Below are 55,887 nucleotides of genomic sequence, written 5' to 3' on the forward strand. Positions count from 1 at the left end.
GCCCGAACTCGACGCTGCGACGGTCCGCCGCGCATTGGGCCGACAGGTCCCCGCGCACATGGTGCCCGCACGGATCGTGTGCCTGCCGGCCCTGCCCATGATGAGCAACGGCAAACTCGACGCCAAGGCGCTGGCCGATTCCGCGGCCGCTGCCTTCGCCGACCACGTCGACGGTGAGAAGCCCGCGACCGACACCGAGCACGCCGTGGCCGCCGCGATCGCCGACATGCTCGGCACGGCGCCCGGCGTCACCGACGACCTCTTCGATTACGGCCTCGACAGCATCGTCGCGATGGCCGTCGTCAACGCCCTGCGAAACCAGGGGCACCGGATTGCGGCACGAGACATACTGGCGCACAGCACTATTCGTGATGCCGCTGCCGCCGTCGACCGAGCGGCCGCGATCGAGGCGGTCGTCGCCGCCCGCGAGTACGGGACCGTCGACCCGCTGCCCGTCGTCGAGTGGATGTACGAGTACGGCAACTACCGCCGGTTCACGCAGACCGCTCTGCTCGCCCTGCCTGCCACCGTTTCCGACGAGGAGTTGGTGTCGGTGCTGCAGGCCGTCATCGATGCCCACGACATGTTGCGCGCTACCGTCGTCGACGGTTCGGTCGTCACCCGCGCACCGGGTGCGGTGGACGCGCATACGGTGCTCGCCGCGGCGTCGGGCCCGGACTTGGCGGCGCTGATCACCCCCGCCGCGCGGGCCGCCAACGACCGGATCGACCCGGACACGGGCGCGATGCTCGCCGCGACCCGGTTGCGTGCCGGCGAGGCCACCGACATCGTCTTGCTCGCCATCCACCACATCGCCACCGACGCGGTGAGCTGGCAGGTGCTGTTCACCGACCTCTTCGAGGCCGGACTCGCTATCGCCGGCGGCGCCACCCCCGACGTGACACCCGAGTTCACCGACTACCGGCGCTGGTGCCGCCTGCTCACCGAGCGCGCGAACAGCACCGACGTCGACGCACAGCGCGACTACTGGCGCGACGTCGTCGCCGGGATCGACCCCGCCTTCGGATCGCGCAAGCCCGACCCGACCAGCGACACCTGGGCTTCGCTGGCGTCGGAGATCGCGCTGACCGAGCAGGACGTCACCGCCGCGGTCTTGGCGCGCATCGACCGTCGCATCGGCATGCGGGAGTTCCTCCTCGCGGCGCTGACGGTCACGCTGACCTCGTGGCGCACTCGGCGCGGCGATGACCCGACCGGCGGTGCCTTCATCGCACTGGAGGGCCATGGCCGCGAGGACCACGTCCTCGGTTCCGACGATTCGCTGGTCGATACCGCCCGCACTCTGGGCTGGTTCACGACCGTCTTCCCGGTGCGTCTCGGCGCGGGGGACGACTGGGTCGATCTGGACCGGTTGCGCGCGCAGCCGTCGCTGGCGGTCGAGGTGATCGACGCCGTTGCCGATCGTGTCGCCGCTATCCCGAACACCGGCATGGATTTCGGTCTGCTCAAGTACACGGCGTCCGACGAGGTGCTTCGCGCCGCCGAGGAACCGCAGGTCGAGTTCAATTACCTGGGCCGCTTCGACCTGGGCGTGCCCGGCGGCGGATTCGACGCCGGTGACCCTGCGTGGGCACCGGTCACCGATCTCGCACTCAACGAGCACCTGCCGATCGACCCCGAGCCCGACCTGCCGCTGCGCTACACACTCGACGTCGTGTCGGTGGTGCGGGCGACCGCCGACGGTCCGCAGCTGGTCACCAACTGGCGGTACGGGTCTGACCTGCTCGACGCGGCGCAGGCCCGCGAACTGGCCGACTTGTGGCTCGCCGTCGTGACGGAGCTAGTCCGCGGCTGGGGTGCCGACGACGAAGCTGCCGACTAGGCACTCGTCGAGTTCGTCGCGTCCGGTGGCGGCGGCGAAGGCCGCAGTGTCGCCGTAGCCCTGGGCGACGCCGCCCAGGCCCATCGCGGTGGCGATCAGGTACAGCGACTGAGTGAGGATCCCGGCGTGCTTGAGGATCACCGCGTACGGCATCTGCTCGTAGGTCCACATCATCCGCCCGACACGGGCGGCCAGCACGAACAGCACCTGCGGCTGCTTGCCGTCGGCCAGGGTCAGTGCCGCCGGTTCCAAGAGTCGCTGCACCGCGGGGTCGTCGATGTCGGCCACCGGTTCCAGGGTGTGGGCGGCGGAGTCGTAGTGGTACATCCCCGGGGCGACGCCCTCGGCCACGCGCACGATCGGGTACACCTCGAGTTCGTACAGCGAACCGCCCGACGGATAGGGCTTGCTCGGCAGGCCCTCGCGCACCGATGCGCGGGTTCGCGCGCTGCGGTAGAGCAGTTCGCCGAGCGCGGCCAGCGTCGGCGGATGGTCGTCGTCGAACTCTCGCACCGAACGTCGGTCCTCGACCGCGGCGGTCAATGACATGTCGCCGGTCCGCAGGGCGTCGAGGTCGGGGGTGCGCAGGGCGACGGCCTCGCCCGGGTAGGGCGCCGGCGCCTCGGGCACCGGGTCAAAGCGGCCGTCGGCCCAGCGCGTCGGGCCGAAGTGCGCCCAACTGGTCGTGCGGTCGCCGACGGTGCTGCGCCGGTGGAACCACAGCTCATGCGGACCCCAGGCTGCGGTGGCGAACTCGGTGTTCTCGTCGTCGACGACGGCGTGCCCGGTCCACACCAGGTCGGTCCAGAACTGGGCCGGCGCGTTGTCGCTCAAGCCGAGCAGCGGCGCGAGGAGTGCGGGGTCGGTGATCTCGACGTCGCACCAGGCTCGGGGCGATTCCAGCACCGCAGCGCCGTCGACCTGTCGCAGCACGCTGAACTTGGACAGGTGCGCTGTGGCGACGCCGACGGTCGGTCGCGGTGACGGTGCGGCGCGGAACGGCCGCAGCGTGTACGCCTCATCGATCGCCAGGGTCACCGCACCCGCGCCCAGCAGATGCGCCAGCACCGCGGCCACGTCGGCGGGCGGGTCGGCGGAGAAGCGGATCGGCCCGGCGTTGAGCGCTCGCAGCGCCGCCATCGGTTTGGGCGACAGGCCCTCGAGCCGGGTCTTGCTGGGCAGGATGACCGCGGTGTCCGCGCCGGCCAGCAGGCACTTCACCCCCGGTGCGAGGGTGTAGGTGAGCGTCGCCACGATCCGGGGCTACCGGGGCGTGAGGATCGTCAGGTTCTTGCCGATGTGCTGCGTGCCGTAGACGATGCCGGTGGCCTGGTCGACGGCGATGGTGTGGATCGCCACGCCCGTCGGAACCGTGGTCAGGATCGCGCCCGAGTCGGCGTTGTAGACGGTGATCGTCTTGCGTTGCAGGTTGGCCGAGTAGACCAGGCGGCGCTTGGCGTCGATCGCCAGCTTCGACGGCGATGTCTTGGTATCGATAGTCTTCACGATCCGCAGCGACACCGGGTCGATGATCGAGATCTTGCCGGTGTCGAAGCTGTTGGCCCAGATGCGGCCGGTCGTGGGGTCGACCTTCGCGCGCGAATTCGACGGGGTGGCGATCTTCTTGATTACGCGGTTGGTGCGTAGGTCGATGACAGCGACAAAGTTGTTCTTCTTCGCGTCGTAATCGGCGTTGCCGACGTAGAGACGGTTGCGCGAGGCGTCGATGTCGGGGAAGGACGCCTTGTAAAGGTTGGGGATCTCACCGACGAGACGCCCGCCCGACGACACGATCGCGACCTTGTTGGTTCCGTTGAGGCCGACGTAGAACTTGCCGGTGGCCGGGTCGGCGACCGCGCCCATCGGGTGCGACGTGGGCAGTGCGATCAGGTTGCGCGGGCTCACGGCCTTGGCGTCCATGCTGAACACGGTGATGCCGCTGGCGTGGGCGTTGGTGACCAGGACGCGGCTGCGCTTGGGATCGATGGCCAGGCCGTCGGGCACCTGCTGCACCGGGAGTACCTCGGTGGTCCCGAACATCATCCGGCCGCCCGGCTGGTTGGAAAGGTCGATGCTGCGGACCGGGGTCTTGGTGACGGTGCTGAACACTTCGACCTTCGGGCGCACCGGGTCGGGCGACGGGATGAAGTCCTTACCGGTGGTGCGCAGCGAGTCGTTGTTGTCGGCGATGAACAGCTGTTTGCGGCCCGCATCGAGGGCGAGTTCACCGCCGCTGGACACACCGGCGGGAACCGCGGTGACGGTGTAGGACGGTGCCGCCGAAGCGGTTCCGGGGACGGCGATGGCAGCAGACACGACGAGAGCGGCGGCGGCGCTCGCGGCGCGCGTCCAGCCCAGGGGAGTCAGGTTCATAAGGCAAGCCTAACCCACGGGATATCCGCCGGTCGTACGGGGTGCGGGGAGCCTCAGTCGACGAGTTCGAGGATCGTCGCGTTGGCCATCCCACCGGCCTCGCACATGGTTTGCAGGCCGTAGCGGATGCCGTTGTCGCGCATGTGGTGAACCAGCCGGGTCATGAGGATCGCACCGGACCCGCCGAGCGGATGCCCGACGGCGATCGCCCCGCCGAGCGGGTTCAGCACGTCATCGCTCGCGCCGGTCTCGGCCTGCCAGGCCATGGGCACGGGGGCGAATGCCTCGTTCACCTCGAAGGCGCCGATGTCGGCGATCGACAGTCCGGAGCGTTGCAGTGCCTTCTGCGTCGCGGGGATCGGGCCGGTCAGCATGATGACGGGGTCATCGGCGGCGAGGACCGCGGTGTGGACCCGCGCGATCGGCGTCCAGCCCTGCTGCTTGGCGTACTCGGAGCTCGTGATGAGCAGACCGGCCGCACCGTCGGAGATCTGCGACGAGTTGCCCGCGGTGATCACACCGTTCTCGTCGAACGCGGTCTTCAAGCCGGCGAGCGTCTCGACCGTAGTGGTGCGGCGCAGCCCCTCGTCGAAGGCGAGTTCGTTGAGTTTCACCAGCTGGCTGTCGAAGGCACCGGCGTCGGCGGCCGCGGCGGTGCGCTCGTGGCTGCGTGCGGAGTATTCGTCGACCTGTGTGCGCGACATGCCCCAGCGGCTGGCGATCATCTCCGCACCGACGCCCTGGTTGAACGTGTCGACGCCGAACCGGTCCAGGACCGACGGCGGGTAGGGCACCCCGGCGGCGCGCGCCGAGCCCATCGGGACCCGCGACATGGATTCAACACCGCCGGCGATGGCGACCTCGTATTGGCCGGAGATAACGCCCGCGGCCGCGAAGTGCACCGCCTGCTGCGCCGAGCCGCACCGCCGGTCGACGACGGTGGCCGGGACCGTCTGCGGCCAATCCGCCGCGAGGACGGCCAGGCGTCCGACGCTGCCCGACTGGTCGCCGACCTGGCTGACGCAGCCCCACACGACGTCGTCGATGGTGGCGGGGTCGAATCCGGTGCGCTGCGCCAAGGCGCTCAACACCGTGGCCGACAGGTCGACCGGGTGTACGTCGGCCAGCGAGCCGTTCCGCTTGCCGATCGGAGTCCGGACGGCGTCGACGATGACTGCATCTCTCATGATCGTCATTGTGGCAGTTGGTTGGCGCGGCACCCGCTCAGCCCTGCGGATCCTTGAAGTAGACGAGTTGATGGCTGGTCGCCAGGAGGGTTTCGCCGCCCCAGAGTTGGGCGTACTGGTCGAAGTGGCCATGGCTGAACCGCTGCGCGCGCGCCGTGCCCAGCACGTAGTCGCTGCCCTGCGCTGCGAGTTCGTCGGGCGACGCGTGGAAGTAGGTGGTCATGGTGATCGTCCCCGCCGGCATGTAGGCGCCGTGGCGCAGGAAGACGCGGGGGAAGAACGCGTCGGACATCGAGGTGAGTGCCGGATAGTCCAACGGGCGTTCGGGTAGATCTCGCAGCCACAGGGTCGAGGTCGAGTCGTTGTTGGGGCTCTCGTACACGAGCTCGCCGACCACGAACCGCTTGTCGTAGTTGCGGGCCCAGGCGATGAAGTCCGGGAAGTCGACCGGGGCGGTGTCGGCGATGGTGGCGGGGTCGGCGGCGGGCGGCCGGACTTCGGTGTCGCCCCACGTCTCGCGGCGGATGCCGAAGACCGCGCTGCCGGTAGAGACCGTCGCGCCGTCCTGGGAGATGGTGAACGTCCAGTGCTGGTTGGTCCGGTTGGTGCGCTCGATACGGGTGTGCAAGTCCCAGGTTCCGTCAGCGACCGGGGCGGCGAAGTTGATCGTCAGCGCTAGCGGTTGACCGAGGACATCTGGGTGTTGCAGGAGGGCGTTGAGCACGGTTGCGGCGGTGATGCCGCCGAACGGCCCGACCATGTTGCCGTAGGCCGGGTGGGTAGTCGCGTGGAAGACGCCGTCGGGCCGGGCGTCCACGGCGATCGCTTCATCGAAGACGTGGGTCATGGCTTCGACGATAGGCCGGGCCCGTCGATGCCGGTCGAGTGGTTCGGTGCCGGGCGTCAGTCAGAGATGACCCCGTCGACGTAGAACCACCGGCCGTCCTCGCGGACGAAGCGGGACCGTTCGTGCAGCACGCCGAGGTTTCCATCCCCATCGAGGTAGGTGGCGCGGAACTCGACGACCCCGGTGTCGTCACCGACGCCGCCGTCCTGGGTATCGATGATCTGCAGACCTCGCCAGCGCGGGTTGTCGTGGAGGTCGACTGATTCGGGTCTGGTCGACGGGTGCCAGGTGTCGAGGAGCCACTGCGCATCACCGTCGCGGAACGCCGCAAAACGCGATCGCATGAGTTCCTCGGCTGTCGTGGGCATGGGCTCAGGCTATCGCTGCGGAGATATGTCCCCTGCGCAGTCACCTCCGTGATAATCACCGAGGTCGAGGCAATACGTACATTTTTCAGCAGCTCTGCGCGCCGTACCTGTGCCGCGACTTGCGGGTGAGTGCCACGATGTCGGCCATTGCGTCCTCCCAGTCGTAGAAGACGGTCGAGTAGGTGAGGCGGATCGGGAGGTATCCGGCCAACATGACCTTGCGGTCGCGCCAGCGATCCCGCTCGTAGTCCCGTTCGCCCATGTGGTGGGTCTTGCTGTCGCACTCGATGAGGAGGCGCCCGACCCCGAGGTCGTAGCGCCCGACACCGGGAATGCGCGGCTGGACGGCCACTTTGAAATTGTGAGCGCGGAGCCGGACTCGCACGATCGACTCGGTCCCGGATTCGGCGTCCGGGTCGCATTTCTCGAGAAGCTGCATGGCGTCGTAATCGATGAGTCCATCCAGCGCGCTGCGCATGTCCTCGACTGTCATCTTCTTGGTGTTCAGCACCGAATCGACCGCGGCGATCCAGTCTTCGGCACGCATACATTTCGCGGCGCATGCCAGAGCGAGTGCGGGTGAATCGATCGCGCCACCGGCGCGATGCAGGCGGCCGTGGTGCCGACAGAATCCCGCGCGGTTGTTGGCGCGTGTCCCGCGGGCGTGCACACCGGGATAGCCGGGTGCCACCCAGAAGTCGTGGAGGTCCAGAGCCGACACGCATGAGAGCACTCCGCCTCGGCGAACCGCCTCGACTGCCGCCGGGTTCGCAGTGGGGGTCGCGTACCAGCCGCCGCGCACCCGGGTCAGCGCACCGGACCGTACTGATCGGCGCAGTGTGCTGTCAGTTTCGCCGCGGGCAACCAATTCGGTCCGGGAGTACACGCCAACGTCCACGTCTTCTTAGACGCAGCGGGGCGGCATACGGCTCCATGCTGCTGAAAAATGTACGTATTGCCTCGACCTCCGTGATTATCACCGAGGTGCATGGACAGGGGATAGATCTCAGCAGGGGTTGGAATCGGGCTGGTCGCAGATCTGGTTTAGGTCCTATAGGACAGCGATCGTTGGTTCCATGCGTATCGGGATTGCAGTACTGAGCGGTGCGACCGCATTGATGCTGGTCGCCGCACCCGCGGCGGCCGAGCCGGTGAAGCCGGACCTAGGCCAACCCGCAAACGGCGTGTCGGCGCCGGGGTATCGCACGGACCGGACGGTGACCCCGGGGTTCTCGCCGATCCAGGTGCCGCCGCCGATTGTGACCGGCGGCGATGGACGCTCGCGCACGGTTGTGTACCGCGCGTATCCATTCCTGGCCGACTGGTTGCACCAGGCGATCGGACGTCAACCGTGGGAGGTGCAGGGAGCAGCGCGCGTGAGTTTCTACAACCCGGTTGCCGGCCAGACGGTCGTCATCAACCCCAACGGTCACTGCGACTTCACCGACGGACAGCACCTCGACGCAGGCAGGGCGCTTGCGCCGATAACGGTCGATCTCGGCGGTTTCGCGGTGCGGATCGAGCCGCGCGCGCATCGACTCTAGCGCCGCCCACCGGCCCGGCCGCTATCCAGCCCAATAATTAGGGCAGGCTAAGCTGGGTGGCATGGGTAAAGGAGCTTTGGGCGTCCTGATGAAGGTGTCAGGCGCCGACGACTATCAGATGACGGTCACGTCGGTCGAGAAGATCAACGAGGGTTACATGCGCCTCGGCTTCACCGCCGAACGGCTATTGGAGGAGCATCCGCCGCACCCGACGCAGTGGGTGCGCATGTGGTTTCCGGGCGACAAGCCCCATCAGCGCGCGTACACGCTGCTCGACCAGGACGTGGCATCCGGCAGCTTCTCTCTTGAGTTTGCTCTGCATGCCGACGGGCCGGCCAGCAATTGGGCGCGCGGAGCATCGGTCGGCGACCAGATCGACGCGACGATGCTGGGCTCCAACTTCCAATTGCCCACCCCGCTGCCCAAGGAGTTCGTCGTCTTCGGTGACGCCGCATCACTGCCGGCGATCAACACCTTGCTCGACGCTATCGGCGAGACGCCTGCGCGGGTCTTCCTGGAATGGCAGGAGGAGCTCGAGGCGACCTTGCCGGTGCACGCCAAGCCGCAACATGAAGTGACCTGGGTACAGCGTCTCGACGGCGGTCGTCTTCTCCGTGAGCAAGCCGAGAGCGTCACCGTCTCGGAAGGAACTTTCGCCTGGGTCGCCTCCGACTGGCGCACCACCCGCGCGATCACCAAGACCCTCAAGTCGGTTCACGGTCTCCCCAAGACTTCGATCAAGGCCCAGGCGTACTGGAAATAGTCGACTCGGTGATCGAGTGCCTTCGAGGAGCTAGCCGAGAATGCGTATCGAGATCCCGTGAGCCGAAATGGCTCAGGGAGTCAGCCCCGGCCCCGTGATGAGCGGGAGGTCGAGGGTCGTGCGGACTCCCGACGGCCCTGCGACGACGGTGGGGATGGCGTTCACAACACGGCCGACGCCGGCGGCGATGGCTGCGTGGTTGTGGTCGCCCTTGTCGCTGGTTGGGGTGATGTCGACGATGTACGACGGTTCGCCGGTGATCTCGACGCGGTAGGCGCCGCCGCCGTGGGGAGGTCGGGCCAGGTCCGGGCACAGGTCGTCGCGGGTGCGGGTGATGTGCTCGATCACGATCGCCTCCTTGCCGTCGACGAGGCCGATGATCTCGAACCGCACGGCCGCGCGGGTGCCCTTCTCGATGTGCAGCGCGGCGATGTCGTAGGACTCGGGCGCGGGGAAGCTCTCGTGGCGTTCACGGATCTCGTCGATCTCGACGCCGAAGCCAGCGGCCAGGATGCGCAGGGTGGTACCCCAGCCGAGGCCGAGGATGCCGGGCAGGAACAGCAGCGGAGTCTCCTCGAGCGGCTTGCCGAAGCCCATCATGTCGCGCATCGTGATGACGCCGTCGTAGGTGGCGTAGTCGGCGATCTCGTAGCAGCGGACCTGGGTGACCTTCTGGCAAGTGCTGGCCAGCGCGAAGGGGAGGAGGTCGTTGGCGAACCCCGGGTCGACGCCGGAGACATAGATGGACACGTCGGCCTCTTTGGCGCATGAGTCGATCTTCGCGATGGCCTTGTCGGGCATGTTGCCGTACGGGTACAGCATCCCCACCGGCGAGGTCCCGACGATGTTGATGCCCGCGGCCAGGATCTGCAGGCAGTCGTTGAACGCCTCGATCGGCCGGGTGTCGCCCATTGCGCAGTAGACGGCGCACTCGGGCTGGGTAGCGATCAGCTCATCGATCGATCCGACGGCGGTAATGCCGGTGACGACGTCGAGGCCTGCGAGTTCGCCGGCGTCTTTGCCGATCTTCGACGGTGTCGAGACGCACAGGGCGACGAGCTCGAACCGGGGGTCCTCGATGAGTTGGGTCAGCGCGATGCGACCGGCGTTGCCTGTCCCGACGTGTGCGACTCGGATGGCCATGGGTTTTCTCCTCGACAGTTATCGGAGCAGGTCCGGGCGTTTGCGCAGGTAGATGTACATTTGTCCGGACAGGTGTCCAGATCAGTAGACCACAGATTACTAGAACGTGTTCTCATTTCCCATTTTCCGGGGTACCGTAGCGCTTCATGGGACGCGTAGACGACAAAGTTGTACTGATCACCGGCGGCGCTCGGGGCATGGGCGCCGAGCATGCGAGGGCGCTTGTCGCCGAGGGCGGCAAGGTCGTCATCGGGGACATCCTCGACGACGAGGGGCGTGCGCTCGCCGAGGAGATCGGCCCTAACGCCCGGTACGTCCACCTCGACGTTACGAGCGAGGACGACTGGGACGCGGCGATCAAGACCGCTGTCGACGAGTTCGGCAAACTCAACGGCTTGGTGAACAACGCCGGCATCGTGAACGGCGCGCAGCTGGAGAAGTTCCGCATCGACAAGTTCCGCCAGATCCTCGACGTGAACCTGACCGGGTCGTTCATCGGCATGGTCAAGGCGGTCGATCCGATGAAGGCGGCCGGCGGTGGTTCGATCATCAACGTGTCGTCGGTCGAGGGCCTGCAGGGTAGCCCCTGGGCGCACGGCTACGTGGCCTCGAAGTGGGCTGTGCGCGGCCTCGCGAAGTCGGCGGCGCTCGAGCTGGGACCGCACAACATCCGGGTCAACTCGATCCACCCCGGCTTGATCCGCACGCCGATGACCGAGAACATCCCCGACGACATGCTGAAGATCCCGCTGGGTCGCGCTGCCCAGCCCGACGAGGTGTCGACGTTCGTCGTCTTCCTGATCAGCGACGAGTCGTCGTACTCCACGGGCAGCGAGTTCATCATGGACGGCGGACTCACCGCCGGCGAGGCGCCGTAGCGTCTCAGCCTGACCCACGGCCTACAGCAGCAGATCGCCGAGCGCGAATGCTGCCGCCAGCGTGCCGAATCCGAGGATGAGCGAACGCGCGACCGTCGCTACCGGGTTGGAGTGGCCGAGCCGCGAGAGGGTGAACGAGGTCACCGCTAGCGATACCGTCGCGATCGCGACGATCCCGACGACGTGCGTGTCCCACGGCGTGACGATGGTCGCGAGGACCGGCAGAATCGCGCCGACGAGGAACGCCATCCCGACCTGAATCGCGTCACTCCAGGCCGCCCGGGTCGTGGTGAAATCCTTGATCCCGTACTCGATGAGGAGATGGGCGCCCAAGGCGTCGCCCTCGTTCAACTCGTCGGCGACGTTCTGTGCGGTCGTCGTGCTGACGCCCTTCTCCTCGAACCATGCGACGATCTCGGCCCTCTCCTCGTCGGGCGTCATCGCCAGGCGTTGCGACTCGTGGCCGATGAGGTCGCGCTCGGCTTCGACGTCGGCGAGTCGTTCCCCGAGCTTCGCGCCGAACGCCACCAGAGCGCCGACGAAGGCGTTGATGATCACCACGGCGTAAGTGGTTCGCGCTTCGACGTCGGCTCCGGCCAGACCGAGTCCCATACCTGCGACGGCGATGATGCCGTCGTTCACCTCGGTGATCCAGCTGCGGATCTCCTCGGGCTCAGACTCTCGCCAGCGCGTGAGGGAGAGGGGCATGTAGTGAGCCTACGGTGGCATGCGAATTCCGCGATTCCAACTCGCCTTGCGTTGCGGGTTCGCACCAGAATTTCGCTTTCGACTTGCGGCGGTTGCCTCTAGCGCCGCATCCGTGGCCGCATTCGTTGCGACGGCCACGAGATCGATCCACCCTTTCTGCGCTGCGCGATTGATGAACCGGATCTCGTACTCGGTCTTCTTGGTCGGCCGGACGACTGGGAGGTCGCGGCCCGATGGAGTCATTGCAGTTACTCGGGGCGCGCGACGCGGGGTCCGTCTTGCCTAAACCATTCAAAGTCGGTTATGGCACGCATTCCCGAGGCGTGCGCTTCGGCAGTGCCTCGCCACGCGTCGAACTCTTCCAGGAGGCGTCGGTAACTTCCGAGTTCGACGGAGCTCCATAGAAGATGGCCGATTTCGGTGGCGCACTGATGCTGGTCTTCGGCGGGGAGCGCGAGGATCCAGGGATGCAAGGCGCTGAGTGCCGTGGCGATGTTCCCGTCGGCGCGCATGACGGCACGCATCAGCGCCGAGGCGAGGGCTATCCCCGCTTCTTTGTCTTCGAGGTCGCCAGCCCTCATCAGGATTAGGTCGTCGGCATCGCGCCGCGTGATCCTTACGGCACCGTTCTCGGTACGCGCGACGACGTCCTTGGGGTGGCGGAGAAGTTCGGTGAAGGTTTCTGTTGCGGTGGCCATGCACTAGGCTAGCACAACATCAGATATTTATCTGATATGAGAAGTCACCCCACGCGATAGACCGTGTGCCGCACGCGATCGGCGTCGCGAGTCCCGTCGGCGATGAAGAGGGCATCCTGCAGGCCGGCCAGCGCCGGGTCGGCGGTTTCGAACCGGATCGTGACGCGGAAGTAGACGCCGGCCTCACTAGTGGTGCGCACGCCCTGGGCGCGGATGCCGATCAACGCCCCCTCGGCGGTCCGGGCGTCATACGTAGCATCGATCTCGACGACCAGACCGTCGCCCGAACCGCGGATCAGCTGACGGTCTCCGCCGCCGGGCCGGATCTCGGCGCGTAGCGCCTCCACCACGGAATCCTCAGCCGACGGCAATCCCCGCACTGTGCCGCCGAGGATCGGTGTGACACGGCGGTGGCCGTCGCGGGTGATCCCGACGTCGACGGACTCACCGAGGATCACCTCGATCTCGGCGACCGGGACGAGCACCGGGCTCACGGCCCCTCGACCTCGACAGTCAGCGACGACCGCGCGTGCAAGTGGTCGGGGTGGAAGCCGGCCGCACGCTTGTAGTCGGCGGCGATCTCCTCGAGTTCCTCGCGGCTGATCACGTCGTGCACATGGGTGAAGCCCTGCGGGGCGCGTTCGCGCGCAAGCGCCATGATCCGCTCCGGCCCGGTCTGGCGGGTCTTGGCCAGCAGCGCCGTCGTCAGTGGACGGCGGGCTTGCTCGTATTCGGTCAGGGCCGCCGCGACCGTCGGCTGGGTGGCAAGTTGATAGGCCAGCGTGCGTGCGTCGAGCGTGGCCTGCGAGCCGCCGTTCGATCCGTTCGGGTACATCGCATGAGCGGCGTCGCCCAGCAGAGTGACGGTGCCGAAACTCCATTGCGGCAGCGCCTCGACATCGCTGCTCGCGTACTCGAGGATCTCCTCGGACGCGCGCACGATGGCGGGGACGTCGATCCAGTCGAACACCCAGTCGTTGAACAGCGCGGCCAGCGGGAGGCCCTTGGACAGGTTCATCGCATAGACGTCGACGCGCAGACGGTGGCCCGGCCGCAGGAGCAGGTCGGTGCCCAGGAGCCCCACGTCGACGGTGACCGCTCGGCCCGGCACGATTCGCTTGCGCTTGGCCAGCGAGAGCCAGGTGTACGGGTCAACGACGTCGCCGTTGGGCGCGAAGGTCGAACGCGCCGGGTCGTACGCGGTCAGTGACGCCACGACCTGTCCCGACGTCAGTTGCGTCGAAACCCCGTTGGGCGCAACGTCGTTCAACGTCGCCACCCAGTAGCCGTCCCTGGCATCCAAGACGGTGTTGAGATGCAGGTTGGTGGGGCCGCTGATCACCGTCGGCGTCCGGACGGGCGCAGAGGTGAAGGTGAGCGCGTTGGTTTCGGCGATGCGCGAGTCATCGGTGCACGCGGGGAAGACGGCGAGCATCCCGACGGCCGGTTGCGCCGACTCGCGGGAGCAGAGCGTCGTCAGACCCGGGGCGATGGTCAAGCGCTGCGACGACGAGCCGGCCCGGGTTAGCGTCCCGTCGTGAGCGGCGGTCGGGGCCGTGCCGCTGCGCCGTCCGGACAGGTACATGCGCTGGTAGGACATGCCCGGTCGAGGGAAGTCCGACGTTGACGTCCAGCCGTTGCCGTGTTGGTAGAGCGTCACCGGACCGTAGCGGTCGATACCGTTGTCGATGCCCTTGAGCCAGCGGTCGAACCAGGCCTTCTGCAGGACGTCGATGCGGGGCGGTTGGCCGGCGCCACCCATCTTGTAGCCCATGTTCGCGTGGTAGGTCGGGCCCATGAACAGCTGCTTCTGCCCGGTGGGCAGTTGCAGTTTGTTGTACATGCGGAGCTCGTCGTAGGTGAAGATGTCGAACCACCCACCGAGGATGAACGTCGGGACGCGGATCTTGTCGGCGTGGTCCAGGTAGTCGCGTCGGATCGAGCTGTTCGGGTCGACCAGCGCGGCCACTGGCGGCGACAGTTGCTTGGTACTCGGGTTGGTCAGCGCCTCGATGAGCAGTGGGAAGAACACCGCGGGGTCGTGGACGCGGGAGGCGAGCCACTTCCAATCGAAGGTCCCGTTGAGCATGGAAGCGACGTTGGGGATCATCTTGAGCGAGTTGACGCCGGTCAGCCACATCGGGAGGAAGCCGATCCCGACGGCACCGCCCGGTGCGACGATCGAGTGCACCAGGTCGCCGCCGGGAACGACGGGGAAGATGGCCTTGAGGTGCTCGGGGTTCTTGTTGGCGGCGTAGATCTGGTTGATGCCCGAGTAGGAGCCGCCGGTCATCCCGACTTTGCCGTTGGACCACGGCTGCCGTGCAGCCCAGTCGATGACCTCGAGGGTGTCCTGCTGTTCACGGGCCTGGAAGACATCCCACACGCCTTGCGACCATCCGGTGCCGCGGACGTCGACGATGATCTGCGTGTAACCCGAACGGACGAGGCGGGGGTCGACACCGCTGATGGCGATGCCCCCGCCCTTGATGAGCCCGAGGAGTTGTTCGGCGCTCGCGATGGGGGTTCCGGTGAGGTTGACCGACGCGACGATCTGTTCCAGGAGCGGCCACAGCACTGGATTGTTGGCCGCCTCGCCGGCCATCGAGAAGATCAGCTTGCTGTAGGGGGTGAGGTTCACCAACACGGGAGTCTTGGTCTTGATGGGTCGACCCGATCGGTCCGCGGGCCGGTAGACGTTGGCTCTAAGGATCACCCCGTCACTCATGCGCAGTTGTATGTCGCGGTCGGCGTGCATACCGGGGTACTGCGGGTTCGCCTTGTAGTCGGCGGTCCAGTGGCGCCCGTCAGCACCGCCGGAAGGTTGAGCCGCCGCGGTGCCGGCGATACCCGGTGCGACGAGGAGCGTTGATGCGACGGCGAGCATCGCGAGACGACGGAAATGTGATCGCATGAACTAAAACCCCCCGGTGCGCGATGTGACTTTGCGGAGTATGGCACACGTGACTTAAACGCTGGAGGTGATCCGAGACCTGGGGATGCAGTTCATCAACGGACTCGACGGCCAGAGGGGCTAGAGGGGTCGTTGTTGTCCAACGGTGCCGATGAGGCGTTCCGCGGAACGCATCTTGAGCGCCGTGGTACGGCGGCTGTCATTCAGTCCATGAGCATGTCCGCGAGCCACTCGTCGGGGTCCATCGAGTCCAGCAGCGGACCCCAGCCGGGCACGATGACGAAATCCGCGGCGGTCAAAGTGATGCCATGCCGGGTGGCCTCGCGGATCACGCGGTTGATGGTGCGCCGGTCCTCGGCGGTGGGTGCTGGTTCGTCACTTCGATCGGGAACGTAGGGCACCGCGCCCCGTGCATCAATATCCATGGTTCAAATCCCTTCGGGTTGGCGGTCCAGTACCACTGCTAGGAGCGCCCACTGCCTAGTTGCCTGGCGATGCCTGGCGGATAGCGTGGACCAATTTCTCTGCCTTATAGGCGACCTCGTGCAAGAGGTCTACCTCCTCCTCGTCCAACTTCGTCATCGTCGGAACGTCGAAGTCCTCGCATGCATCGCTGAACAACTCACGATTCCTGCCATGCTCGGCGAGTGCTGCCTCCAGGTCCCCAAGGCCCGCAATTGTGATCATCGGTTGTCCTTCTCGCCAGTGTTCGTTCGCCGCAAGCGTTTCAGACAGTCTGTCGGTGAGGCCTGACAGACTGAGCCAATGGAAGAGGGCATCTACGAAAAGCTCATCACGGATGGGTTGAAGCGGGGGCTCGCGTCGGCACCCCTCAAATCGGAGATTCGTGGCGTCGACAAAGCTGATCAGCCGCATGTCTTCGCTCGGCACATCGCCTCGATAGTCGAGCGAGAGCTCCGGTCCATCGCGAACCCGCTCACTAGGCTCACCAAAGCAAACGAACTACTTGGCGTAGTTGGCGCCGAGGATGAATTGGTCGCCTCCCCGCCGGAGGAACTCCTCCGCGTTTTCCGGGATGCAGCACCGGGCGTTCAGGATCGTACAAGACTTCGGCCGGCAACCCCGCTTGCTGATGTTGCATTGCTGACGAACGCTGGCAACGGTGAGCCGTCTATTGGACACGAGCTTTCAGCCGAGATGGCTTCAGCGGACTCTGTTGATCTGGTGTGTGCCTTCATTCGATGGAGCGGTGTCCGCCTGCTTGAACCTCAGCTCCGCGACTTTGCTGCTGCCGGCAAACGCTTGCGAATCATTACGACCACGTACTTGGGGTCGACGGAGCGCAAGACCCTCGATCGGCTGGTGAACGATTACAACGCGGAGATAATGGTCCAATATGACGCGCTTCGCACCCGTCTCCACGCAAAGGCGTGGTTGTTCCGGAGAACTAGTGGTTTCGATACTGCCTACATCGGCTCATCGAACCTCTCCAATGCGGCGCTGATTGACGGTGTCGAATGGAACGTGCGGTTGTCGCGCGTTGCGACTCCGAGCCTTCTTGAACGGTTTGAAGCCACGTTTGAGACGTACTGGAGTGAGGACGAATCCTTCGAGCACTATGACCCGGCTAAAGACGGCGATCGCCTCGACGATGCGCTGGCAGAGGCATCCGGAAGATCAGCGCGACCAGGCGCGACGCTTCAACTCGCTGGGCTTGAGGTCCGCCCGTACCCGTATCAGACAGAGATGCTTGAGGAGCTCTGGGCGGAACGAACGATGCATGACCGCCACTGGAATCTGGTGGTTGCCGCAACCGGTACAGGGAAGACCGTGCTGGCGGCCCTTGATTATCGACACCTCTACCGCGAAAGCGGGGCGCAACGCCGGCCACGCCTCCTTTTTGTCGCCCATCGCCGCGAAATCCTCGAGCAGGCGCGACGGACATTCCGGGAAGTCCTGACGGATCCAGACTTTGGCGAGCTCTACGTATCGGGGCGGCGTCCTGACCGTTGGGAGCACGTGTTCGCGAGCGTTCAATCGCTTCACAGTTACGACGTCCAGAAGATCCCTGGCGATCACTTTGAAGTAGTGATCATCGACGAGTTCCATCACGCAGAAGCTTCGACGTATCGTCGCCTTCTCGATCACCTCCGTCCGCAAGAATTGGTTGGATTGACGGCAACCCCGGAACGCGCCGACGGCGTCAACGTTGCCCAATTCTTTGGCAACAGGATCGCAACCGAGCTAAGGCTGTGGGACGCGTTGTCGGCGGAGTTACTGTGTCCGTTCCACTACTTCGGAATTTCGGACGGCATCGACCTGACCAGGGTCGATTGGGGTTATGGTCGCTATGACACGGGAGAGCTGGAGCGCATCTACTCGGGTAGTGACGCGAGGGTTCGGCTGATCCTCAAGTCGGTGGCAGACAAACTTGCTGAACCCCGCGATGTGCGCGCGCTTGGCTTCTGTGTGTCGGTCAAGCACGCCGAGTTCATGGCACTGAGGTTCAACCAGGCTGGGATTCCGTCGGCAGTGGTCCATGGCGAGACACCGCAGGCTGACCGAGAGCGTGTCCGATCAGACCTTCAGCGACGGAGCGTCAACGTGGTGTTCTCAGTGGACGTATTCAACGAGGGTGTCGACATTCCAGAGGTCGACACGATCCTCATGCTGCGGCCGACTGAAAGCGCCACTATTTTCCTGCAGCAGCTGGGGCGCGGTCTTCGGCGGACCGAGGATAAGCCGGTGCTGACGGTACTGGACTTTGTTGGTCACCAACGTGAAGAGTTCCGTTGGGACCTGCGGCTTCGGGCGATGACGGGTCGTAGACGAAGTGAACTAGCGAAGGACGTCGAAAAGGATTTTCCGTTCCTGCCGTCAGGGTGTCGGATCGTCTTCGACGAGAGCTCCCAGGAGTCCGTGCTCAGCAACCTCAAGCAACAACTGTCGGCACGGTGGCCAGACATGGTGAAGGAGCTGCGGAGTCTTGGCGACATTTCGCTTGCCGACTTTCTCAGTGAAACTGGCCTTGGGCTGGCGGACCTTCTTAAGCCAGGCAGTACTCCGCGATCGTGGACTTTGCTTCGTCGAGCCGCAGGCTTGGAGGATGAACCGGCGACTCCGCTCGAAAGCGCTCTTGCCAAGCGGGTGAGAGCGTTCGCCCACGTGGACGATCCAGTCCGTCTCAACGGGTTCCTGTCGCTGCTTGCACCCGTGGGGCCTAGCTATGAATCGATGTCGGTCGCGGAGCAGATCCTCGCCCGAATGATGTTCTTCAATCTTTGGCCCAAGGGCGGTGAGCACGCAAGCTATGGCGAAGGACTGCGGGCTCTCCGATCGTCGGAGGCAATAACCCGAGAGATCGGCTCGGTAATCCGCATCGCCAGCGACCAGTCGCGCCAATTGACCCGCCCGCTCGACGGCACCTTGGCGGAAGTGCCGCTTCAGATTCATGCGCGGTACAACCGTGAGGAGATCCTCGCCGGACTTGGGCACGCGTCCCTCTCATCGCTGCCGGCGCATTTTCGTGAAGGGGTCAAGTACTTCGAAGGACTCAACGTGGATGCCTTCTTCGTCACCTTGGAGAAGTCGGATTCGGAGTTCTCGCCGACCACGATGTACCGCGACTACCCGATCAGCCGCTCCCTATTCCATTGGGAATCTCAATCAACCACCAGCCTGAACTCGCCGACCGGTCAGCGGTACGTGAACGGCACGAGCACTGTGTTGCTGTTCGCGCGGACCAACAAGGACGGGGACTTTGGAGCCAGGCCATACCTATTCTTGGGTCCAGCGACGATTGTTGACCACCAGGGAGAGAAGCCAATTGCGATTACCTGGAAGCTGAAGTACGAGATGCCAGCTGAGTTCTTTAACGAGGCCAAGGTTGCTGCAGGGTAGCCAGGAAAAGGAGAGACCAGTCAACCGGGAGGTCCGTCGAGCAATGAATATCACCAGAACCTTCGAGAGCACCGCCGAATACTTGCTTGCCAAAGCCCATCACGCAGCATTCGGTAAGCCTCCCACCGGGCCATGGCTGCGGGCGATTGCAATGCGTGCCGGGACGAGGGGCCCGGTTGCGACTCTCGCCGATGCCGGCGCCGCGGCTGGTGTGACCCGTGAGCGGATGCGTCAGGTAATGAAGAAGTTGGCTCCTCATTTGGAGGGCGGGATTGATCCCCGCGCCGTCGACCTCGCTCGTGAGCTTGTAGCCCATTCGCCAGTGCCCGAACCGATTGGGGCCCAATTCGACGCCGCGGGATTGACGCGCTCTACTCTCACCGGGGAGGGGTTCTTGAACTTTCTGAACCTGGCCGGTGTCAGTCCCACTGACCTCGTAGGGACGGATCTGGTGTGCGTCGATGGGTGGGTTGTCGAGGCGTCTGAACTGCCCGTGATGAATGCCGTGACAGTGGTCAGGCGCCAAACGAGTTCGTTCGGGATGACCACGGTTGAGGAAGTCCAGAGGACACTTTCGAGCGCAGACACCGCAGTTGATCCCAGCGACATCGAACGAATCCTGAGGGGTGAGCCCACCGTTCGATGGAGTGGCCGGTGGCTCTGGATGGAAAAGGACGACAGTTTGCACGCCAATCGCCTTGTCAACACGGCTAGGTCGATCCTCTCCGTGAATTCACCTCTGTCTGTTGGATCCATCCATGACGGTGCGAAACGGATGTGGAAGTTTCGGAAGGTTGCTGTTCTGCCTCCGGTCTCCGCGATGCAAGGCTTCTTCGAAGCCAGTCCCTACTTCATCGTTGAGGGCGACATGGTCCGGTCGTTGGAGCCGCTGGACTATCACGTGGTCCAAGGAGAGATCACTGCCGCAATGATCGATGTACTTAAAGAATCTCCCTACCAAGTCATGGATCGGAGATCACTCGAGGAGGCCTGCGCCGACGCGGGTGTCCCCGCAGGGACCTTCGGAGTGTGGACGACGTACGCGGAATGGATGGAGAAGTTTGGCCATGACGTGTGGGGGTTGCGGGGCAGTTCACCTAGCGCAGCAGCCGTCAAGGCCATTCGCGACGCAGCGAAGGCGCGGCGAAAGGCCGAGTCGCGCAGAAAGGCGTGGGTTCGGGATCGTGCTGGCAGGTTTGTCCAGACGATGGACGTGACCACCTCGTTCGTCAGCTCAGGCGTCATGTCTTTCGTACCCGAGATCCACGAGATGTTTGCGGGCGAGTCACTCACGGTTGTTCATGGAGGCGAGGAAGTAGGCACGGCGAAGCTCGGCGCTAACCACTCGTTCTGTTGGGGTTGGGGTCGAGTCATCCGCAAGCTTGGTGTGCAACCAGGGCAGGTGGTCAGGCTCGCAGCCGATGTTGATTCGCGGACGGTGGAGCTGACCATTGGCAATGAGGAGTTGTGGGACGCGTCGAGCTAACCGTTACGGCGGCACGTTGAATCCGCTCGCGAGTCAAATGCCCCAAGCGAATTCGCGGGCGACTAATTCTGGGCACGCCTGGCAGGCGAGGATGACTACGAAATAGGCGGCGTCCTTGTCGACCGCGTTCCCGTCGCCGGTACGCGGGAACAGGTGATCCTCTGACCAGTCGACGAGCTCGTCGCCGAAGTCGGCCGGGGTCGGCACCGAGACGTCGAAAGTTTCCTCGTGGACATGCTCCTCGTCGTCGTAGATGTTGGTGAACCGAGCGGTGATCTCCATGACGACAGCATCGCCGGCTGCACTGACAAACCTGACCAACTCAGGCCTCACGCGAGTAGGTTCCTCCCGAGGAGGAACTTGATCATGAAACGACCCGCGCCAACGCGCCGGTGGCACCTGCGCGCTGCGACTATCGCTGCGACGGGACTACTCGCGGCGCTTGCACCGATCAGCGTCGTCGGTGCCGCACGCGCCGACAACGGCGGCGACCCGCCACCGAAAGGCGCCAACAATTGGGCCTGCCGCAGTGCAACGCATCCGACTCCGGTGGTCTTGGTTCACGGCACGACGGCCAACCAGAACCAGAACTGGGCGACGCTCTCGCCGGCACTGACCGATGCGGGGTACTGCGTCTACACCTTCACCTACGGTGTTCTGCCCGGGCTGCCCGGCATCGGGGGCCTTGGCCCGTTCGCGGCTTCGGTCAAGCGTCTCGCGCAGTTTGCCGACACGGTGCGCAGCCGCACGGGTGCGGACAAGCTCGACTTCGTCGGCCACTCCCAGGGGGCGGCGGTCCAGATGGCGTACCTGCGCGACTATGAGGGCGCAAAGCACGCCCGTCGCGTGATCAACTTCGCCGGAGTCGTGTCGGGGCCGCCCGCGGGTGCACTGGGCGGGCTGCTCGGTTTGGCCCCGGGCGCGGTGGGAACGGTGTGTCCGGCGTGTGCCACCCTGGGCGACCCCGCGACATACCGGATCGTGAACTACCCGAACGTCCAGTACGTCAACATCGCCAGCAACACCGACGAGGTCGTGCAGCCGCCGTCGGTGTCCTTCATGAAGCCAGCGCCCAACGTCCGCAACGTGCTGGTGCAGTCGTATTGCCCGGGGATGATGGTCGGGCACGACGCCATGTCGAAGAACCCGACGGTCCGTCGGATCATCATGAACGGGCTCGATCCGGCGACGGCACAGCCGGTGCCCTGCGGTCCGAACGACCCGTTCTAGGGCCCTCCAAGCCGAACCTCGGAGGTCGCTGGGAGGTTGGTGTGGGCGTGCTTGGGCGTCTTCCCTCCGGACGTTGGCACTGTCAGCCTTGAGTTCCGGCACGACTCGAGGAGGCTGACATGGCATTCCGACACAGCACTTCGCATACGGCGCCCGCGCAACACCGCGTCGTCTCAGTGGTCCTCGGTGCGATCGTGGGCAGCTCGTCCATGATCGGCGCCATCGTCGCCAATCAGGTCCACTTCAATCAGACCGGTTCGACGCTGTTCCCCTTCATCGCGACGCTTGCTCGGTAGGCGTCTGGTTGTCTTGAGGGAGTTGGCATTTCGGCTCGCGAGGTCTCGATACACCGGCTCGCAAGCTCGTCGGCACTCGACCACCCATATGTCGGCACTCGACCACCGCCGGATCCACTCGACAACCGTCGAATCGCCCGATTTCCGTGGCCCCAATCACATTGAAGCTGGGAGGCCGCTGGGAGGTCTCTCCGAGCCTGCTTAGGCGCATTCCCAAGTGTCGGGGGTGCGTGTCAGCCTGGATATACCAAGTCACCAGGAGGACGCCATGACTATTCGGCACACGGGCAAGCACCGCATCGTTGCAGCGCCGGCGTACCGCGTTCACCGTCGGGTCACGTGGATCCTGTCGGCGATCGTCGTGAGCCTGGCCATGATCGTCGTCGCCGTCGCGAACATGGTGTATTTCACCGAGACCGGCGCGAGCCTCATCCCCGGCCTCGGCCACTAAACAGACACGAAGTACCGACGTCCCCGGCGCCCTATGGGCCCGGGGACGTTGTGCGTCCGGGGAATTCGGGTAGTCGACTACGCGCGCGTAACCCCCGTGCAGTTGGGACCGTGGACACACACGAAACACCGACGACGAGGAGGACGCCATGACCATCCGGCACACCGGCAAGCACAGCATCGTGACGACCCCGATCTACCGCGCTCACCGTCGGGTCACGTGGATCCTTTCGTCCATCGTTGTGAGTCTGGCCCTGATCGTCGTCGCCATGGCCGACTTGGTCTACACGACCCAGACCGGCGCGAGCCTCACCGGCGGCCTCTTCTTCTGAACTGCCTCGTCGGCTACCGTGGGCCCCGACAAGGAGCGCCGATGGACCCGACTATCACGTGGCGCGGCGACGTCGTCGACCACGGCGATGCCGCCGTCTATCGAGGGGCCTTCGGCCCGACGCGAATCCACCGCCACTACGCCGTCCAGCTCGTCCACTGCCCGCAGGGGCTGACGATCAGCGTCGACGATGAGCCCATCGACGTGGTGTCCGCCGTCATCGGCTCGGGCGTCGCGCACGGCATCGCCTCGTCGGGGATCGGGGAGTTCTCCTACTTCGCACCCCACTCCCAGCGCGGCCGACGGTGGCAGGAATATCTCGACGGTCGGCAGGTCGCCGCTGTCGACGGTCCGCCGGCCCCCTCTCGCCCGAGCGGCGAGCGTCACGACCTGGCCGTCGCCATCGTCACGTGGGTGGGGGAGCGGGTCGCCGCCGAACCCGACCGGCCGTTGCGCGCCGACGACGCGACCGCCCAGTTCCACCTCTCGCAAAGCGCGATCCTGCGCACCCTGCGCGACGAGCTCGCCGTGACGTTCTCGTCGGTCGTGAAGTGGGAGCGGCTGTGCGTCGCGCTGCGACTCATCGTCGACGGTGCTTCGGTCACCGAGGCGGCCATCGGCGGTGGGTTCTTCGACGGCCCGCACTTCACCCGAGCCTGCAACGAGATGCTGGGTCTGCCGCCCAAACTCCTCGACGTCGGACTCGTCCGGCCGGCCTGAGGCGCGAGCGCCGGATTCGTACAAGCCCGGCTCACCGTCGGGCGACGACGATGACACGGTGCTGAAAAAGGAACCCCGCCGTCCCGCCCGCCTCGGTGCCCTCGCCGCCATCCTCGTCCTGGCAGTCCTCGGCATCGCCCTGATGCCCTCGACCGTCACGCATCTGAAGACGGGTGGCCTGGCCGCTGATTCCAGCGAATCGGTCCGAGCCGACGCACTGCTCAAGAAGCACTTCCCTGCGGCCACGCCCGACATCGTTCTGGTGTTGACGCCCGGCGCTGGGGGCCGGGCCGGGGCGGTCAGGACTGTCGAGGCGGTCGCGAGGCTCCCCCACGTCACTGCGGTCCACTCCTACTTCTCCGACACCCCGGTGCCCGAACTCGCCACCGCCGATGGGCGCGCGGGACTGGCCTTCGTGTCTGCGCCGGGAGTGGGCGCGCCAGCCGATCTGATCAAGATCGTCGACGGTGCTCGTGAGGCCGGGCAGCGTTACGGAGTCGGCGTGACCGCCGGGGGTGACGGGGTGATCGACGGGGCGATCGACAAGCTGGCCGAGGAGAGCCTCGTGCGCTCCGAGCTCATCGCCGCGCCGGTGGTCGCGGTGATACTGCTGATCGTCTTCGGGTCGGTGTGGGCGGCGGCGATGCCACTGCTCGCGGGCGGTGCGGCCGTCGCGATCGCCATGGCGCTGCTGCACGTTCTGGCCCGACTGACCGACGTCTCGACCTTCGCGATCAACCTGGCGACCGCGCTCGGCTTCGGTCTCGCGATCGACTACAGCCTGTTCATCGTGTCGCGATGGAGGGAATGCCGCGCCCAGGGGATGAGTCCGCAGCAGTCGCGCCGCACCACGCTACGCACCTCGGGCCGGACCATCGCGTTCTCCGGGATCACTGTCGTGATCGTGATGGCTGCGCTGCTCGTCTTCCCCGGATACTTCCTCAAGTCGTTGGCCTACAGCGGCATCATCACCATCGCGACGGTGATGGCCGTGACGCTGTTCGTCGTCCCGTGGATGCTGGAGGTCGTCGGAGAGCGGGCTCTGCGCCGCTACCGCTGGAGCCGTTGGGCGGCGGTCGAGTACGACCCCGACGCGCAGGCGCCGCGCAACCCGCCGAGCGGCACCCGCACCTGGGCAGGGGCGGTGCTCATCACCGGGCTGCTGATCGGCGCTGCCGCACCGTTCCTGCATGCCAACTTCATTGCCCGCGACTACCGCGAACTTCCGGCCAACGACCCCGCTCGCCACGGCACCGAGGCACTGATCACCCAGTTCCCGGCGCTGGCGCAGAACAGCGCGTCAGTCGCGTTCCCCGACGGTGCGCCGCGCGCCGAACTGGACGCGACGGCCCGGCGTCTCGCGCAGATCCCCGACGTCGAGTCGGTTCGGTGGTCGGGAGGCCAGGCAACACGCTCGACGACGATCCCGCCGTCGCCCTTCGATGCGGCGATGTTCGGCACCGGCTCCGGCCCGACGTGGATCCAGGCCAACCTCGCCGTCGCTGCCGAGTCGGAGCGTGCCGCCGACGCGGTGCGGGCGATTCGTACCGAGGTCGGCGGTGAGGCGTTGGTCGGGGGTCCGACGGCGGGCCTCGTCGATATCAACGACGGGCTCACGTCTCGCCTGCCGTATGCCGTCGTCGCGATCGTCGTCGTCACCGCATTGCTGTTGTTCCTACTCACCGGGTCGGTGGTGTTGCCGGTCATCGGCGTTGCGTTGTCGGTGTTGTCCCTCGGTGCGACTTTCGGCTCCTTGGTCTTCATCTTCCAAGAAGGGCACCTGCGCGAGCTGCTCGGCGGGTTCACCGCCTTCGGTGCCATCAACGTGACCGCGCCGATCCTGTTGTTCTGCATCGCCTACGGGCTGTCGATGGACTATCAGATGTTCATCCTGGCGCGCATCGCCGAGGAGTACGCCGGCGGCCGGAGTAGTGCCGATGCGGTGGCGATCGGGATGGCCGCGACCCGCCGCGTCATCGGTGCGGCGGCGGTGTTGATCGGGATCGTCCTCGCCGCGCTGGCCGCATCGCAGCTGACCTACCTGAAGATCCTCGGCGTCGGATTGGCCACCGCGATCGTCGTCGACGCGTTTATCGTGCGGCTCTTCCTGCTGCCGAACGTGATGAGGATTGTCGGGGACGCGGCCTGGTACCGACCGCGCTGGCTCGACCCGGTCTACGAGCGGCTCAAGGTTTCGCATTAGGGGGCGGTGACGCTAGGTCAGCCCTCATACCGGGCAAAACGTCCCGAACGCCGAAACAGGTAGGCAAGTACTCATGCCGGGCGGCTCGGTGAGTGAGACGGTTGTTCTACAACCGGATCAACAGGAGGAACGATGATTCTGCCCAAGCTGACACGAACCGCTCTCGCCGTCGCGGTGGGGGCGTCCGCGCTCACCGCAACAGCACTCGGCTCGTCGACGGCGTCGGCGGCGCCCGCGACAAAAGTCTGGGCCGACGGATCGTCGATCTACGCCCGCGCCGACAGGCTTCCGCCGGGCCTGAAGGAGTGCGGGCTCCACGTTCCGCCGGCGCCCTACGACATCGTCGGCACGTACCTAGGGAGCCAGCAGGGCACCAATATCAATGGCACGACCCGCGGCAGTTCGATCACCCTGGTGATGCGCGGGGCATGGCCCGCCTCGTACGTGGTCCGTTTCGAATGCACGCGGACTGACGACTTCATCTTCGGTATCGACCGCAGGGTCAGCGTGGGCGGGTTGAGCTGATGATCCGCCCGTTTCCTACACGACGAGTCGGGCTCCCACATCGGCCCGAGTCGGAAGGCTGCGCGCCGCGTTGGATTTGCGCGCCCACCCGCGTCGCTGTCGCCGCGCTGGCCATCAGCGGCTCCACGTTCGCCGGCGCGATGCTCGTCCCGTCGTCGGCGTTCGCGGCGCCTGCGGTCAAGGTGTGGTCCGCCGGATCCTCGATCTACGCCCAAATCGACCGGATGCCGCCGGGCGCCAAGAGCTGCCTGCTGCAGGTCCCGCCCACGTTCTACGACGTTATCGGCCTCACTCTTGGCAGCGGCGTGGGGAAGTCGGATCGGCGTGAGACGGGAGGGTCATCGCTCACACTCTCGGTCGGCGGTCTGTTGCCGGGACCCTATGACGTCCACCTGAATTGCCTCCACCCCGGCCACCCCGTCCTGATCAGCACCACGCGCCGCGTCAGCGTGGGGGGACTGAGCTGACACCCTGAAAGCTGCCAAATATCGAGGTCCCGAGGGAGTATCTCCCTCGGGACCTCAGTAGTCGACAGCTTTCAGGGGCTGTTAGGTCAACTCCGCACCTGTAAGCGGCGGAGAAGCGTCGAGGAGGACGTTCTCGTCGTCGGAGAAGACCCGCGAGCGGGAGAGGAACCGCACCCCTTCGGGTGCCTCCAACGAGAACCCGGCGCCGCGGCCCGGCACGACGTCGAGGATCAGCTGCGTGTGCTTCCAGAGCTGGAACTGGTCGCCGTTGATCCACACGCGCACCGCCGGCAGCGGATCGGGCAGCGCGATCTCGCCGACGAGAACGTCGCGCTGTCCGATCCGGTACTCGCCGACCGGGTAACACATCGGCGCCGATCCGTCGCAGCAGCCACCGGACTGATGGATCATGAGACCGCCGTGGAGCTCTGACAGCTTGGTCAAGAGCTCCACGGCGGAGTCGGTGGCAACCACGCGCTCGGGAGTGGTTGTGTCAGACATCGGCTTAGAAGAAGCCCTTGGCGGACTGCGCGTAGCCCACCAGCAGGTTCTTGGTCTGCTGGTAGTGCTCAAGCATCGCCAGGTGGTTCTCGCGCCCGATGCCGGACTGCTTGTAGCCGCCGAAGGCCGCGTGCGCAGGGTAGTCGTGGTAGGTGTTCGTCCACACCCGACCGGCCTGGATGTCACGGCCCGCCCGGTAGGCGACCGCGCCGTTGCGGCTCCACACACCGGCGCCGAGGCCGTAGAGCGTGTCGTTGGCGATCGAGATCGCCTCGTCGTAGTCGGAGAAGGACGTCACCGAGAGCACCGGACCGAAGATCTCCTCCTGGAAGATCCGCATGTCGTTGCGGCCGGCGAACACGGTGGGGGTGATGTAGAAACCACCGGCCAGGTCGCCGCCCAGATCGAGCGGCTCACCGCCGGTCAACACCTTGGCGCCCTCTTCCTTGCCGATCGACAGGTAGGACTTGATCTTCTCGAACTGATCGCTGGAGGCCTGGGCGCCCATCATCGTGTCGGTGTCCAACGGGTTGCCCTGCTTGATGGCCTTGACCCGGGCGATCGCCTTGTCGAGGAAGCCGTCGTAGATGCCCTTCTGGATCAGGCCGCGGCTCGGGCAGGTGCAGACCTCGCCCTGGTTGAGGGCGAACATCGTGAAGCCCTCCAGCGCGCGGTCGAGGAAGCCGTCGTCGGCGCTCATCACGTCGTCGAAGAAGATGTTGGGGCTCTTGCCGCCCAACTCCAGCGTCACCGGAATCAGGTTCTCCGACGCGTACTGCATGATCAGGCGGCCCGTCGTGGTCTCGCCGGTGAATGCGATCTTGCGGATGCGGTTGCTCGACGCCAACGGCTTGCCCGCCTCGACGCCGAAGCCGTTGACGATGTTGACCACACCGTCGGGCAGCAGGTCGCCGATGATGCTGAACAAGAACAGGATCGATGCCGGGGTCTGCTCGGCCGGCTTCAGCACCACACAGTTGCCCGCGGCGAGTGCCGGGGCGAGCTTCCACACGGCCATGAGGATCGGGAAGTTCCACGGGATGATCTGCCCGACGACGCCGAGCGGCTCGTGGAAGTGGTAGGCGACGGTGTCGGAGTCGATCTCGGAGATCCCGCCCTCCTGGGCGCGCACGACGCCGGCGAAGTAGCGGAAGTGGTCGACGGCCAGCGGGATGTCGGCGGCGAGGGTCTCGCGGACCGCCTTGCCGTTGTCCCAGGTCTCGGCGACGGCGATCTTCTCGAGGTTCGCCTCGATGCGGTCGGCGATCTTGTTGAGGATCACCGCGCGCTCGGCGACCGACGTCTTGCCCCACGCCGGTGCCGCGGCCCAAGCGGCGTCGAGCGCGAGGTCGATGTCCTCGGCTGTCGAGCGTGCGACCTCACAGAAGGTCTTGCCGTCGACGGGCGACGGGTTCTCGAAGTATTGGCCCTTGACCGGCGGGACCCACTTGCCGCCGATCCAGTTGTCGTAGCGCGACTCGTAGCTCATCACGGAGCCCTCGGTACCGGGCTTGGCGTAGACAGACATGATCGCTCCTTTGCGAATGGTGAGGTGGCTCACACACTACGAGCGAAGTGGTTGCAACGGCGTTGCACTCAGCGAGAAAGCCGTCGATCCAGGAGACGCGCGCGTCCCATGGCCCGGGCGCGACTGGCGTGCCCCGGGGGGAGGACGGCGGCGAGGTGGGCCCACGCCGTGAGGTCGTCGCGGCCCAACGGGGACGACACCCACGCATCGAGTGCGGCCGCATCACCGCTGGCGACCAGGCGTGAACGGAGGTCGACGAGGAGTTCGTCGAACAGCTCGACGACGCCCGGCGCACCCGATTCGGCGAGCAGGCCGCCGCGCCCCAGCTCCCGGATCGCGGCGATGATCTCGCCCTTCTCGATCCGGCGCCGCACCTCGTCGACGTCGGAGGAGACGTCGACGGTGAGCCGGTAAGGCCGTGACGCGACGACGTCGCCGAGCGTCCGGCGCAACCGCGAGATCTCGACGCGCACGGTCACCGCACCCAGCTCGTCGTCGGCGAGCATCATCGCGAGCTGTTCGGTGGTCAGCCCCTCCGGGTAGGCCTGCAGTAGGAGGATGATCTCGGCGTGGCGTGGTGAGAGCGGGCGCGTCGTCCCGTCGGCGTCGCGCCACAGCGGCGCGGAGTCCAGGGTGGTCAGGCGCGGCGAGCACGCGGCCCCGGGGGTGAGGTCGACGGCGGGGGCGCGCAACTCGAGTTCGACGGCGGCGGCTACCGACCGGACCGCGGCCAGGGCGAACGGGGTGGCGGCCACGTCGCCGCCGGTGATGTCGAGGACGCCCAGCAGCCCACCGGTCAGCGGGTCGTGGATCGGAGCCGCCGAACAACTCCACTTCTGCACCATCCCGACGAAATGCTCCGGCCCGACGACCTGCACGCCGCGGTCGACGGCCAGCGCCAAACCGGGCGCGTTGGTGCCGACGGCGGTCTCGCTCCACACCGAGCCTTCGACGAAGTTGATGTGGCTTGCCGCATCGCGCGCAGTGCGGCACCCGTCGACCCACAGCAGGCGACCCGCGGCGTCGGTGGTGGCGACGACGGCATCGACGTCGGCGAGATCGTCGACGAGGAGTGAGCGGATCAGTGGCCGGACCGCGGCGAGGCGGTGGGAATCGCGGTAGGCGCGGAAATCGGCGTCGGAAACGCTGTCGCCGTCGGGGGTCGCCGTCTCGGGATCGACGCCGCGGTCGCGGGAGCGCTCCCACGATTCGCGGACCATCGAGCGGACCGAGCCGTCGGGCGGCAGGATGCCGCTCAGGAACTGCTCGTAGGCGCGCTTGACCCGGGTGGGTTGTGCGGCGCCGATGCCCATGGAGCTCCTTTTCGCGCAGGTGTTACCTGCGATTGTGCATCGCCGCTGTGACCTGGGCAACAAAGCCATACAGTGGCCGGAGCAGCAGCGGAAGGGTGCCCGATGACGAAGTCCCCGAACAACAGCTCGCAGACCGACGCGCATGGCGTCGACAAACCTCACTTGGCTCGCGAGCATCTGCCCATCCCCGACGTTCAGCATGTCGGTCTGACGACCTATGACGCCAAGGACCCCAACACGTCCTACCCGCCGATCAAGGAGTTGCGTCCGCCCGCCGGGGCACCGAACGTGCTGATCGTGCTGCTCGACGACGTTGGGTTCGGTGCCTCGACGACCTTCGGCGGTCCGTGCGCCACCCCGGTCGCCGACCGGATGGCTGAAGAGGGCATCAGGCTGGACCGGTTCCACACGACGGCACTGTGCTCGCCGACGCGACAGGCCATGCTCACCGGGCGCAACCACCACTCGGTGGGCATGGGGGCGATCACCGAGATGGCCACGTCGGCGCCGGGTAACAGCAGCATCCGGCCCAAGGAGAAGGCACCGGTCGCCGAGACCCTCAAGCTCAACGGATACTCCACGGCCCAGTTCGGCAAGTGCCACGAGGTGCCGGTGTGGGAGGTGAGCCCGGTCGGCCCCTTCAGTCAATGGCCGACGGGGTCGGGGTTCGAGTACTTCTACGGCTTCGTCGGCGGCGAGGCCAACCAGTACTACCCGGGGCTGTACGAGGGCACGACGCCGGTCGAGCCGTCGAGCACCCCGGAGCAGGGCTACACGCTCACCCAGGACCTCGCCGACCACGCCATCACCTGGGTGCGCCAACAGAAGGCGCTGGCCCCGGACAAGCCCTTCTTCATGTACTTCGCGCCCGGGGCGACCCACGCGCCCCACCACGTTCCCCAGGAGTGGTCCGACAAATACCGGGGGAAGTTCGACGAGGGCTGGGACAAGCTGCGCGAGCAGATCTTCGCGCGGCAGAAAGAGCTCGGCGTGATTCCCGCCGACGCGGAGCTGACCGCGCGGCACGAGGAGATCCCGGCGTGGGACGACATGCCCGCCGAGCTCAAGCCGGTGCTCGCCCGGCAGATGGAGATCTACGCGGGCTTCCTTGAGCAGACCGACTACGAGGTGGGGCGAGTACTCGACGCCATCGACTCGCTCGGTGCGCTCGACGACACCCTGGTCTTCTACATCATCGGCGACAACGGAGCGTCCGCCGAGGGGACGCCGGTGGGCTGCTTCAACGAGATGACGACGTTGAACGGGATGCCCGGGATCGAGACCACCGAGTTCCTGATGTCCAAGATCGACGACTTCGGCACACCCGAGGCCTACAACCACTACGCGGTGGGCTGGGCGCACGCCCTGTGCACGCCGTATCAGTGGACCAAGCAGGTCGCCTCGCACTGGGGTGGCACCCGCAACGGCACCATCGTGCGATGGGGCAACGGACTCGGCGACGGCGGTGGGATCCGCCATCAGTTCCACCACGTGATCGACATCGTCCCGACCATCCTCGAAGCGGCCGGCATTCCCGCGCCGCAGTCGGTGAACGGCATCACCCAGGCGCCGCTGGAGGGCGTCAGCATGCTGGGGTCGTTGCGCAGCGCCGATGCGCCCGAGACCCACGACGTCCAGTACTTCGAGATCATGGGCAATCGCGGAATCTACTTCCAGGGCTGGACGGCGGTCACCAAGCACCGCACGCCGTGGAAGATGGCGGCGCCACTCCCGTTCGACGAGGACGTGTGGGAGCTGTATGGACCCGGCGATTGGACGCAATCACGCGATCTGTCCAAAGAGCAGCCCGAGCAGCTCGCCTACCTGCAGCGGCTGTGGTTGATCGAAGCGACCAAGTACGGGGTCGTGCCGCTCGACGACCGCACGGTCGAGCGGATCATCCCCGAGTTGTCGGGCCGACCGTCGCTCATCAAGGGCACGTCGCAACTGATGTTCAGCGGCATGCGCCTGGCCGAGGCGGCCGTCATCTCCGTCAAGAACCGCTCCCACGCGGTGACCGCCGAGATTGACGTGCCCGACGGCGGCGCCAACGGTGTGATCGTGACGCAGGGCGGCCTGGCCGGCGGGTGGGCGCTGTATGTCCACGAGAAGAAGCTGACGTACTGCTACAACTTCTTCGGCATCGACTACTACGTGACCTCGGCAGAGAAGGAGATCCCGGCGGGCCGGCACCAGGTGCGGATGGAGTTCGCCTACGACGGTGGTGGGCTCGCCCAGGGCGGCGACATCACCCTCTTCTACGACGGTGAGCCGGTCGGGACGGGACGGGTGGACCGGACCCAGCCGGTCGGATTCTCCGCCGACGAGGCGTGCGACGTCGGGCGCGACACCGGCTCCTCACCGTCGCCGGACTACCGACCCGGGACGTCGGCCTTTACCGGGACGATCGCCTGGGTGGAGATCGATACCGGCGACGACGACCACGACCATCTGGTCACCGCCGAGGACCGCTTGCGGATTGCCATGGGAAAGCAGTGACTAATCGTCGCTGATCAATGGCGGCCCTGATCGGGCAGTGGTGCCTGCGCTGACCGGCGGTGCGCGCGTAGCAACGGCAGTGCGACGACGAGTGCGACCGCGGGCAGCGCGAAGCCGAATCCCAGCGCCGATGCGTTGCCGGCCAGTGCGCCCAGCGCCACTGCGCCGATCAGTGCGCCGCCGTAGTTGAACAGGTTGACCCGGGCGACGACCTCGTCGCTGCGATCGGGGTCGAGTTCGCCCGCCCAACTGAACGCGACCGGGACGAGCAGTCCCGCAGCTCCGCCGGCCAGCGCGAATCCGACGACCGCGGGACCCGGCGCATGGACCGCGACGACGAGCACGCACCCGACGAGGGCGACGAGTGAGCCGACGATTCCGGTGTGCAGCCGCCCCCAGCGTCGGACCATCGGGTCGGCGGCCAGCCGGCCCGCCAGGACGACGCCGAGGTAGGCGGCATAGGCCAGTGGTGCCACCGCCTTCGTCGTGCCGAGTCCGTCCTCCATGTACAGCGTGCTCCACGTCGCCACCGCGGAGTCGACGACGAACGCCGCGAACACGAGCCCGCCGACCATCCAGATCCCGCGCAACGGCAGACGCGCGCGGTCCTGTGGCTCGTGGGTCGGCGGGCGAGCGGTGATGTACCGGTCCCCGAACCGCAGGACGAGTGCCGCCACGACGACGGCGAGCACCGCCGCGACGATGACCGGTGTGAGTGCGTGCAGCCCGGTCGACTGGGCGCCCGAGGTGGCGAGTGCGCCCGTGATCGCCGCGACCGTGTACGCGGCGTAGAGGCGACCGAACAGCGGAGTCGACGATCGTGCTTCGGCAAGTGCGCCGGCCATGTTGGCGGCTGCGTCGACACAACCGAGGCCGACTCCGTAGACCACGACGGCCACGGTGAACATGGCGACGGTCGAGGCGTTGATCGCGACCACCAGCGAGACGGCCTGCAGGCCGAACCCGACCGCCAGCGCCCAGCGACTGCCCCGGCGGACGGCGATGACGTCGGCGAGCACCGAGCCACCCGCGGCCGCCACACACACGCCGAGCAGGATCGCCGAGATCAGCGTCTCGGTGAGGTCGAGGCGCTCCTTGAACGTCGGGAGCGTGGAGACGATGGCCGCGTAACCGAAACCCTGTGCCGCGAACGCGGCCGCGGTCACCGCCAGCGTCGACGTCGGGAGGCCGCGCCAACGAGTCGTCTCAGACAAGCACTCCTCCTATCTCAGATAGGAGGAGTGTGCCCTACTTGCTCTCGTTGCTCTGGGGTTCGCTCTCGTGTCCCGGACACCACTGGTCGGCGGGGACGGTCGCGCGGACCTCTTCGATGTGGGTGCCGCACCCGGCCCACGTCGTCTTGCCGCACACGGGGCACCGAACTGCTTCACACATGGGCCTATCCTCTCAGTTCGCCGCAGCGGCCGCGGCGGCAGCGCTGAACTCGCGGAAGACCTCGAAGGCGCGGGCGGCGAAACCCGTACGAGACTCCCGCTAGCATCCCCCTGGGGGGTTAGGTGAGGTCTGCCGATTCTTTCAAGAGCCACCGCCCCCGGCGGGCGCAGACTGGATGCATGAACGAGAGAAAAGACATCAACATCTGGCCCGGCCTCGGCTACGACGACGCGATTGCGCAGCGGGCATGGCTGTCGAGACTCGGCTTCGAGGAGGGGATCCTCGTCGAAGGAGACGGAGACCACGAGGTGCAGCACTCGGAGATGCTCTGGCCCGACGGCGGGCGCGTCATGATCCACTCGCTGCGAAAGACGAGCGACCTACCCGGGGCCGTCGGGACCGGCAACGTCTACGTCGTCGTCACCGACCCCGACGCGGTCTACGCCCGGGCCCGCGAGATCGACGCAACGATGGTGCGAGACATGGCCGAAGAGGACTATGGATCACGAGGGTTCACGGTCTCCGACCCCGAGGGAAACGCATGGAGTTTCGGAACATACGCGGGCTGAGCAGCAATCCACCGCCGCTGCCCGCCGGCGTCACCGTCACGCCGTACCGAATCGTCGGCGCGCAGCCCGGTGAGCACATCGGCTTACCGTCGTCGACCATCACGCTCGTCGTCGACCTCGGCAACGGCCTGGATCTGGGCGAACCGGGCCGCGCGGGCGTGCGGACCTTCCAATGCTGTTTGGGCGGGATGCACCTGGAACCGGTGACCATCCATCACGACGGCTCGCAGGTCGGCGTACAGGTGAACCTCGACCCGGCCGCCTTTCGTGCGCTGTTCGCCATGCCGCCCGGCGAGTTGTGGAGTGCGAACATCGATCTCGATGCCGCCGCGCCCGCGCTGGCGCGCCGACTCTACGACGAGGCTGGGTCGGCGGTGTACGAGGACCGCGGGCTCGTCGTCGGCGACATCATCGCCCAGGCGTTGCGCGACTCGGCCGACGGTGCCGACCCCGATGCCGAGCACGCGTGGCAACTCATCCAGCGCACCCGGGGCCGCATCACCGTCGCGACGCTTGTCGAGATGTCGGGATGGTCGGCGCGCAAACTCACCGGGGTGTTCACCGCCGAGTACGGCATCGGTCCCAAACAGGCGGCCCGGCTTGCGCGCTTCGAGCACGCCCGCGCGCGGCTGGAGGGCGGCGAGCCGATCGCCGAGGTCGCCGTCGAATGCGGTTATGCCGACCAGGCCCACCTGACACGCGAGTTCGCCACCATCACCGGCCACCCGCCCAAGGAATTCCTGCGGGTGCGCGCGGCCGAGTTCAGCGACGCTACTTGACGGTGCGCTTGGCGACCTGCTGTTCGCGTGGCGCGATCATCTTCTTCAGCCCCAGGCCGTAGACGACCGCCGACGCATAGAAGCCGACCAGCATGCCCAGCGCGGCGTAGGAGACCCCGCCGTGCGGCATGCGTCCGCCGTCGAAGATCTGCAGGGCGTACAGGCACACCGAGCCGATGACCGCGATGGCGACCGAGAACAGCCCCCACTTGTAGGACAGCGTGTTGTCGTACAGCAGCCCGGTCACGTCGACCTTCCGCTTGATGTACTGGTCCATCAGGATCGTGTTGAGCCAGGGCCCGATCCAGTAGCCGACGACCATGATGAAGCCCTCGAAGTTCGACGGCACGTTCTGCAACGCCGCCCAACCGAGCAGGAACGCCAGGACCGTCCACAACAGTGGCCCGACCAGGCGATTCGCTGCTGCGCTGACACCGGCCTTCTCCAACGAGACCAGCTTGCTGACCGAGCCGAGGGTGACCGTGTTCGACGAGAACGAACCGATCAGGAAACCGAGGAGCACCAGCACGCCCAGCACTGCGGGCAGGTCGTCGGTGAATTGCTTGACCGGGTTGTCCTGGTCGGTCAGGCCGACGGCGATCGCCGCCGCGACACCGACGCTCATCAGGAACATCGACGAGCAGAACAGCCCGAGCGCAGCGCCGATGCCGGCGGCCTTCGGCGACACCGTCGGGGCGTAGGAACTGAAGTCGGTGGCGTAGGGGCCCCACCCGACGGTGTACGCCCAGGCCATGCAGGCGACGACGACGATCGCGATGAGTGCGTTCAGGTTCCACTCGGTGGCCGGTCCGGAGGACGGCTCGGCGTTGACGAACGTGATGATCCCGGCGATCACCATGAGGACCAGGGTGATCGGGAACAGGATGCGCTGGAACATCCCGTAGTTGAAGTTCACCCGCGTGCCGAGCGCTGCGACGAGGAGCTGGAGCACGACGATGATGGCCAGTGCGCCGAGCGTCTTGATGCCGAACAATGCGTTCAAGGCGAGCGCGGCCACCACCGAGTTGACGGTGAACCAACCCAGCGAGCTCAGTACCGCCATGACGGTGGTGACGATCATGTTGCCCTTGGACCCGAACGCGAGCTTGCCGAGCGCGATCGGCGGCATGTGCAGCCGGACCCCGGTCGCGGTGAGCAGGCCGTGGGTGAGCGCACCGAATGCGGTGCCGAGGAATACGCCCAGCAGCGCCTGCGTGAAGCTGAGGTCGATGAAGTAGACCGCAATCATGCCGACGTAGATCGCGCCGAACTCGATGTGCGGTGTCACCAGCCAGGTCCAGAAGAACATCCACGGACTGCGGGTCTTCACGGGTTCGGCGACCTCGGTGCGGTCTGGGCCTGGATCGGGTCCGTAGCCGGCGACTCGTGCGCCGGCGGTGAGATCGTCAAACGTGGTGGTCATGTGGTGCTCCCCCCGGATGGGACACGGTTGCCGACCGCTAGGCGGTTTTACGTGATGTAACTCCGCTAAACCTAGCCTGATGGTGAGGGCGAGTGCGGTGTGTCCCCGAAACCCGTCGACCAGAGGGCCCTCGCAGGGAGGTATTCCCCTTCTGGCCCGATATTTGTCAGCTTTGCGAGGAGCCCAGGCCGTCGGCAAGGCCCGACGACGGTGCCTCGGGGATCGGTCCGCTGATGCGCGCGTCCAGTGCCTTCATCAGAACCGGCCAGGCGGTGAACAGCTCGTCGCGCCAGTACTCCCAGCGGTGGGTGCCCGACGCCTTGACGCTGCCCTGGAACGGGATGCCCAGCTTCTTGAGCCGATTGGTCATCCGGCCGGTGCACACTGCGCTGCCGAATTCGAGGAAGGCGCCCTTGACGGTCGTGTCCAGCGGATCGGCAGCCACGTTGTTGTAGGTGCCCGGCATGCCGCTGCCCGACGAGAGGTAGACGGTCTTGCCCGCCAACTGCTCGGCGTTGACGAAGGGGTCGTGTGCGCGCCACGCCGGGTCGGTGAACTTGCCCCACATGTTGACCGAGTTCCCGCCGCCGCGGCTGATGTCCCACTGGGTGAGGAACTGGTTCTCCGGGCTGGAGATGTTGGCGCAGTCGCTGAATCCGCCGACCGCGGTGTACATGTGGGGGAATCGGGTCGCGATGGCCAGCGCAGCGAGTCCGCCCATCGATGCGCCGGCGATCGCCGCCACCCCGTTGGATCCGAAGCGCTGAGCAAGCAGCGGCGGGAGTTCGCGGGTCAGGAAGGTCTCCCACATGAACTTCTTGTTGCCCATCCCGGGCTCGGGGGCCTGCCAGTCCGTGTAGTAGCTGTGCGGGTCGCCGACCGGTGTCACGACGTTCACGTCGGTCTTCGACGCGAGGTCGGCCAGCCGTGTCTCGGAATACCACCCGGACTCGGTCTCGCGGGCCTCAGCGCCGTCGAGGAAATAGATCGTCGGACGCTTGCCCGGACGCGCTTTCAGACGCACCTTCTGGCCGGGCCGCGCAGGGCGGGCCGGGTCGTACGGGCGTTGCAGGTCGACGACGACCTCGCGTTCCATCGCCGCGGAGAACACCCGCAACCGCTCGCGCCCTTTGAACGGCGTGACCGACACGATCCGAGGACTCGGCGCAGTCGGGCCAGCCGCGGGGCCGGGTGGTCGCGGGGGTGGCGGAGCTCCGTCGGCGACGGTGGTACCGATGGTCAGGCCGACGGCCAGTGTCGTCGCCACCGCGACGCTGGTCCGCACCAGAGGTTGTCTCAAGCTATTCGGCCTTTCCTTGACGCGCCGCATCCCCAGTCACACGCGTCACTTCAGTAACAGCGAGAAGTATGTGCGGTTTGTGGTCATGAGCGCTAGCCCCGTCGCCGAACCGAGACGCCGCCGTGATGAACGGTGGTCGAGGGTGCAGTGAGCCGCTACGCCGTGATCGATGCCCGTTCGGCGGCGCGGCCGAAGACCATCTGCTCACCGATGCGGTCGAAGCGGTGGTCGATGGCGTCGGCGAAGTAGTTCTGCCGCACGTTCCACGGCCGCTTGGTGCCAGACTTCGGCAGCGCATGCGGTGACCTCGCGACGTAGCCGGCTTGGATATCCCAGGCCAGTTTCTCGGCTTGCGGCTTGCCGCTCAGATGCGGATAGGCGTGGGTGTACCCGTGAGAAGTCATGTAGGACAGCAGCTTTGCCACCTTGACGGCCGTGATGTCGGCGCGCAGCGTCCACGAGGCGTTGGTGTAGCCCACGCACCACGCCAGGTTGGGCACCTCGTCGAGCATGTGCGCCTTGTAGATGAACCGGTCCTGCGGTTTGATCTCGGTGCCGTCCAGGCTGATCGTCACGCCGCCGAGGGCCTGCAGTTGCAGCCCGGTTGCGGTGACCACGATGTCGGCCTCGATATGCCCGCCGGAGCGCAGTGCGATGCCGGTCGCGTCGAAGCGCTCGATGTGATCGGTGACGACCTCGACCCGACCGGAGCTGATTGCACCGAACAGGTCGCCGTCGGCGTCCAGGCACAGTCGCTGGTCGTAGGGGTCGTAGCTTGGGTTGAAGTGGATGTCGACGGGATACCCGGCGGGCAGATTCGCCACCGCCGTCCGGCGCAGCAGCGATTTCATGGTCCCGGGTGACTTACGGGAGACGAGCCAGAGCATGCCTTCCAGGAGCGCGGCGCTCCATTTGGCGACCGCGTGAGACGTGCGCTGCGGTAGCACTTTTCGAACCAGCTCGGTAAACGCCGAGATCCGTCCGCTCTTGATGATGTAGGTGGGGGAGCGTTGCAGCATCGTCACCCTGGCGGCGTCCCGCGCCAGTGCGGGGACCAGCGTGATCGCCGTGGCGCCGCTGCCGATCACCACCACCCGCTTGCCCGCGTAGTCCAGGTCCTCCGGCCAGAACTGCGGGTGCACCAGGATGCCGGCGAAGGTCTCCAGGCCGGGGAAATCGGGGGTGTAGCCCTGGTCGTAGGAGTAGTAACCGCTGCCGAAGAACACGAACCGCGCACGGTAGGACTGTTCGACGCCGTCCTCGATGGCCCGCACCGTCCAGGTGTCGGTGGCGCCATCCCAGTCGGCCGACTGTACGTGGCTGCCGAACCGTACGTGGTCGTCGATTCCGTACTTGTGGGCGGTCTCAGCCAGGTACTCGCGGATGTCGGTGCCGTCGGCGACGTCTTCCTTGCGGGTCCACGGTTCCCACGGGAAGCTCAGCGAGTAGATGCTGCTGTCGCTGCGCACACCGGGGTAACGGAACAGATCCCAGGTGCCTCCGATCTGGGCGCGGCGTTCCAGGATCACATAGCGCAGTGCCGGGTTGCGTTGATGGATCCGGTACGCCGCACCGATGCCGGAAATTCCAGCACCGACGATGACGACGTCGACGTTCTCGGTTGCGGTCACAGGCGCCTCTCCCGATCACGGTGTGGTGCTCGTCACTCCACGATATAGTGCGGTGCGACGCTCGCCAGCGATAGTTGGCGAACTTCAGCGCCACGGTCGATCGCCATTTTGGTGATGCGTGGACCCGTGGAGTCGTGACGGGAGCCCAATAGGATCGGCGCATGGCCGCCCGCGTCCCCGCGCTCACCGGTATCCGCACGCTAGCGGCGCTATCGGTGTGCCTTACTCATGCCGCCTACTGGACCGGGCACTACCAGGACACCTACGCCGGACGGCTCAGCGCGCGCTTCGAGGTCGGGGTGACGATCTTCTTCGTGCTCTCGGGCTACCTGCTGTACTCGGCATGGGTCACCCGACTGAGAAAGGGACCCGACGCCGAGCCCGTGTCGATCCCCACTTACTTCGCCCACCGCGCGCGGCGGATCCTGCCCGCCTACTGGCTCACCGTCGTCGGGGTCTATCTGGTTTATCTCGTGCGGGAGAACCCCACCGAGTACGGCGCCGGATGGGGTGGGTTCTGGCGGAACATGACGTTCACCCAGCTCTTCGGGCTCGGGCACCAGCACACCGGGTTGACGCAGATGTGGAGCATGGTCGCGGAGGTGGCCTTCTATCTCGTGCTGCCGGTCATCGCGATCCTCGGCGTCGCGATTTGTCGACGACGATGGCGTCCAGACCTCCTGTTGTGCCTGCTCGGAGCAGTGGCGTTGGTCTCACCGCTGTGGATCTTCGCGGTCGTCGGCGCCGACGTCGACATCACCGCCCGCATCTGGCCGCCGACATTCTTCTGGTGGTTCGTCGCCGGGATGGTGCTGGCCGTCTGCGTCCCGCTGGTGGCTCGGGTGAACACTGCGTGGTGGGTCGTCGCAGGCGCCGCAGCGTTCCTCGTGTCGGGTATGTCGGCCGCCGGCGGGCCGACGATGAGCCCCAACACCGCCGCCGAGACGATCGTCAAACACGTCCTGTATCTCGTTGTCTCCCTTGGGTTTATCGTCCCGCTCGCGGTCAACGGCAGTGGTGGTGCCGACGACTGGTGGTCGCGGATCTGGGCGAGCCGACCGGTGCGCTGGTTCGGCGAGATCTCCTACGAGTTCTTCTGTGTGCACGTCCTCGTCCTCGAGTTCGTGATGAGCCTGCTGGGGTATCAGGTGCTGGCGACGGGGTCGATGTGGTTGACGTTCCTCGTCACGACTGCCCTCGCGACCCCGCTGGCGTGGCTGCTGCACCGGGTCACCAGGCCGATCTGGCACCGAAACAGTGTCGGCGCGGATCGGTAGTATTGGTGAGATGAGCTCGAGAGTCCCGCCCGCCCCGTCCACCGCCGATATCCGGCGCTGGACCGAGGCCGCGCAGGTGCCGGGGCCCCACCGCGAACTGTCGGATTCCGCGGCGATCATGATCGCCTCCGGTTTCGTCACGCCCGAGGCCCGCACCGTCATCGTCGCCCGTCAGTCCCGCGGTCTGCCGCTGGCGACGCTGCCCACTGGTTTCGGCGACCTGCGGCGGCTGCAGCGGGGCATCTCCCAGCTCGAGGCGCAGCTGGCCAACCCGGTCCTGCCGACGATGGTCCGCTCGGGAATGCAGAACCGTCTCAACGGCTTGATTCGACGACGGGAAGACGCGCGCAAACAGATCGTCCTGGGTAAAGGCGTCTACGCCGGTGGCACGCGAGCGATCCGCCGCGAGCGCCGCGAAGGTGTCTACCTGGAGATTGAGGCCCGCGAGCGGCTGTTCGACGGCCTGCTGCACACGCCGACTCCAGACGTGAACACCGGCGGTTATGTGCGCCGTGCCGGCGGTGCCGCCTTCGGCAAGCTCGCCGGCTTCGTCGGCGGGCTGGCGGTGCGCGCCATGGGCCAGCAGGTGGAGAGTTGGGCGCGCGAGGCGCTGACCCCGCGGCCGATGCCTGCCGCACCGGCGGCTCCGCAGCAGATGGCGTTCATCGACGGCTACGAGACGCTGCTCTACGTCGTCGGCGCGTACTACGACCGCATCCAGGCCAGCCCTTCCTGGCGCTCGGAGCACTTCGAGGTGCAGCGCAGCCAGATCAACCTGCATGCCGACGTTGCCGACGTCGCCGCCGACATCATCGCGCTGCGCTCGGTCCGCGTCGACCTTGACCGCGCGATGCGCAACGGTGGTTTCGACCAGCAGTTCGTCGACCACATCGCCGCGAAAGAGCAGGACTTGCGCCCGGTGTGGACGCAGTTGCTCGAACGCGTCCAGGCTCTCGCCGAGGTTGCGCACGTGATGGATTCGGCCGCCGTCGAACTGCGGCTGATCGACGAGTACGACCGTGCGACGACGATCGACGACCGGATCGTCGAGTTGGTGTCGCGCTCGGGTAGTCGGGAGATTTCGGCTGACAACTCCCAGCGCCTCACACAGCAGGTCCGCGCGGGGGAGGAGCAGTTGCGCATCTACCGCGACGTGCTGGCCGGCAACATCGCCCGGCTCTCACCGGTCGACGCGATGGGTAAGCCGCTGGAGCTGCCGGAACGCTACGAGCCCTCTCAGCCCCTTGACCACGACGCGAGGTAGAACTTCTCCTCGTCGGTGAGTCGGCGCAGGTTGTGCGCTTCGATATCTACGACGGCCATCTGCGTCGACGCCACGCACGCCGGTTTGCTCGGCTTGGCGTCGGGGGCGGCGGACCCGACCGACTCGGAAGCGCCGCGGATCTCATAGCCGATCGTGAAGTCGACCGATCGGAAGCCCTTGATCCACATGCCGATCTCCAGCGGTGAATCGGCGTGGCGCAGCTGGCTCTGATAGCGGATGTCGACGTGGACGATCATGGCGCTCTTGATCAGCGGTTGGTACTCCGGTCCCGCGGAGAGCAGCCAGTCGACGCGGGCCTCCTCCATCAGGGTGACCATGCGCGCATGGTTGATGTGTCCGAAGGCGTCCATATCCGACCAGCGGACGGGTACTTGCGCGACGAAGGCGAACTCATGTTTGCCGAGGTGGTCCGTGCTCACCGGGCAATCGTAGTGCGGCTACGCGGTTGTGACCGCGACCACGTCGTAATGCAAACGTAGCGCGACATTCGCCGAGATTTTGCGCTCGTCACAGGTCCCTGTCAGACGGCGCTCGTACCCTGGATTTCACAGTCCCACGAGTCTTGGCAGGTAGATCATGCGTTTTCACCGGTTGGTAGGCACCGCCGCTGTCGTTGCCGTGTGCGCGACCGCGGGTGTCGTGCTGCCCGCCGTCGCCGACGCTAACGCCGCGCCCGCGCGGATCGCCAAGTCTGTGAAGGTCGGTACGATGCGCACCGACATCGTCGTGGCATCGCCCACCATGGGCAAGCGCGTGAGCGTCTCGGTGCTGACCCCGCGGGTCGATCGGGGCCCTCGGCCGACTGTCTACCTGCTCGACGGGAACGACGCGGCTGGCGGCGTCAGCGACTGGATGTCGAAGGGCGGTATCCGTTCCTTCTTCGCCGACAAGAATGTCAACGTCGTCGTCCCGCGCGATGCGGCCGGCACTTTCTACACCAACTGGCGCAAGCACGATCCGAAGATCGGCAAGCCGCAGTGGGAGACCTTCCTGACGACGGAACTGCCGCCGCTGATCAACAAGCAGTTCAACGGCACTGGACGCGCCGCGCTGATCGGTGTGTCGATGGGCGGGCAGGGTGCTTTCGCGCTGCTGAGCCGGCACCCCAATCTGTTCACGGGGGCAGCCTCGATTTCCGGTTGCCCACCGGTGTCCGGGCCGCTGAACCAGGCCTACGTGCGGACCACCGTCGCAAAGTCGGGTGGCAATGCCGACAACATGTGGGGCCCGCCCGGGTCGAAGCTGTGGGTCGCCCATGATCCGCTGACCCACCTCAACGCTCTGCGCGGGAAGAACCTGTTCCTCTCGGCCGGTTCCGGCGCGATCGGTCCGCCCGACCTCCTCCCGCAGCCCAAGAGCGACTTGCCCGAAGATGCGGTGACCGCCTCGGCGTCAGCGTTGGAGTTGGGTGCCTACCGGTGCTCACTCGAGTTCGCGCTGCAGCTGCGCCAAGCAGGAATCGCGTACAACGACGGGTTCCGGATCATCGGAACGCACCGGTGGGAGTACTTCCGTGGCGACCTCCCCGCCGCGTGGGCGACGGTTTCCCGCGGTCTCTGGTAGTCGCGCACCGAGATTGACGCTGCGCGAGTTGCAAACCCAACATGGCGCGCGGACTGCCAACACGGTCGGGTGTGGGTAAGACGCGTGGGCCGTTGGAAACTATGGCGTGCGCCAGCGGTGTTGCCTTAACCGGTGGCCCAGTCGGCTGCGAACTTGAGGAACGCGTCGTTCTCGTCGGGCTCGGTCACGGTGACGCGCACGCCGTCGCCGTCGAAGGGGCGCAGGATGACGCCGGCATCGACGGCGGCCTTCGCGAACGGCACGGCGTCGTCGCCCAGGGCGATCCACACGAAGTTGGCCTGCGACTCGGGCACCCGGTAGCCGAGTTCGCGCAGTTCTGCGGTCACACGGGCACGCTCGACGACGATTGCGTCGGTGCGGGCCAGCAGCTCATCGTCGGCGTCGAGACAGGCGATGGCGGCGCGCTGGGCCAGCGAGTTGATGGAGAACGGGATGTGCGCCTTGCCGAGCGCGGTGATGACGGCCGGGTCGCCGACGGCGTATCCGACGCGCAGGCCGGCCAGCCCGTACGCCTTGGAGAACGTTCGCAGGATGACGAGGTTTCTGAACTCGCGCCGTAGTTCCAGGGCGTCGTAGTCCTGGGAGGCGTCGAGGCGCATGTACTCGAAGTAGGCCTCGTCGAGCGCGACGACGACGTCGTCGGGGACCGCCCGCAGGAACGCGACGAGATGCTCGCGGCTGACGACGGTGCCCGTCGGATTGTTGGGGTTGCAGACGAAGATCAAGCGCGTGCGGTCGGTGATCGCCTGAGCCATGGACGGCAGGTCATAGGCGAGACCGTCGTCGAGCGGGATCTGCACGGGAACCGCGCCGACGAGGCGGGTGGCCAGCGGATACGTCTCGAACGAGCGCCAGCCGAAGAGCACCTCGTCGCCTGGGCGGCACGTGATGGTGATCAGGTTCTGGCACAGCGTCACCGAGCCGCAGCCGGTCTGGATCTCCTCGGGGGAGACGCCCAGCTTCTTCGCCAGGGCGTCGGTGAGGTCGACCATCGCGTTGTCGGGGTAGCGATTGACGGTCGACGCGGCGTCGGCGATCGCGGCGGCAACACTGGGCAGGGGCCCGAAGGTGGTCTCGTTGCTGGCGAGCTTGATCGCTCCCGGGTAGGTCTTGCCGGGAACGTAGACCGGCAGGTCGTCGAGGTCGCTGCGCAGGCGTGGTGTCACTCCGACAGCGTATCGGCCGGGGTCGGAACCTAGTGGTTTGCACCCCGTCGCATCGGGTGTGTAACCTACGTGTTCGGCAGTTCGAAAGGACTCCGCACCAGGAGGCGTGCCAGAGCGGCCGAATGGGACTCACTGCTAATGAGTTGTCCGGCCAACACCGGACCGGAGGTTCAAATCCTCTCGCCTCCGCCACCGCATTCGTGCGACACAACTGAAGATTTCGCGCCCGTAGCTCAACGGATAGAGCATCTGACTACGGATCAGAAGGTTAGGGGTTCGAATCCCTTCGGGCGCACTCTGAAAGAAGCCCGCTTCGGTTCTATGCCGGAGCGGGCTTCTTCGTGTGTCGCACCACTAGGATTGGATGCGTGGGTCAGGACAATGCGCAAAATGGGCAGATTGCCGGCCTGGAGCGTGTGTCCGGGGTGAGTTGGGCCGAATGGTTGACCGCATTCGATGCAGCGGGGGCGCGGTCCCTTCCACACAACAAGATCGCGAGGATCGCCCTGGACTTCATGCCAGAAGGTGTAAAGAACCCCGAATGGTGGGCGCAGGGCGCCGCGATTGGTTACGAGTACGAGGTGGGGATCAGGCTCCCGGGCCAGTCGTCGACGGGCACCTTCAGGGTGAACGCGAGCCGCACGATACCGGGCGACCGCGACGCGGCGATCGAGGAATGGATCGCCAGGCATGGTCGAGGCGCCGAGCAGCTGGGGCACGAGGTGTCGAAGCAGCGCACCTCCCGCACCGAGAAGCGCAGCTTCTGGCGCGCGTCGCTCGAAGGCGCAGGCAAGCTCGGCGGGGGTTTGTTTAGAAATTGATCGGCACGAAGAGTGCCGTGAGGACGATCGCGGCGATCAGGATCGCGTAGGTTCCGCCGATCCAGGCCAGCGCGCGTGGCAGGGGCAGGGATGGCATCTCCATCGCCATGCCGCCGTGCCCTGCATGGTGCTTCATGTCGCCCATTGCCATCCCGGCGTGTTCTGACCCGTGCTCCATGTCGCCCATCGACATCCCGCCCTCGCGCATCGACATCTCACCGTGCGCCGGGCCATGGGTTGCCATAGCGGGTTCAGGGGAGCGGTGTCCGAGGTGCGGGGCCACTTGATCGGCACCGGGCAGCGTCATGCAACCGTGCTTCAAATGGTGCGAGACCAGCCAGTGGTTGATCGGGAAGGCGATGACAGCGCCCACGATCGTCGCGATGCTCATCCGGAACCAGAACTCCGGATTGATCGGATCCTCTGACCCCGGCCACGCGTGCGCCAGCAGCACCATCGTCGGGATCATTCCCGTCATGACCATGTTCATCGACACGGTCTCGGCGAAGAACGTCTTGCGCACCGCCTTGAAGTAGTCGCCGCCGTACATTCCCCGCATCATCAGCGCTTGGAAGATGAACAGACCGCAGACGAACCCGGCGGTGTACTCGATCAGGATGTCCCAGCCGTTCGCAAGGTGGAATGCGGGAACGACGGCGGCGGCGATCAAGATGCCGGTCGCGTCGCCCGCCACGCAGTGCATCTCGCTGTTGAGCCCCTGCTTCCAAGGTGCTTTGGTGTAGGCGTCGTGTGCGCCGGGGAACGGGCGGCGACAGGCCAGAAGATAGAAGACGAGTCCGATCGGACCGGTGTAGAGGGTGACGAGGATCCACGCCGCGCGCTGCACCCAGCTCGTCACGCCGTTGGTGATGCTGTCCCACACCACAAAGCTGAAGCTCGCCGCCGTCAGAGTGAACCACACCAGCATCGCGCCGTTCAGCATCGTCAGGGTTCCTCTTCGTCGTGATGTATTTCAGGCAAGTCTATGAAATCGGACATGATTGCTGGGAGAGTCGCGGAACTTGGTCAAGCGCCTCCTACCCTTGCCTCATGGAATCGCCGATCCCCGAGTACCTGCGAGCTGCCCTCGAGTCAGTCGAAGCCGACGACTCGGGTGCGGTCGCCGACTACATTCCCGAGCTCGCGTCCGCGGATCCGGATCAGCTCGCGGTGGCGGTGTCGACGGTGGACGGCTACATCTACGAGGTCGGCGACACCGAGACCGAGTTCAGCATCCAGTCGATCTCCAAACCTTTTGTGTACGCGCTGGCGCTGGCCGACCGCGGGTTCGACGAGGTGCTCGGCAAGATCGGCGTCGAACCGACGGGCGACGCCTTCAACGACATCTCCCTGGAAGAGGGCACCGGACGTCCCCGCAATCCGATGGTGAACGCGGGTGCGATCGCGACTCATACACTGGCCGGTCCGGACGGCGCGTCGGCGGAGCAGCGGGTCGAGCGGATCCTGGCGGGGTTGAGTGCGTTCGCGGGGCGTGAGCTGACCGTCGACGAGTCGGTCTACGAGTCAGAACTGTCGACCGCGTTTCGCAACCGCGCGTTGGCGAACCTGTTGCGCGCCAACGACATCATCGCCGACGACCCGGTGATTGCCGTTGCCGGTTACACGAGACAGTGCTCGGTCCTGGTCACCACGCGTGACCTCGCACTGATGGCGGCGACGCTGGCCAACGGCGGGGTGAACCCACAGTCCGGACGCCCGGTGGTGCCCGGCCCGGTGGTGCGGCAGGTGCTGAGCGTGATGTCGACCTGCGGCATGTACGACGGCGCCGGCGACTGGATGACGCGGGTCGGGATTCCGGCCAAGAGCGGCGTCGCCGGCGGGCTGATCGGGGCATTGCCCGGCGAAGTGGGGGTGGCCACCTTCTCGCCGCGACTCGACCGGCACGGCAACAGCGTGCGGGGCGTCGACCTGTTCACCCACTTCACCAACGACATGGATCTGCACATCATGGGTTCGGCGCCAGCAGCGTCGTCGACGATCCGGTCGGCAAGGATCGTCGGGTCCGGTGAAGACGCCGTCTCCGTGATCGGGTTGCAGGGCGCCATCCGCTTCTCCGGTGCCGAGCGCGTGGTGCGCGCGGTGACCGAGAATCCGCCGACCACGACGCGGGTGGTGCTCGAGTTGAGTCGGGTCAACGAACTCGACGAAGCCGCTTCCCGCATGTTCGAGAGCCTGATCCTCGAACTGACCAAAGCCGGGTACCGGGTATTCGCGGTGGATCCCGACGGTGTGCTCGATACCCGCGACGTGCAGGATTTGGTAACCCCGGTGGCCAGCATCGAGCAGTTGGTCTCACCGATTTAGATCTAGAGTCGAGGGCGTGACCATCACCGGAGACGGCCCCGTTCCGCCCGAGCGGCTCCTCGACTTCGTCGACGACGGGACCGCACTCATCTCGCCGATCTTCGCCGGCACTCCCGAGACGTTGATCGACGCACTCGAGGCGGGCCAGGCCGGGCTGTCCGGGGTGCGCGTGCACAGCATGGGTGAGTACCGCGAGTGTGCCTATATCCGCGGTGAGTTCGGCGACCGCTTGAGGCACGTCGACTACTACCTGGCGGGCGGAACGCGAGAGGCGTTCCGCAAAGGCCAGTGTGACCTGGTGCCCAACCACTTCTCCGAGATGCCGAGCCTGCTGCGTGCGATGCCGCGACAGAAGCTGGTGATCGCCGGCGCCTCGATGCCGGATGCGCACGGCTACTTCACCCTCGGCACGAATGCCGACTACTGCGCCGCCCTGATCGGCGAGGTGCCGTTCTTCCTCGAGGCGAACCATCAGATGCCGCGCACCCACGGAGAAAACGCGATCCATGTGAGCCAAGTGGCCGGCTGGACCGAGGTGGACCGGCCGCTGTTCACGCAGGAGTCCACGGCCGTCGAAGACCTTGATCCGCGGGATCGGGCGATTGCCGAACACATCGTCGACCGGATTCCAGACGGCGCGTGCATGCAGTTCGGGATCGGGTCGATCCCCGACGCAGTTGCCTCCCTGCTTCAGGGGCAACGTCGCGACCTCGGCGTGCACACCGAAGTGATCACCGACGGCCTGATGAAGCTCATCCGATCCGGCACCGCCACCGGGGTGCGCAAGACCAACCGGCGCGGACAGGCCGTTGCCACCTTCGCGCTCGGCTCGCGCGAGCTCTACGACTGGATCGACGACAATCCCGGCGTTGCGCTGCTGCCGGTGGACAAGACCAATGATCCACGGGTGGTCGGCACCGAACCGGGCATGATCTCGATCAACGCGACCACCGAGGTCGACTTGTACGGCCAAGCAGCAAGCGAGACGATTGCCGGGAAGTACTACTCGTCGTCGGGTGGTCAGGTCGATTTTGCCCGGGGCGTGCAGTACTCGGAGAACGGTCAAGGATTTCTCGTCACGAGGGCCACCACGAACAAGGGCATCAGCAAGATCACCGCCCGCCTGTCACCCGGCAGCGTGGTGACCACACATAAGAACACCACCGACAAGGTGGTGACCGAGTACGGCATCGCCGACCTGCGCGGTCGCTCGCTTCGCGAACGGGCGACGGCGTTGATCGCGATCGCAGCGCCCGAGCACCGCGACGAACTAGGCCGCCAGGCTCGGGAAATGGGACTGGCCTGATCGCAATCGCCGAGTTCGATAGCCTCCAAAGATGAGCGGGACGACATCGAATCAGACGACATCGAATCAGATGAAAGCCGTGGTCTGTCAGAACGGGAAGCTCGACGTCCGCGACGTCGCCAGGCCTGAGCCGGGCGAGGGGAACGTCCTACTGAAGGTCTTGCGCGCCGGGATCTGCGGCAGCGATCTGCACGCGCGGACCCACTGCGACGACACCGCCGACATCGCCACGGAGGTCGGGTACGACAATTTCATGCGCTCGGCCGACGCGGTGGTGATGGGCCACGAATTCGTCGGTGAAGTCGTCTCCTACGGCCCCGGCTGTCGCAAACGCTGGAAGCCGGGCACCCGGATCTGCGCGCTGCCGATCATCATGCACGGCGGCGACGTCGAGATGGTCGGGCTGGCGCAGCAGGCCCCAGGCGCGTTCGCCGAGTACATCGAGGTGAGTGAGGCGCTGGCCATGCCCGTGCCCGACGATGTGAGCGACGAGGACGCCGCGCTGACCGAGCCGCTGGCCGTCGCCCACCACGCGGTCCGTCGCAGCGGCATCGGCAAGCGCGACGTCGCCGTCGTCATCGGCTGCGGCCCCATCGGGCTGTCGGTGATCATGCTGCTCAAAGCTGCCGGGGTGAAGACCGTCGTCGCCAGTGACCTCTCGCAGGGCCGGCGCGCGCTGGCCGCCCGGTGCGGCGCAGACAAGGTGGTCGACCCGACGCAGGAGTCGCCCTATTCCGCCGTCAAGCAGCAGCAGAAGCACTTCACCGATGCCCCGGCGCTGTTTGGCGAGGCGTTCAAGGCGCTGAAGGCGTTGCAGACGATTCCGGGTGTGCCCTGGCGCCACATTGTCCGGCTTGCCTCGGACGCGGGGCTCACCCCCAGCGGCCCCGTGGTCTTCGAGTGCGTCGGCGTGCCCGGCATGATCGACTCGATCATCCGCGACTCGCCGCTGCGCTCGCTGGTCGTCGTGGTCGGTGTCTGCATGGAGGCCGACACCATCCGCCCGGCGCTGGCCATCAACAAGGAGATCGACCTGCGGTTCGTCTTCGGCTACAACCCGGACGAATTCGCCGAGATCCTGCACTTCATGCACAAGGGGACCATTGATCCGTCCGTGCTGATCACCGCAACCGTCGGACCCGACGGCATGGCATCGGCCTTCGACGGTCTGGGGAAAGCGGAGAAGCACGCGAAGGTTCTCTTCGATCCGTCGAGCGCGGTGTCAGAACTGTCCTGACCTCCGGGCGTACGATCACGCCCATGGACATTCTTGTAGGAATCATCGCGATAATTGTCGGCGCTCTGTTTTGTTTCCAGGGCATCGTCGCAATGCGACTGGTGATCGCCCTCTGGGGCCTGTTCGTCGGATTCAACTTCGGTGCCGGACTCGTCAGCGCGATCACCGGGGACGGCTTTCTCTCGACCGTCCTGGGCTGGGTCATCGGCATCATCTGCGCCCTGTTGTTCGGCCTCTTCGCCTACCTCTACTACGCCGTCGCCGTCGTTATCGCGATGGCGTCGGTCGGCTTCCTCATCGGCTCCGCGGTGATGGTCGCCCTGAACGTCTCCTGGAACTGGGTCATCATCCTCGTCGGCGTGATCGTCGGAGTTCTGCTGGCCGCGCTGGCGATAGCCGTGAACCTGCCGACCATCATCCTCATCGTCATCAGCGCCCTCGGTGGTGCCACGGCGATTGTCGGCGGTCTGATGTTCCTGTTCGGCCAACTCAACGTCAGCGAGTTCACGGTCGGCAGCGTCACCGCCACCATCGACGAGTCCTGGTGGTTGTGGGTGCTCTACATCGTGCTCGCGGTGCTCGGCATCGTCAGCCAGGCCCGCGAAGTGAGCAACGACCGCGATATGAGCGAGGAGTGGTGAGCTAAGCGGCTCCGTCGACCGCAGCTTCCAATTGCGCCAACCGGCGCGCGGGGCTGCCCCCTATCTCGACGACTCTGGCGTCGCCCGTGAGCTCGGGATCGTCGATGAGTTCGAGCAGTGCGTCGTTCATCGCCTCGCGCAACTCGAGATCCTCGTCAAGGCCGGCGGCCACGTCGTCGCGCGACGACAACGGGAGTACGACGAGGAGATCGGCCCCCGCCATCGCCTTCATGACCAGTTCCGTCCCGGCGTCGATGAGCCCCGACGAGGCTGTTGGCCGGCCTAGCGTCTCGAGCGCGACCAGGTAAGCCAAGAAGTCGAGCGGACCACGCTCGGCAATCGCATCGGCGTCGGCGTCGTCCAACCGCGCCGCAGCCAGCCGCAATTGCGTGAAGAACAGCCCGGCGTCGAGGTAGTCGTCTGCCCCGTCGAGCAGCTCGTACGGGTCGGGCAGCACGGTGTACTCCGGATGCGCCGACGCGAAGGCTTCGACGAGCGTCGTCTTGCCGCTGGCATGCGTCCCCGACACGACGATCCGCACCGTCAGCCGCCCGCCTCGCGCGCCAACGCGACCAGCGCATCGCCGTCGAGGCGCTGCACGGTCCACTCGTCCATGCCGACGGCGCCGATGCCGCGGTAGAAGCCAATGGCCGGGGTGTTCCAGTCGAGTACCGACCACTCGAAGCGGGCGCAGTCCCGCTCGACGGCCAACCGGGCCAGATGCACCATCAACGCTCGCCCGACTCCTCGTCGACGAGCCTCCTCGACGACGAACAGGTCCTCCAGATACAGCCCGCGCCGGCCCTCCCACGTCGAGAAGTTGTGGAAGAACAGCGCGAAACCGACGGGTGAGTCGTCGAGCTCGGCGATCACCACCTCGGCGCCGGGCTGCGGTCCGAACAACTGCTGAGCCAGCAAGTTCTCGGTCGCGACCACCGCGTCGGGCTCGTTCTCGTAGTCGGCCAGGCCGTGGATCAGCGTGAGGATCACCGGCACATCCGCGCGTGTTGCCGAGCGGATCACCGTCGAATCGCCCATGGGGCAAACGTACCCCGATGGTCACACCCCGGCCTCTATGTGGCTGAAACGCACCGTTTTGCCGGACTGGCGGCTATGTTTGCGGCGTCAAACTACCTTCGCGAAAGGAATCTTCCGTGTCTGAGTCACTCGCCCGCCGCGGGCTCGCCGAACTCTTCGGCACGTTCTGGCTGGTCTTCGGCGGCTGTGGTTCGGCGATCTTCGCCGCCAAGCAGATCACCGGCGACCCGCACGTCGGCGCGTTCAACATCGGGATCGGCTACCTGGGCGTGGCGCTGGCCTTCGGCCTCACCGTGCTCACCATGGTGTACGCCGTCGGGCACATCTCCGGTGGTCACTTCAACCCGGCCGTCACGATCGGTGCGGTGGTCGCAGGGCGCCTCCCGGCCAAGGACCTGATCCCCTACTGGATCGCCCAGGTCGTGGGTGGTCTCCTCGCCGGTCTGGCCCTGTGGGGCATCGCCAAGGGGCGTCCCGATTTCTACGCCACCGGCAACATGGCCGCCAACGGATTCGGTGCGCATTCGCCCGACGGATACGGCCTGGTCGCCGTGCTGATCGCGGAGATCCTGCTGACCGCGTTCTTCCTGATCGTCATCCTCGGCTCGACAGACAAGCGTGCCCCCGCCGGCTTCGCCGGTGTCGCGATCGGCCTGTCGCTCACGCTGATCCACCTCATCTCGATCCCGATCAGCAACACCTCGGTGAACCCGGCGCGCTCGACCGGCGTTGCGTTCTTCAACGGTGACGGCGCACCGGGACAGCTCTGGCTGTTCTGGCTCGCCCCCCTCGTCGGCGGCATCATCGGTGCAGTGGTCTACGTGCTGCTGTTCACTGACGAGAAGCTGAAGGTGGAGGCCTGATAGCGGCTTAGCGCCAGGTCCGCCCGAGGTGCGCTTGACGGCGCATTTCGGCGGCCCAACCCGGGGCACCCGGCTCCACGTCGACGATCGGCGGGGCGGGTGCCTCGGCCATTTTCTCGTAGGCGAGGCGCGCTCGGTGACCGTCGTCGACGATGATCTCGACCGACCCGGAATCCCGCAGGTCGTCGCGGGCGGCGATGAGGCGGTCGATGGTCTCGCTCAGCGTGTTGAGCAGGGCGATGCGGTTGGCCTCCAACATCGCGCGCTGCAATGCGGGCGCGGTGCCGGCGACGCGGGTGCCGTCGCGGAAACTGCCTGCGGCCAGCCGTAGCGCCAGCCCGCTCTCCCCGGCCCCGACCGCAGCGGTGGCGTTCGCGGTCAGGTGCGGCAGGTGGGAGATGGCAGCGACGGCCCGGTCGTGGGCGTCGTTGGCCGCTGGCACGACTTGCGCGCCGCAGTCCAGTGCCAGCGATGCGACCACCCGCCAAGCGTCGGGATCGGTGTCGTCGGCGGTGGCCACCATCCACATCGCCCCGTCGAAGAGGTCGGGGTCGGTCGCGGCCCAGCCGGACTGGCTGGTCCCGGCCATCGGGTGTCCGCCGACGTAGCGGGCGCCGGGGTGGTGGCGCGCGACGGCGTCGGCGACTGGTTCTTTCACGCTGACGACGTCGGTCAGCACACAGTCGGGGGCGAGATCGGCGACGACGGGCAGCAAGTCGTCCAAGGTGGTGACCGGTGTCGCGACGATGATGAGCGCATCGGATTGCGCCGCCCGGCGCAGCACTGCCTCGAGGTCGGTGGAGGCGTCGAAGCCGTCGGCGCGCGCCGCCGCGGCACCCGCGTCGGACCTGTTGTAGCCGAAGGCGGTCCGGCCGTCACGCGCGACCGCGCGCAGAATCGACCCGCCGATGAGGCCGAGCCCCAGCACGCAGATCGGCGGTCGCGATGCAGCAGTCACCGCACCAGCGTGTCACATTGTGCCGATGACTTGGGCAACCGCGCCCGAGGCGACTACGGTGGCGAGCATGGCTGCGAGCGGGAATGACTCCGACGGCGACCTCGACGGATTCGCCATTGCGGTCGTCCGTGAGGAGACCGCCTGGAAGGTGACCGCGCTAAAGCCCTCGGCGCTCACCGATCTCGCCGACGCCGAGCGTCAACTGCGCGACCTGCGCGCGGTGGGTGCGGTCTTCGGGCTCCTCGACGTCGACGACGAGTTCTTCGTCGTGCTCCGCCCGGCTCCTGGGGGTGCACGGCTCTTGCTCTCCGACGCCACTGCCGCCCTCGACTACGACGTCGCCGCCGACGCCCTCGAGGCGTTGAATATCGACGCGCCTGACCTCGATCCCGACGATCTCGACGACGTCGACCCGTGGGAGGAGGGCGACCTCGCCGTCCTCGCCGACTTGGGGCTGCCCGACGCGGTGATGAGCGTGATCGTCTCCGACACCGACCTCTACGCCGACGAGCAGGTCGGCATGATCGCCGCCCGCCTCGGCTTTGCCGACGATCTGGCCAAGGTCCTCGACTCGCTGGGCCACTAGGCCATGACGGTCCGCGACGACGAGCAGCTCATCCGGCTCGCGATCGGGGCCGCTGCCGATTCCGGACCTGACGACGTCCCCATCGGAGCCGTCGTCGTCGACCCGGAGGGATTCGTGATCGCCAGCGCCGGTAACAGGCGTGAGGCCGATGGCGATCCGTGCGCACATGCCGAAGTCCTTGCGCTGCGCGCCGCCGCCCGCGAGTTCGGCGACGGCTGGCGGCTGGGCGGATGCACGCTGGCGGTCACCGTCGAGCCGTGCACGATGTGCGCCGGCGCGATCGGGCTGGCGCGAATCGAGAAGGTCGTGTTCGGGGCGTGGGAGCCCAAGACGGGGGCCGTGGGGTCGTTGTGGGACGTGTTGCGCGATCCCCGGGTGTCGCATCGGCCACAGGTCCGCGGCGGCGTACTGGCCGAAGAATGCGCCGACCTGCTGAAACGCTTCTTTACGGGTCAACGGGACGTTTAGGCCGTATCCGGTCGAAATGTGGACTAGACCGGGCGGGCATGGCACATTTAGCGGGTCAGATCTGTACTAAGGACTTAAAGGAGCTACCAATGTCTGATGCCAGTGACAAGGTCACCGAGGCCGTCAACGCCGCCAAGGAGAAGCTGGGCGACCTGGCTGACACCGAGAAGGTCACCGACGCGGTCAACGCCGCCAAGGAGAAGCTCGGCGACCTGGCCAACAACGAGAAGGTTGCCGACGCCGTGAACCAGGCCAAGGAGAAGCTGGGCGACCTGACCGACAACGAGAAGGTTGCCGAGGTCGTCGAGGCTGCCAAGGGCAAGCTCGGTGAGCTCAAGGACAAGCTGACCGGCGGCGACAAGTAGCCCCAGCAGTACCTTGTGCCGCCAGCGGCACGCACCCTGTACCGCAGGTGACCATATCGATTTAGCGTCGACGGTTACCTGCGGTACAGTCTTTCGCGGTGGCGTGTCCGAGCGGCCGAAGGTGCAGCACTCGAAATGCTGTGTGCGGTAACCCCGTACCGGGGGTTCAAATCCCCCCGCCACCGCCGAGAAGT

At 66.3% G+C, this 55,887-nt stretch carries 57 protein-coding genes and 3 tRNA genes (1 of these 60 cut by a window edge); 32 read left to right on the forward strand and 28 right to left on the reverse strand.

Annotated elements, in window-relative coordinates:
• Positions 1-1,843 carry the final stretch of a non-ribosomal peptide synthetase gene (locus B4L26_RS01585; RefSeq protein ID WP_290715013.1) on the forward strand. The gene continues 2,927 nt to the left of window position 1, outside the view, so 1,843 of the gene's 4,770 nt are visible here — the last part of the coding sequence; its start codon lies beyond the left edge, outside the window; its stop codon occupies positions 1,841-1,843.
• On the opposite strand, the gene B4L26_RS01590 is transcribed toward B4L26_RS01585, so the two are convergent.
• From B4L26_RS01590 to B4L26_RS01615, 6 genes are all read right to left on the reverse strand, one after another.
• A complete protein-coding gene (locus B4L26_RS01590; protein ID WP_290715015.1) occupies positions 1,802-3,097 on the reverse strand; it encodes a SagB family peptide dehydrogenase in 1,296 nt (431 codons plus the stop codon). The genes B4L26_RS01585 and B4L26_RS01590 overlap by 42 nt on opposite strands.
• A gap of 9 nt (positions 3,098-3,106) precedes the next feature.
• Positions 3,107-4,216 (reverse strand): YncE family protein, encoded by a 1,110-nt coding sequence (locus B4L26_RS01595; protein WP_290715017.1) that lies wholly within the window; start codon positions 4,214-4,216, stop codon positions 3,107-3,109.
• Positions 4,217-4,269: 53 nt separating this feature from the next.
• Positions 4,270-5,403 carry a thiolase family protein gene (locus B4L26_RS01600; RefSeq protein ID WP_290715019.1) on the reverse strand — a complete coding sequence of 378 codons (1,134 nt, stop codon included), beginning with the start codon at positions 5,401-5,403 and terminating at the stop codon, positions 4,270-4,272.
• Positions 5,404-5,440: 37 nt separating this feature from the next.
• A complete protein-coding gene (locus tag B4L26_RS01605; RefSeq protein WP_290715021.1) occupies positions 5,441-6,250 on the reverse strand; it encodes an acyl-CoA thioesterase in 810 nt (269 codons plus the stop codon).
• 56 nt (positions 6,251-6,306) lie between these two features.
• The gene (locus B4L26_RS01610) at positions 6,307-6,618 is read right to left on the reverse strand and encodes a YchJ family protein (RefSeq protein ID WP_290715023.1); all 312 of its coding nucleotides are present in this window, start codon (positions 6,616-6,618) and stop codon (positions 6,307-6,309) included.
• An 85-nt stretch (positions 6,619-6,703) separates the two neighbouring features.
• A complete protein-coding gene (locus B4L26_RS01615) occupies positions 6,704-7,339 on the reverse strand; it encodes a hypothetical protein (RefSeq protein ID WP_324550817.1) in 636 nt (211 codons plus the stop codon).
• Between the two features lie 355 nt (positions 7,340-7,694).
• Between B4L26_RS01615 and B4L26_RS01620 the strand changes: the two genes are divergently transcribed.
• Complete coding sequence (locus B4L26_RS01620; RefSeq protein ID WP_290715027.1) at positions 7,695-8,162, forward strand: hypothetical protein; 468 nt, start codon at positions 7,695-7,697, stop codon at positions 8,160-8,162.
• A gap of 61 nt (positions 8,163-8,223) precedes the next feature.
• Complete coding sequence (locus B4L26_RS01625; protein ID WP_290715029.1) at positions 8,224-8,925, forward strand: siderophore-interacting protein; 702 nt, start codon at positions 8,224-8,226, stop codon at positions 8,923-8,925.
• A 72-nt stretch (positions 8,926-8,997) separates the two neighbouring features.
• Here B4L26_RS01625 and B4L26_RS01630 read toward each other — a convergent pair whose 3' ends face one another.
• Positions 8,998-10,068, reverse strand: coding sequence for a diacylglycerol kinase (locus B4L26_RS01630; RefSeq protein ID WP_290715031.1), 1,071 nt, complete (start codon positions 10,066-10,068; stop codon positions 8,998-9,000).
• Between the two features lie 146 nt (positions 10,069-10,214).
• On the opposite strand from B4L26_RS01630, the gene B4L26_RS01635 reads away from it, so the two are divergent.
• Positions 10,215-10,946 (forward strand): glucose 1-dehydrogenase, encoded by a 732-nt coding sequence (locus B4L26_RS01635; protein WP_290715032.1) that lies wholly within the window; start codon positions 10,215-10,217, stop codon positions 10,944-10,946.
• 21 nt (positions 10,947-10,967) lie between these two features.
• On the opposite strand, the gene B4L26_RS01640 is transcribed toward B4L26_RS01635, so the two are convergent.
• The 6 genes from B4L26_RS01640 to B4L26_RS01665 form a co-directional block, all read right to left on the reverse strand.
• Positions 10,968-11,654 carry a VIT1/CCC1 transporter family protein gene (locus tag B4L26_RS01640; protein ID WP_290715035.1) on the reverse strand — a complete coding sequence of 229 codons (687 nt, stop codon included), beginning with the start codon at positions 11,652-11,654 and terminating at the stop codon, positions 10,968-10,970.
• A 248-nt stretch (positions 11,655-11,902) separates the two neighbouring features.
• Entirely contained in the window at positions 11,903-12,352 is a 450-nt protein-coding gene (locus B4L26_RS01645) for a hypothetical protein (RefSeq protein ID WP_290715037.1), read from the reverse strand.
• Positions 12,353-12,396: 44 nt separating this feature from the next.
• On the reverse strand, positions 12,397-12,846 hold the full coding sequence (locus B4L26_RS01650; RefSeq protein WP_290715040.1) for a DUF3237 domain-containing protein: 450 nt from the start codon (positions 12,844-12,846) through the stop codon (positions 12,397-12,399).
• A complete protein-coding gene (locus B4L26_RS01655; RefSeq protein ID WP_290715041.1) occupies positions 12,843-15,266 on the reverse strand; it encodes a CocE/NonD family hydrolase in 2,424 nt (807 codons plus the stop codon). Before B4L26_RS01655 ends, B4L26_RS01650 begins: the two co-directional genes overlap by 4 nt.
• A gap of 203 nt (positions 15,267-15,469) precedes the next feature.
• Complete coding sequence (locus B4L26_RS01660) at positions 15,470-15,691, reverse strand: hypothetical protein (protein WP_290715042.1); 222 nt, start codon at positions 15,689-15,691, stop codon at positions 15,470-15,472.
• A 55-nt stretch (positions 15,692-15,746) separates the two neighbouring features.
• Positions 15,747-15,953: a hypothetical protein gene (locus B4L26_RS01665; protein WP_290715044.1), complete on the reverse strand. Its 207-nt coding sequence runs from the start codon at positions 15,951-15,953 to the stop codon at positions 15,747-15,749.
• A 78-nt stretch (positions 15,954-16,031) separates the two neighbouring features.
• On the opposite strand from B4L26_RS01665, the gene B4L26_RS01670 reads away from it, so the two are divergent.
• Positions 16,032-19,127 carry a DUF3427 domain-containing protein gene (locus tag B4L26_RS01670; protein WP_290715047.1) on the forward strand — a complete coding sequence of 1,032 codons (3,096 nt, stop codon included), beginning with the start codon at positions 16,032-16,034 and terminating at the stop codon, positions 19,125-19,127.
• Positions 19,114-20,613 carry a hypothetical protein gene (locus B4L26_RS01675; RefSeq protein ID WP_290715049.1) on the forward strand — a complete coding sequence of 500 codons (1,500 nt, stop codon included), beginning with the start codon at positions 19,114-19,116 and terminating at the stop codon, positions 20,611-20,613. Before B4L26_RS01670 ends, B4L26_RS01675 begins: the two co-directional genes overlap by 14 nt.
• Before the next feature lie 33 nt (positions 20,614-20,646).
• Here the strand turns inward: B4L26_RS01675 and B4L26_RS01680 are convergent, their stop codons facing one another.
• Positions 20,647-20,895: a hypothetical protein gene (locus B4L26_RS01680; protein ID WP_290715052.1), complete on the reverse strand. Its 249-nt coding sequence runs from the start codon at positions 20,893-20,895 to the stop codon at positions 20,647-20,649.
• Positions 20,896-20,979: 84 nt separating this feature from the next.
• Between B4L26_RS01680 and B4L26_RS01685 the strand changes: the two genes are divergently transcribed.
• The 8 genes from B4L26_RS01685 (at position 20,980) to B4L26_RS01720 (ending at position 26,835) form a co-directional block, all read left to right on the forward strand.
• Entirely contained in the window at positions 20,980-21,843 is an 864-nt protein-coding gene (locus tag B4L26_RS01685) for an esterase/lipase family protein (RefSeq protein WP_290715055.1), read from the forward strand.
• Positions 21,844-21,962: 119 nt separating this feature from the next.
• Complete coding sequence (locus B4L26_RS01690) at positions 21,963-22,139, forward strand: hypothetical protein (protein WP_290715057.1); 177 nt, start codon at positions 21,963-21,965, stop codon at positions 22,137-22,139.
• 268 nt (positions 22,140-22,407) lie between these two features.
• On the forward strand, positions 22,408-22,590 hold the full coding sequence (locus B4L26_RS01695; RefSeq protein WP_290715059.1) for a hypothetical protein: 183 nt from the start codon (positions 22,408-22,410) through the stop codon (positions 22,588-22,590).
• Between the two features lie 148 nt (positions 22,591-22,738).
• Positions 22,739-22,921, forward strand: coding sequence for a hypothetical protein (locus B4L26_RS01700; protein WP_290715061.1), 183 nt, complete (start codon positions 22,739-22,741; stop codon positions 22,919-22,921).
• A 41-nt stretch (positions 22,922-22,962) separates the two neighbouring features.
• Entirely contained in the window at positions 22,963-23,640 is a 678-nt protein-coding gene (locus tag B4L26_RS01705; RefSeq protein ID WP_290715063.1) for a helix-turn-helix transcriptional regulator, read from the forward strand.
• A 58-nt stretch (positions 23,641-23,698) separates the two neighbouring features.
• Positions 23,699-25,843, forward strand: a complete 2,145-nt coding sequence (locus B4L26_RS01710; RefSeq protein WP_290715066.1) for an MMPL family transporter — start codon at positions 23,699-23,701, stop codon at positions 25,841-25,843.
• A gap of 132 nt (positions 25,844-25,975) precedes the next feature.
• Positions 25,976-26,368, forward strand: coding sequence for a hypothetical protein (locus tag B4L26_RS01715; protein WP_290715068.1), 393 nt, complete (start codon positions 25,976-25,978; stop codon positions 26,366-26,368).
• On the forward strand, positions 26,368-26,835 hold the full coding sequence (locus B4L26_RS01720) for a hypothetical protein (protein ID WP_290715071.1): 468 nt from the start codon (positions 26,368-26,370) through the stop codon (positions 26,833-26,835). Before B4L26_RS01715 ends, B4L26_RS01720 begins: the two co-directional genes overlap by 1 nt.
• An 81-nt stretch (positions 26,836-26,916) precedes the next feature.
• On the opposite strand, the gene B4L26_RS01725 is transcribed toward B4L26_RS01720, so the two are convergent.
• The 3 genes from B4L26_RS01725 to B4L26_RS01735 form a co-directional block, all read right to left on the reverse strand.
• Positions 26,917-27,336: a DUF779 domain-containing protein gene (locus tag B4L26_RS01725; protein ID WP_290715074.1), complete on the reverse strand. Its 420-nt coding sequence runs from the start codon at positions 27,334-27,336 to the stop codon at positions 26,917-26,919.
• Positions 27,337-27,340: 4 nt separating this feature from the next.
• On the reverse strand, positions 27,341-28,864 hold the full coding sequence (locus B4L26_RS01730) for an aldehyde dehydrogenase family protein (protein WP_290715077.1): 1,524 nt from the start codon (positions 28,862-28,864) through the stop codon (positions 27,341-27,343).
• Positions 28,865-28,932: 68 nt separating this feature from the next.
• Entirely contained in the window at positions 28,933-30,177 is a 1,245-nt protein-coding gene (locus B4L26_RS01735; RefSeq protein ID WP_290715079.1) for a helix-turn-helix domain-containing protein, read from the reverse strand.
• A gap of 102 nt (positions 30,178-30,279) precedes the next feature.
• On the opposite strand from B4L26_RS01735, the gene B4L26_RS01740 reads away from it, so the two are divergent.
• Positions 30,280-32,676, forward strand: coding sequence for an arylsulfatase (locus B4L26_RS01740; RefSeq protein ID WP_290715081.1), 2,397 nt, complete (start codon positions 30,280-30,282; stop codon positions 32,674-32,676).
• 14 nt (positions 32,677-32,690) lie between these two features.
• Here B4L26_RS01740 and B4L26_RS01745 read toward each other — a convergent pair whose 3' ends face one another.
• Complete coding sequence (locus B4L26_RS01745; RefSeq protein ID WP_290715083.1) at positions 32,691-33,890, reverse strand: MFS transporter; 1,200 nt, start codon at positions 33,888-33,890, stop codon at positions 32,691-32,693.
• A gap of 34 nt (positions 33,891-33,924) precedes the next feature.
• Positions 33,925-34,071 (reverse strand): hypothetical protein, encoded by a 147-nt coding sequence (locus tag B4L26_RS01750; RefSeq protein WP_290715085.1) that lies wholly within the window; start codon positions 34,069-34,071, stop codon positions 33,925-33,927.
• A gap of 179 nt (positions 34,072-34,250) precedes the next feature.
• Between B4L26_RS01750 and B4L26_RS01755 the strand changes: the two genes are divergently transcribed.
• Together B4L26_RS01755 and B4L26_RS01760 are read left to right on the forward strand one after the other, a co-directional pair.
• Positions 34,251-34,640 (forward strand): VOC family protein, encoded by a 390-nt coding sequence (locus B4L26_RS01755; protein ID WP_290715087.1) that lies wholly within the window; start codon positions 34,251-34,253, stop codon positions 34,638-34,640.
• Positions 34,613-35,419 carry a helix-turn-helix domain-containing protein gene (locus B4L26_RS01760; RefSeq protein WP_290715089.1) on the forward strand — a complete coding sequence of 269 codons (807 nt, stop codon included), beginning with the start codon at positions 34,613-34,615 and terminating at the stop codon, positions 35,417-35,419. Before B4L26_RS01755 ends, B4L26_RS01760 begins: the two co-directional genes overlap by 28 nt.
• Here the strand turns inward: B4L26_RS01760 and B4L26_RS01765 are convergent.
• From B4L26_RS01765 to B4L26_RS01775, 3 genes are all read right to left on the reverse strand, one after another.
• Complete coding sequence (locus tag B4L26_RS01765) at positions 35,412-36,842, reverse strand: purine-cytosine permease family protein (protein ID WP_290715091.1); 1,431 nt, start codon at positions 36,840-36,842, stop codon at positions 35,412-35,414. The genes B4L26_RS01760 and B4L26_RS01765 overlap by 8 nt on opposite strands.
• A 166-nt stretch (positions 36,843-37,008) precedes the next feature.
• Positions 37,009-38,142 (reverse strand): alpha/beta hydrolase, encoded by a 1,134-nt coding sequence (locus tag B4L26_RS01770; RefSeq protein ID WP_290715095.1) that lies wholly within the window; start codon positions 38,140-38,142, stop codon positions 37,009-37,011.
• Between the two features lie 155 nt (positions 38,143-38,297).
• Positions 38,298-39,773 (reverse strand): flavin-containing monooxygenase, encoded by a 1,476-nt coding sequence (locus B4L26_RS01775; RefSeq protein WP_290715098.1) that lies wholly within the window; start codon positions 39,771-39,773, stop codon positions 38,298-38,300.
• A gap of 161 nt (positions 39,774-39,934) precedes the next feature.
• Between B4L26_RS01775 and B4L26_RS01780 the strand changes: the two genes are divergently transcribed.
• Complete coding sequence (locus B4L26_RS01780) at positions 39,935-41,050, forward strand: acyltransferase family protein (protein WP_290715100.1); 1,116 nt, start codon at positions 39,935-39,937, stop codon at positions 41,048-41,050.
• A 10-nt stretch (positions 41,051-41,060) separates the two neighbouring features.
• On the forward strand, positions 41,061-42,314 hold the full coding sequence (locus B4L26_RS01785; RefSeq protein WP_290715103.1) for a hypothetical protein: 1,254 nt from the start codon (positions 41,061-41,063) through the stop codon (positions 42,312-42,314).
• Here the strand turns inward: B4L26_RS01785 and B4L26_RS01790 are convergent.
• Positions 42,287-42,685, reverse strand: coding sequence for an acyl-CoA thioesterase (locus B4L26_RS01790; RefSeq protein ID WP_290715170.1), 399 nt, complete (start codon positions 42,683-42,685; stop codon positions 42,287-42,289). The genes B4L26_RS01785 and B4L26_RS01790 overlap by 28 nt on opposite strands.
• Before the next feature lie 226 nt (positions 42,686-42,911).
• Here B4L26_RS01790 and B4L26_RS01795 point away from each other — a divergent pair, with 226 nt between their 5' ends.
• A complete protein-coding gene (locus B4L26_RS01795; RefSeq protein ID WP_290715105.1) occupies positions 42,912-43,898 on the forward strand; it encodes an alpha/beta hydrolase in 987 nt (328 codons plus the stop codon).
• Positions 43,899-44,023: 125 nt separating this feature from the next.
• Here the strand turns inward: B4L26_RS01795 and hisC are convergent, their stop codons facing one another.
• A complete protein-coding gene (gene hisC / locus B4L26_RS01800; protein ID WP_290715107.1) occupies positions 44,024-45,085 on the reverse strand; it encodes a histidinol-phosphate transaminase in 1,062 nt (353 codons plus the stop codon).
• Positions 45,086-45,185: 100 nt separating this feature from the next.
• Here hisC and B4L26_RS01805 point away from each other — a divergent pair.
• The 3 genes from B4L26_RS01805 (at position 45,186) to B4L26_RS01815 (ending at position 45,906) form a co-directional block, all read left to right on the forward strand.
• Positions 45,186-45,277: transfer RNA gene (locus B4L26_RS01805), tRNA-Ser, on the forward strand.
• A gap of 30 nt (positions 45,278-45,307) precedes the next feature.
• Positions 45,308-45,380: transfer RNA gene (locus B4L26_RS01810), tRNA-Arg, on the forward strand.
• 73 nt (positions 45,381-45,453) lie between these two features.
• Positions 45,454-45,906, forward strand: a complete 453-nt coding sequence (locus B4L26_RS01815; protein ID WP_290715110.1) for a hypothetical protein — start codon at positions 45,454-45,456, stop codon at positions 45,904-45,906.
• On the opposite strand, the gene B4L26_RS01820 is transcribed toward B4L26_RS01815, so the two are convergent.
• Positions 45,896-46,849, reverse strand: coding sequence for a DUF4396 domain-containing protein (locus tag B4L26_RS01820; RefSeq protein WP_290715112.1), 954 nt, complete (start codon positions 46,847-46,849; stop codon positions 45,896-45,898). The two genes, B4L26_RS01815 and B4L26_RS01820, sit on opposite strands and share 11 nt — an antisense overlap.
• Positions 46,850-46,956: 107 nt before the next feature.
• Here B4L26_RS01820 and B4L26_RS01825 point away from each other — a divergent pair, with 107 nt between their 5' ends.
• The 4 genes from B4L26_RS01825 (at position 46,957) to B4L26_RS01840 (ending at position 51,415) form a co-directional block, all read left to right on the forward strand.
• Complete coding sequence (locus tag B4L26_RS01825) at positions 46,957-48,231, forward strand: glutaminase (protein ID WP_290715115.1); 1,275 nt, start codon at positions 46,957-46,959, stop codon at positions 48,229-48,231.
• 16 nt (positions 48,232-48,247) lie between these two features.
• Entirely contained in the window at positions 48,248-49,537 is a 1,290-nt protein-coding gene (locus B4L26_RS01830; protein ID WP_290715117.1) for an acetyl-CoA hydrolase/transferase family protein, read from the forward strand.
• Between the two features lie 70 nt (positions 49,538-49,607).
• Positions 49,608-50,774: a zinc-binding dehydrogenase gene (locus B4L26_RS01835; RefSeq protein WP_290715172.1), complete on the forward strand. Its 1,167-nt coding sequence runs from the start codon at positions 49,608-49,610 to the stop codon at positions 50,772-50,774.
• 23 nt (positions 50,775-50,797) lie between these two features.
• Positions 50,798-51,415: a DUF4203 domain-containing protein gene (locus B4L26_RS01840; protein WP_290715119.1), complete on the forward strand. Its 618-nt coding sequence runs from the start codon at positions 50,798-50,800 to the stop codon at positions 51,413-51,415.
• Position 51,416: 1 nt separating this feature from the next.
• Here the strand turns inward: B4L26_RS01840 and B4L26_RS01845 are convergent, their stop codons facing one another.
• Positions 51,417-51,956, reverse strand: coding sequence for an AAA family ATPase (locus B4L26_RS01845; RefSeq protein WP_290715121.1), 540 nt, complete (start codon positions 51,954-51,956; stop codon positions 51,417-51,419).
• 2 nt (positions 51,957-51,958) lie between these two features.
• Positions 51,959-52,453, reverse strand: coding sequence for a GNAT family N-acetyltransferase (locus B4L26_RS01850; protein ID WP_290715123.1), 495 nt, complete (start codon positions 52,451-52,453; stop codon positions 51,959-51,961).
• 116 nt (positions 52,454-52,569) lie between these two features.
• On the opposite strand from B4L26_RS01850, the gene aqpZ reads away from it, so the two are divergent.
• Complete coding sequence (gene aqpZ, locus B4L26_RS01855; RefSeq protein WP_290715125.1) at positions 52,570-53,316, forward strand: aquaporin Z; 747 nt, start codon at positions 52,570-52,572, stop codon at positions 53,314-53,316.
• A gap of 7 nt (positions 53,317-53,323) precedes the next feature.
• On the opposite strand, the gene B4L26_RS01860 is transcribed toward aqpZ, so the two are convergent.
• The gene (locus tag B4L26_RS01860; protein ID WP_290715126.1) at positions 53,324-54,274 is read right to left on the reverse strand and encodes a prephenate dehydrogenase; all 951 of its coding nucleotides are present in this window, start codon (positions 54,272-54,274) and stop codon (positions 53,324-53,326) included.
• Between the two features lie 67 nt (positions 54,275-54,341).
• Between B4L26_RS01860 and B4L26_RS01865 the strand changes: the two genes are divergently transcribed.
• The 4 genes from B4L26_RS01865 (at position 54,342) to B4L26_RS01880 (ending at position 55,878) form a co-directional block, all read left to right on the forward strand.
• Positions 54,342-54,860 carry a tRNA adenosine deaminase-associated protein gene (locus tag B4L26_RS01865; protein WP_290715174.1) on the forward strand — a complete coding sequence of 173 codons (519 nt, stop codon included), beginning with the start codon at positions 54,342-54,344 and terminating at the stop codon, positions 54,858-54,860.
• Positions 54,861-54,863: 3 nt separating this feature from the next.
• The gene (locus B4L26_RS01870) at positions 54,864-55,328 is read left to right on the forward strand and encodes a nucleoside deaminase (RefSeq protein WP_290715129.1); all 465 of its coding nucleotides are present in this window, start codon (positions 54,864-54,866) and stop codon (positions 55,326-55,328) included.
• Between the two features lie 89 nt (positions 55,329-55,417).
• Positions 55,418-55,693 carry a hypothetical protein gene (locus B4L26_RS01875; protein ID WP_290715131.1) on the forward strand — a complete coding sequence of 92 codons (276 nt, stop codon included), beginning with the start codon at positions 55,418-55,420 and terminating at the stop codon, positions 55,691-55,693.
• A gap of 97 nt (positions 55,694-55,790) precedes the next feature.
• A tRNA-Ser gene (locus tag B4L26_RS01880) sits at positions 55,791-55,878 on the forward strand.
• Positions 55,879-55,887: the final 9 nt, after the last annotated feature.

Source organism: Gordonia sp. UBA7599, from assembly GCA_002477755.1.
Taxonomy (GTDB): Bacteria; Actinomycetota; Actinomycetes; order Mycobacteriales; family Mycobacteriaceae; genus Gordonia.

Coding starts and splice junctions, on each gene's coding strand:
- B4L26_RS01595 (WP_290715017.1), bottom strand. CDS start 4,216: ATGAACCTGACTCCCCTGGGCTGGACGCGCGCCGCGAGCGCCGCCGCC.
- B4L26_RS01600 (WP_290715019.1), bottom strand. CDS start 5,403: ATGAGAGATGCAGTCATCGTCGACGCCGTCCGGACTCCGATCGGCAAG.
- B4L26_RS01605 (WP_290715021.1), bottom strand. CDS start 6,250: ATGACCCACGTCTTCGATGAAGCGATCGCCGTGGACGCCCGGCCCGAC.
- B4L26_RS01610 (WP_290715023.1), bottom strand. CDS start 6,618: ATGCCCACGACAGCCGAGGAACTCATGCGATCGCGTTTTGCGGCGTTC.
- B4L26_RS01620 (WP_290715027.1), top strand. CDS start 7,695: ATGCGTATCGGGATTGCAGTACTGAGCGGTGCGACCGCATTGATGCTG.
- B4L26_RS01625 (WP_290715029.1), top strand. CDS start 8,224: ATGGGTAAAGGAGCTTTGGGCGTCCTGATGAAGGTGTCAGGCGCCGAC.
- B4L26_RS01630 (WP_290715031.1), bottom strand. CDS start 10,068: ATGGCCATCCGAGTCGCACACGTCGGGACAGGCAACGCCGGTCGCATC.
- B4L26_RS01635 (WP_290715032.1), top strand. CDS start 10,215: ATGGGACGCGTAGACGACAAAGTTGTACTGATCACCGGCGGCGCTCGG.
- B4L26_RS01640 (WP_290715035.1), bottom strand. CDS start 11,654: ATGCCCCTCTCCCTCACGCGCTGGCGAGAGTCTGAGCCCGAGGAGATC.
- B4L26_RS01645 (WP_290715037.1), bottom strand. CDS start 12,352: ATGGCCACCGCAACAGAAACCTTCACCGAACTTCTCCGCCACCCCAAG.
- B4L26_RS01655 (WP_290715041.1), bottom strand. CDS start 15,266: ATGCGATCACATTTCCGTCGTCTCGCGATGCTCGCCGTCGCATCAACG.
- B4L26_RS01660 (WP_290715042.1), bottom strand. CDS start 15,691: ATGGATATTGATGCACGGGGCGCGGTGCCCTACGTTCCCGATCGAAGT.
- B4L26_RS01665 (WP_290715044.1), bottom strand. CDS start 15,953: ATGATCACAATTGCGGGCCTTGGGGACCTGGAGGCAGCACTCGCCGAG.
- B4L26_RS01670 (WP_290715047.1), top strand. CDS start 16,032: ATGGAAGAGGGCATCTACGAAAAGCTCATCACGGATGGGTTGAAGCGG.
- B4L26_RS01680 (WP_290715052.1), bottom strand. CDS start 20,895: ATGGAGATCACCGCTCGGTTCACCAACATCTACGACGACGAGGAGCAT.
- B4L26_RS01685 (WP_290715055.1), top strand. CDS start 20,980: ATGAAACGACCCGCGCCAACGCGCCGGTGGCACCTGCGCGCTGCGACT.
- B4L26_RS01690 (WP_290715057.1), top strand. CDS start 21,963: ATGGCATTCCGACACAGCACTTCGCATACGGCGCCCGCGCAACACCGC.
- B4L26_RS01695 (WP_290715059.1), top strand. CDS start 22,408: ATGACTATTCGGCACACGGGCAAGCACCGCATCGTTGCAGCGCCGGCG.
- B4L26_RS01700 (WP_290715061.1), top strand. CDS start 22,739: ATGACCATCCGGCACACCGGCAAGCACAGCATCGTGACGACCCCGATC.
- B4L26_RS01705 (WP_290715063.1), top strand. CDS start 22,963: ATGGACCCGACTATCACGTGGCGCGGCGACGTCGTCGACCACGGCGAT.
- B4L26_RS01715 (WP_290715068.1), top strand. CDS start 25,976: ATGATTCTGCCCAAGCTGACACGAACCGCTCTCGCCGTCGCGGTGGGG.
- B4L26_RS01720 (WP_290715071.1), top strand. CDS start 26,368: ATGATCCGCCCGTTTCCTACACGACGAGTCGGGCTCCCACATCGGCCC.
- B4L26_RS01725 (WP_290715074.1), bottom strand. CDS start 27,336: ATGTCTGACACAACCACTCCCGAGCGCGTGGTTGCCACCGACTCCGCC.
- B4L26_RS01730 (WP_290715077.1), bottom strand. CDS start 28,864: ATGTCTGTCTACGCCAAGCCCGGTACCGAGGGCTCCGTGATGAGCTAC.
- B4L26_RS01735 (WP_290715079.1), bottom strand. CDS start 30,177: ATGGGCATCGGCGCCGCACAACCCACCCGGGTCAAGCGCGCCTACGAG.
- B4L26_RS01740 (WP_290715081.1), top strand. CDS start 30,280: ATGACGAAGTCCCCGAACAACAGCTCGCAGACCGACGCGCATGGCGTC.
- B4L26_RS01750 (WP_290715085.1), bottom strand. CDS start 34,071: ATGTGTGAAGCAGTTCGGTGCCCCGTGTGCGGCAAGACGACGTGGGCC.
- B4L26_RS01755 (WP_290715087.1), top strand. CDS start 34,251: ATGAACGAGAGAAAAGACATCAACATCTGGCCCGGCCTCGGCTACGAC.
- B4L26_RS01760 (WP_290715089.1), top strand. CDS start 34,613: ATGGAGTTTCGGAACATACGCGGGCTGAGCAGCAATCCACCGCCGCTG.
- B4L26_RS01765 (WP_290715091.1), bottom strand. CDS start 36,842: ATGACCACCACGTTTGACGATCTCACCGCCGGCGCACGAGTCGCCGGC.
- B4L26_RS01780 (WP_290715100.1), top strand. CDS start 39,935: ATGGCCGCCCGCGTCCCCGCGCTCACCGGTATCCGCACGCTAGCGGCG.
- B4L26_RS01785 (WP_290715103.1), top strand. CDS start 41,061: ATGAGCTCGAGAGTCCCGCCCGCCCCGTCCACCGCCGATATCCGGCGC.
- B4L26_RS01790 (WP_290715170.1), bottom strand. CDS start 42,685: ATGGACGCCTTCGGACACATCAACCATGCGCGCATGGTCACCCTGATG.
- B4L26_RS01795 (WP_290715105.1), top strand. CDS start 42,912: ATGCGTTTTCACCGGTTGGTAGGCACCGCCGCTGTCGTTGCCGTGTGC.
- B4L26_RS01820 (WP_290715112.1), bottom strand. CDS start 46,849: ATGCTGAACGGCGCGATGCTGGTGTGGTTCACTCTGACGGCGGCGAGC.
- B4L26_RS01825 (WP_290715115.1), top strand. CDS start 46,957: ATGGAATCGCCGATCCCCGAGTACCTGCGAGCTGCCCTCGAGTCAGTC.
- B4L26_RS01835 (WP_290715172.1), top strand. CDS start 49,608: ATGAAAGCCGTGGTCTGTCAGAACGGGAAGCTCGACGTCCGCGACGTC.
- B4L26_RS01840 (WP_290715119.1), top strand. CDS start 50,798: ATGGACATTCTTGTAGGAATCATCGCGATAATTGTCGGCGCTCTGTTT.
- B4L26_RS01850 (WP_290715123.1), bottom strand. CDS start 52,453: ATGGGCGATTCGACGGTGATCCGCTCGGCAACACGCGCGGATGTGCCG.
- B4L26_RS01865 (WP_290715174.1), top strand. CDS start 54,342: ATGGCTGCGAGCGGGAATGACTCCGACGGCGACCTCGACGGATTCGCC.
- B4L26_RS01870 (WP_290715129.1), top strand. CDS start 54,864: ATGACGGTCCGCGACGACGAGCAGCTCATCCGGCTCGCGATCGGGGCC.
- B4L26_RS01875 (WP_290715131.1), top strand. CDS start 55,418: ATGTCTGATGCCAGTGACAAGGTCACCGAGGCCGTCAACGCCGCCAAG.